The sequence below is a fragment of the Photobacterium kasasachensis genome, assembly GCF_050336885.1.
Classification (GTDB): domain Bacteria; phylum Pseudomonadota; class Gammaproteobacteria; order Enterobacterales; family Vibrionaceae; genus Photobacterium; species Photobacterium kasasachensis.
In genome coordinates this window covers 288,357-346,027 of record NZ_JAKJSH010000007.1, presented here as the reverse complement: position 1 = coordinate 346,027, position 57,671 = coordinate 288,357, and the positions used below count along the sequence as shown (strand labels likewise).

50 protein-coding genes (2 of these 50 cut by a window edge) are annotated in these 57,671 nt (G+C 48.5%); 30 read left to right on the top strand and 20 right to left on the bottom strand.

Annotated features, from left to right (window positions below; all coding sequences use genetic code 11):
- The 3 genes from arcC to nifJ all read left to right on the top strand — a co-directional run.
- Positions 1–525 carry the 3' portion of a carbamate kinase gene (gene arcC / locus L4D19_RS11385; protein WP_160650127.1) on the top strand. The gene continues 378 nt to the left of window position 1, outside the view, so only the last 525 of its 903 coding nucleotides appear in the window; its start codon lies off the left edge, out of view; its stop codon occupies positions 523–525.
- A 233-nt stretch (positions 526–758) separates the two neighbouring features.
- Positions 759–2,390, top strand: a complete 1,632-nt coding sequence (locus L4D19_RS11380; protein WP_428452560.1) for an NAD(P)-binding protein — start codon at positions 759–761, stop codon at positions 2,388–2,390.
- A 9-nt stretch (positions 2,391–2,399) separates the two neighbouring features.
- Entirely contained in the window at positions 2,400–6,026 is a 3,627-nt protein-coding gene (nifJ, locus tag L4D19_RS11375) for a pyruvate:ferredoxin (flavodoxin) oxidoreductase (RefSeq protein WP_428452559.1), read from the top strand.
- Positions 6,027–6,120: 94 nt separating this feature from the next.
- Here the strand turns inward: nifJ and L4D19_RS11370 are convergent, their stop codons facing one another.
- Positions 6,121–6,339, bottom strand: a complete 219-nt coding sequence (locus tag L4D19_RS11370) for a helix-turn-helix domain-containing protein (protein WP_160650122.1) — start codon at positions 6,337–6,339, stop codon at positions 6,121–6,123.
- Positions 6,340–6,348: 9 nt separating this feature from the next.
- A complete protein-coding gene (locus L4D19_RS11365) occupies positions 6,349–6,882 on the bottom strand; it encodes a DUF2975 domain-containing protein (protein ID WP_428452558.1) in 534 nt (177 codons plus the stop codon).
- 110 nt (positions 6,883–6,992) lie between these two features.
- Between L4D19_RS11365 and L4D19_RS11360 the strand changes: the two genes are divergently transcribed.
- The 3 genes from L4D19_RS11360 to L4D19_RS11350 all read left to right on the top strand — a co-directional run bounded on the left by L4D19_RS11360 (position 6,993) and on the right by L4D19_RS11350 (position 9,077).
- Positions 6,993–7,523, top strand: a complete 531-nt coding sequence (locus tag L4D19_RS11360; protein ID WP_428452557.1) for a DUF2799 domain-containing protein — start codon at positions 6,993–6,995, stop codon at positions 7,521–7,523.
- Positions 7,524–7,731: 208 nt separating this feature from the next.
- Positions 7,732–8,352, top strand: a complete 621-nt coding sequence (locus L4D19_RS11355) for a DUF3157 family protein (protein WP_428452556.1) — start codon at positions 7,732–7,734, stop codon at positions 8,350–8,352.
- Positions 8,353–8,462: 110 nt separating this feature from the next.
- Positions 8,463–9,077 carry a trimeric intracellular cation channel family protein gene (locus tag L4D19_RS11350; RefSeq protein WP_428452555.1) on the top strand — a complete coding sequence of 205 codons (615 nt, stop codon included), beginning with the start codon at positions 8,463–8,465 and terminating at the stop codon, positions 9,075–9,077.
- Between the two features lie 5 nt (positions 9,078–9,082).
- Here the strand turns inward: L4D19_RS11350 and L4D19_RS11345 are convergent, their stop codons facing one another.
- Together L4D19_RS11345 and L4D19_RS11340 are read right to left on the bottom strand one after the other, a co-directional pair.
- Positions 9,083–9,340 (bottom strand): hypothetical protein, encoded by a 258-nt coding sequence (locus L4D19_RS11345; protein ID WP_428452554.1) that lies wholly within the window; start codon positions 9,338–9,340, stop codon positions 9,083–9,085.
- Positions 9,341–9,536: 196 nt separating this feature from the next.
- On the bottom strand, positions 9,537–9,659 hold the full coding sequence (locus L4D19_RS11340) for a hypothetical protein (protein ID WP_275690362.1): 123 nt from the start codon (positions 9,657–9,659) through the stop codon (positions 9,537–9,539).
- A gap of 447 nt (positions 9,660–10,106) precedes the next feature.
- Here L4D19_RS11340 and L4D19_RS11335 point away from each other — a divergent pair, with 447 nt between their 5' ends.
- Together L4D19_RS11335 and L4D19_RS11330 are read left to right on the top strand one after the other, a co-directional pair.
- A complete protein-coding gene (locus tag L4D19_RS11335; protein WP_428452553.1) occupies positions 10,107–10,397 on the top strand; it encodes a putative quinol monooxygenase in 291 nt (96 codons plus the stop codon).
- Between the two features lie 243 nt (positions 10,398–10,640).
- Positions 10,641–14,093, top strand: a complete 3,453-nt coding sequence (locus L4D19_RS11330; protein WP_428452552.1) for an EAL domain-containing protein — start codon at positions 10,641–10,643, stop codon at positions 14,091–14,093.
- Between the two features lie 64 nt (positions 14,094–14,157).
- On the opposite strand, the gene L4D19_RS11325 is transcribed toward L4D19_RS11330, so the two are convergent.
- Complete coding sequence (locus L4D19_RS11325) at positions 14,158–14,511, bottom strand: tRNA-binding protein (protein ID WP_428452551.1); 354 nt, start codon at positions 14,509–14,511, stop codon at positions 14,158–14,160.
- A 67-nt stretch (positions 14,512–14,578) separates the two neighbouring features.
- The gene (locus tag L4D19_RS11320) at positions 14,579–15,253 is read right to left on the bottom strand and encodes a pyridoxamine 5'-phosphate oxidase family protein (protein ID WP_428452550.1); all 675 of its coding nucleotides are present in this window, start codon (positions 15,251–15,253) and stop codon (positions 14,579–14,581) included.
- Between the two features lie 92 nt (positions 15,254–15,345).
- Here L4D19_RS11320 and pdxR point away from each other — a divergent pair, with 92 nt between their 5' ends.
- Positions 15,346–16,812, top strand: coding sequence for a MocR-like pyridoxine biosynthesis transcription factor PdxR (gene pdxR, locus L4D19_RS11315; RefSeq protein ID WP_428452549.1), 1,467 nt, complete (start codon positions 15,346–15,348; stop codon positions 16,810–16,812).
- A gap of 17 nt (positions 16,813–16,829) precedes the next feature.
- On the opposite strand, the gene L4D19_RS11310 is transcribed toward pdxR, so the two are convergent.
- The gene (locus L4D19_RS11310) at positions 16,830–17,717 is read right to left on the bottom strand and encodes a LysR family transcriptional regulator (RefSeq protein WP_428452548.1); all 888 of its coding nucleotides are present in this window, start codon (positions 17,715–17,717) and stop codon (positions 16,830–16,832) included.
- Positions 17,718–17,818: 101 nt separating this feature from the next.
- On the opposite strand from L4D19_RS11310, the gene L4D19_RS11305 reads away from it, so the two are divergent.
- A complete protein-coding gene (locus tag L4D19_RS11305) occupies positions 17,819–18,484 on the top strand; it encodes an NAD(P)-dependent oxidoreductase (RefSeq protein WP_428452547.1) in 666 nt (221 codons plus the stop codon).
- A 148-nt stretch (positions 18,485–18,632) separates the two neighbouring features.
- Here the strand turns inward: L4D19_RS11305 and torD are convergent, their stop codons facing one another.
- From torD to L4D19_RS11275, 6 genes are all read right to left on the bottom strand, one after another.
- Entirely contained in the window at positions 18,633–19,286 is a 654-nt protein-coding gene (gene torD / locus L4D19_RS11300; protein WP_428452546.1) for a molecular chaperone TorD, read from the bottom strand.
- Positions 19,287–19,424: 138 nt separating this feature from the next.
- Entirely contained in the window at positions 19,425–21,902 is a 2,478-nt protein-coding gene (torA, locus tag L4D19_RS11295) for a trimethylamine-N-oxide reductase TorA (protein ID WP_428452545.1), read from the bottom strand.
- A gap of 124 nt (positions 21,903–22,026) precedes the next feature.
- A complete protein-coding gene (gene torC / locus L4D19_RS11290) occupies positions 22,027–23,205 on the bottom strand; it encodes a pentaheme c-type cytochrome TorC (RefSeq protein ID WP_428452544.1) in 1,179 nt (392 codons plus the stop codon).
- A gap of 9 nt (positions 23,206–23,214) precedes the next feature.
- Positions 23,215–23,331, bottom strand: coding sequence for a hypothetical protein (locus L4D19_RS11285; RefSeq protein ID WP_160650097.1), 117 nt, complete (start codon positions 23,329–23,331; stop codon positions 23,215–23,217).
- 500 nt (positions 23,332–23,831) lie between these two features.
- Complete coding sequence (locus tag L4D19_RS11280) at positions 23,832–24,053, bottom strand: helix-turn-helix domain-containing protein (protein WP_160650096.1); 222 nt, start codon at positions 24,051–24,053, stop codon at positions 23,832–23,834.
- Positions 24,054–24,062: 9 nt separating this feature from the next.
- Positions 24,063–24,596, bottom strand: a complete 534-nt coding sequence (locus L4D19_RS11275; RefSeq protein ID WP_428452543.1) for a DUF2975 domain-containing protein — start codon at positions 24,594–24,596, stop codon at positions 24,063–24,065.
- A 986-nt stretch (positions 24,597–25,582) separates the two neighbouring features.
- On the opposite strand from L4D19_RS11275, the gene L4D19_RS11270 reads away from it, so the two are divergent.
- The gene (locus tag L4D19_RS11270) at positions 25,583–26,032 is read left to right on the top strand and encodes a hypothetical protein (RefSeq protein ID WP_160650094.1); all 450 of its coding nucleotides are present in this window, start codon (positions 25,583–25,585) and stop codon (positions 26,030–26,032) included.
- Positions 26,033–26,149: 117 nt separating this feature from the next.
- Here the strand turns inward: L4D19_RS11270 and L4D19_RS11265 are convergent, their stop codons facing one another.
- From L4D19_RS11265 to yqeC, 4 genes are all read right to left on the bottom strand, one after another.
- Positions 26,150–26,713 carry a rhodanese-like domain-containing protein gene (locus L4D19_RS11265; RefSeq protein ID WP_428452542.1) on the bottom strand — a complete coding sequence of 188 codons (564 nt, stop codon included), beginning with the start codon at positions 26,711–26,713 and terminating at the stop codon, positions 26,150–26,152.
- 78 nt (positions 26,714–26,791) lie between these two features.
- Complete coding sequence (locus tag L4D19_RS11260) at positions 26,792–27,238, bottom strand: MauE/DoxX family redox-associated membrane protein (protein ID WP_160650092.1); 447 nt, start codon at positions 27,236–27,238, stop codon at positions 26,792–26,794.
- Between the two features lie 31 nt (positions 27,239–27,269).
- Entirely contained in the window at positions 27,270–28,868 is a 1,599-nt protein-coding gene (yqeB, locus tag L4D19_RS11255) for a selenium-dependent molybdenum cofactor biosynthesis protein YqeB (RefSeq protein WP_428452541.1), read from the bottom strand.
- A gap of 39 nt (positions 28,869–28,907) precedes the next feature.
- Positions 28,908–29,729: a selenium cofactor biosynthesis protein YqeC gene (yqeC, locus tag L4D19_RS11250; protein ID WP_160650090.1), complete on the bottom strand. Its 822-nt coding sequence runs from the start codon at positions 29,727–29,729 to the stop codon at positions 28,908–28,910.
- A 46-nt stretch (positions 29,730–29,775) separates the two neighbouring features.
- Here yqeC and mocA point away from each other — a divergent pair, with 46 nt between their 5' ends.
- The 12 genes from mocA to L4D19_RS11190 all read left to right on the top strand — a co-directional run bounded on the left by mocA (position 29,776) and on the right by L4D19_RS11190 (position 49,316).
- Positions 29,776–30,357, top strand: coding sequence for a molybdenum cofactor cytidylyltransferase (mocA, locus tag L4D19_RS11245; RefSeq protein ID WP_428452540.1), 582 nt, complete (start codon positions 29,776–29,778; stop codon positions 30,355–30,357).
- 526 nt (positions 30,358–30,883) lie between these two features.
- Positions 30,884–34,000 carry a putative selenate reductase subunit YgfK gene (gene ygfK / locus L4D19_RS11240; RefSeq protein ID WP_428452539.1) on the top strand — a complete coding sequence of 1,039 codons (3,117 nt, stop codon included), beginning with the start codon at positions 30,884–30,886 and terminating at the stop codon, positions 33,998–34,000.
- 14 nt (positions 34,001–34,014) lie between these two features.
- Positions 34,015–35,343 (top strand): putative aminohydrolase SsnA, encoded by a 1,329-nt coding sequence (ssnA, locus tag L4D19_RS11235; RefSeq protein WP_428452538.1) that lies wholly within the window; start codon positions 34,015–34,017, stop codon positions 35,341–35,343.
- Positions 35,344–35,357: 14 nt separating this feature from the next.
- Positions 35,358–37,550, top strand: a complete 2,193-nt coding sequence (locus L4D19_RS11230; protein WP_428452537.1) for a xanthine dehydrogenase family protein molybdopterin-binding subunit — start codon at positions 35,358–35,360, stop codon at positions 37,548–37,550.
- Positions 37,547–38,017 carry a (2Fe-2S)-binding protein gene (locus L4D19_RS11225; RefSeq protein WP_160650084.1) on the top strand — a complete coding sequence of 157 codons (471 nt, stop codon included), beginning with the start codon at positions 37,547–37,549 and terminating at the stop codon, positions 38,015–38,017. The genes L4D19_RS11230 and L4D19_RS11225 overlap by 4 nt, the downstream gene beginning before the upstream one ends.
- Entirely contained in the window at positions 38,011–38,910 is a 900-nt protein-coding gene (locus L4D19_RS11220; protein WP_428452536.1) for an FAD binding domain-containing protein, read from the top strand. Before L4D19_RS11225 ends, L4D19_RS11220 begins: the two co-directional genes overlap by 7 nt.
- A 223-nt stretch (positions 38,911–39,133) precedes the next feature.
- The gene (locus L4D19_RS11215) at positions 39,134–40,528 is read left to right on the top strand and encodes an MATE family efflux transporter (protein ID WP_428452535.1); all 1,395 of its coding nucleotides are present in this window, start codon (positions 39,134–39,136) and stop codon (positions 40,526–40,528) included.
- 367 nt (positions 40,529–40,895) lie between these two features.
- On the top strand, positions 40,896–41,690 hold the full coding sequence (gene ygfM / locus L4D19_RS11210) for a molybdopterin-dependent oxidoreductase FAD-binding subunit (RefSeq protein WP_160650080.1): 795 nt from the start codon (positions 40,896–40,898) through the stop codon (positions 41,688–41,690).
- A 2-nt stretch (positions 41,691–41,692) separates the two neighbouring features.
- Complete coding sequence (locus L4D19_RS11205) at positions 41,693–44,569, top strand: molybdopterin-dependent oxidoreductase Mo/Fe-S-binding subunit (protein ID WP_428452534.1); 2,877 nt, start codon at positions 41,693–41,695, stop codon at positions 44,567–44,569.
- Between the two features lie 312 nt (positions 44,570–44,881).
- Positions 44,882–46,297 carry a nucleobase:cation symporter-2 family protein gene (locus L4D19_RS11200; RefSeq protein WP_428452533.1) on the top strand — a complete coding sequence of 472 codons (1,416 nt, stop codon included), beginning with the start codon at positions 44,882–44,884 and terminating at the stop codon, positions 46,295–46,297.
- Positions 46,298–46,453: 156 nt separating this feature from the next.
- A complete protein-coding gene (gene guaD / locus L4D19_RS11195) occupies positions 46,454–47,770 on the top strand; it encodes a guanine deaminase (protein ID WP_239411703.1) in 1,317 nt (438 codons plus the stop codon).
- 163 nt (positions 47,771–47,933) lie between these two features.
- A complete protein-coding gene (locus tag L4D19_RS11190) occupies positions 47,934–49,316 on the top strand; it encodes an NCS2 family permease (RefSeq protein ID WP_075765071.1) in 1,383 nt (460 codons plus the stop codon).
- A 193-nt stretch (positions 49,317–49,509) separates the two neighbouring features.
- Here the strand turns inward: L4D19_RS11190 and mobB are convergent, their stop codons facing one another.
- The gene (mobB, locus tag L4D19_RS11185; RefSeq protein ID WP_428452532.1) at positions 49,510–50,025 is read right to left on the bottom strand and encodes a molybdopterin-guanine dinucleotide biosynthesis protein B; all 516 of its coding nucleotides are present in this window, start codon (positions 50,023–50,025) and stop codon (positions 49,510–49,512) included.
- Positions 50,026–50,176: 151 nt separating this feature from the next.
- On the opposite strand from mobB, the gene L4D19_RS11180 reads away from it, so the two are divergent.
- The 6 genes from L4D19_RS11180 to L4D19_RS11155 all read left to right on the top strand — a co-directional run bounded on the left by L4D19_RS11180 (position 50,177) and on the right by L4D19_RS11155 (position 55,857).
- The gene (locus L4D19_RS11180; protein WP_428452531.1) at positions 50,177–50,686 is read left to right on the top strand and encodes an O-acetyl-ADP-ribose deacetylase; all 510 of its coding nucleotides are present in this window, start codon (positions 50,177–50,179) and stop codon (positions 50,684–50,686) included.
- A 215-nt stretch (positions 50,687–50,901) separates the two neighbouring features.
- Positions 50,902–51,387, top strand: coding sequence for a hypothetical protein (locus L4D19_RS11175; protein ID WP_160650070.1), 486 nt, complete (start codon positions 50,902–50,904; stop codon positions 51,385–51,387).
- Between the two features lie 213 nt (positions 51,388–51,600).
- Positions 51,601–52,671, top strand: a complete 1,071-nt coding sequence (locus L4D19_RS11170; protein ID WP_428452650.1) for an endonuclease/exonuclease/phosphatase family protein — start codon at positions 51,601–51,603, stop codon at positions 52,669–52,671.
- Between the two features lie 109 nt (positions 52,672–52,780).
- Positions 52,781–53,914 (top strand): bifunctional 2-methylcitrate synthase/citrate synthase, encoded by a 1,134-nt coding sequence (gene prpC, locus L4D19_RS11165; protein WP_075765063.1) that lies wholly within the window; start codon positions 52,781–52,783, stop codon positions 53,912–53,914.
- A gap of 46 nt (positions 53,915–53,960) precedes the next feature.
- Entirely contained in the window at positions 53,961–54,569 is a 609-nt protein-coding gene (locus tag L4D19_RS11160) for an alpha-ketoglutarate-dependent dioxygenase AlkB family protein (RefSeq protein WP_428452530.1), read from the top strand.
- Positions 54,570–54,756: 187 nt separating this feature from the next.
- Positions 54,757–55,857, top strand: coding sequence for a DUF3541 domain-containing protein (locus tag L4D19_RS11155; protein ID WP_428452529.1), 1,101 nt, complete (start codon positions 54,757–54,759; stop codon positions 55,855–55,857).
- Positions 55,858–55,922: 65 nt separating this feature from the next.
- Here L4D19_RS11155 and amrA read toward each other — a convergent pair whose 3' ends face one another.
- Entirely contained in the window at positions 55,923–56,510 is a 588-nt protein-coding gene (gene amrA, locus L4D19_RS11150; RefSeq protein ID WP_428452528.1) for an AmmeMemoRadiSam system protein A, read from the bottom strand.
- Positions 56,479–57,267, bottom strand: a complete 789-nt coding sequence (gene amrB / locus L4D19_RS11145; protein WP_428452527.1) for an AmmeMemoRadiSam system protein B — start codon at positions 57,265–57,267, stop codon at positions 56,479–56,481. Before amrB ends, amrA begins: the two co-directional genes overlap by 32 nt.
- A gap of 68 nt (positions 57,268–57,335) precedes the next feature.
- Between amrB and amrS the strand changes: the two genes are divergently transcribed.
- A protein-coding gene (amrS, locus tag L4D19_RS11140) for an AmmeMemoRadiSam system radical SAM enzyme (protein WP_428452526.1) crosses the window boundary here: on the top strand, positions 57,336–57,671 show its beginning. It continues 741 nt past the right edge of the window; the window shows 336 of its 1,077 coding nt (coding positions 1–336); its start codon is at positions 57,336–57,338; its stop codon lies beyond the right edge, outside the window.

Below are 57,671 nucleotides of genomic sequence, written 5' to 3'. Positions count from 1 at the left end.
CCTGTCTACAACGAAGAAGAAGCAGGCATTTTGGCTGAAGCCAATAACTGGATCATGAAGCGTGATGGTGATTACGTCCGTCGCGTGGTGCCATCTCCTAAGCCGATTAATATTATCGACAAGAAGTCGATTGATACTTTGCTCGATGCTGGTCAGATCGTCATTTGCTGTGGCGGTGGTGGTATTCCGGTATGCCGAAGCGAATTTGGCTACAAGGGCGTTGAAGGCGTGATTGATAAAGATCTGGCCGCAACCTTGCTGGCTAAACAGCTTAAAGCTGACAAGCTGTTGATCCTGACAGATGCTGATGCCGTTTACCTGGACTGGGGTACAGAGCAGCAGCGTGCACTTCGCGCGACAACACCGGCTCAGCTAAGTGAATATCAGTTCCCTGCCGGTTCAATGGGGCCTAAAGTCGAAGCCGCGGCAGATTTTGCCCAGTTCGGTGGACGTGCCTATATCGGTGCGCTTGAAGAAGGTTTGGAAGTACTGGCAGAGCGTGCCGGTACCTGCGTCGCCGTTTAATTATTCAATATTCCCTACAGTTGATACCAATCTACTAAGTCGTTAAGCGCCTGAAATAACAGGCGCAACGGCTTATTTGAGTTGGTACAACAAAACGAGATGTACCTTCGACGAACAATTCATATAACTAGGTGCTGTGGGTGAAGGGGGCGATCTGACACAGGTTGCCGCTACAGCAGCATAACGCCATAAGGGTACGTTTCATCATTTTACCGACAACAAGGTAGAACATTATGAGCAATTGTCCTAAGGATATGACACTGCCACCAGATCTCACCCTGAAAAAAGGTTCTGGACCAGTTCGTACCAAATTCCCTATCTATTCCAACTCCCTCCCGCCTTGTAACCATGCCTGTCCGACGGGCAGCAATATTCAGGAATGGCTGTCCCTGGCTCAGTCCGAGCAATATGAAGAAGCTTTCCAGGCACTTATCAAGAATAACCCGATGCCAGCTATACACGGCCGGGTATGTTATCACCCCTGTGAATCCGCCTGTAACCGTGCCAATGTCGATCAGGCGGTCAGTATCCATGCTGTCGAGCGTTTTCTTGGCGATCAGGCACTTGAGAAAAAGTGGCCGGTCAGGTTTGATGCCGAGCCGACAGGCAAGCGGGTACTGATAATCGGTGCCGGTCCGAGTGGCCTGGCAACGGCTTATCACCTTAAGCGTAAAGGGCACGATGTTGAGATCCGCGATGCGGCACCGATGGCCGGCGGTATGATGCACTTCGGCATTCCGGCCTACCGTTTGCCGCGCGATATTCTCGAAAACGAAATTGCCCGTATCGAAGCAATGGGGATCAAAATTGTCCTCAACCATAAAGTAGAAGATTTGCTGGCTGAAAAAGTCAAAGGCAAGTTTGATGCCGTCTTTCTCGCCATTGGTGCCCATGTCGGCCGTGGCGTCGATATTCCCAATGACGATCCCGGCAAGGTGAACGATGCAGTGTCCTATCTGCGCGCTATTGAAATGAACTCAGCACCAAAGCTGGGCCAGCGCGTGGCTGTTTACGGTGGTGGTAATACCGCGATGGATGCGGCACGTACGGCACGCCGAATGGGTGCAGATGTGATGGTTATCTACCGCCGGGATCGTGCTCATATGCCTGCCCATGATTTTGAATGTGTCGAAGCGATGGAAGAGGGCGTGACGTTCCACTGGCAGCGTACGATCAACCAGATTGACGGAACCACATTTACCCTTGAAAAAATGAACATAGACGAGAATGGTCGTCCACAACCAACAGGTGTGTTTGAAACTGTCGAAGCCGATTCGCTTATTCTGGCACTGGGTCAGAATATCGATACCCAGCTGACAAAGAATATCCCGGGTGTCGAACATAAATGGGACGGCACTGTGATGGTGAACGAGCAGATGATGACTGGTTACCAGGGCTTGTTTGCCGGTGGTGACATGGTCCCTTGTGATCGTACCGTTACTATTGCTGTCGGCCACGGTAAAAAAGCGGCCTCTCATATTGATGCCTTCCTTAATAAACGCATCTTCACCAAAGTGACCAAACAGCCGTTGATTAAGTTCGACAAGCTGCATCTTTGGTACAAAACTGATGCGGATCAGAGCGAACAACCAGCGATCCCGGTGATCAAGCGGGCAACATCGTTTGATGAAGTGGTCGGCGGGCTGACAGAGCAAGAAGCCTTGTTCGAGGCGCAGCGCTGTTACTCCTGTGGTAACTGTTTTGAGTGTAATGGCTGCTTTGGTGCCTGTCCGCATGGGGCGATTACCCGCCTTGGCAAAGGAAAAGGCTACAAGGTGGATTACGACAAGTGTACCGGATGCGAAGCCTGTTATTCGCAATGTCCTTGTCATGCGATCGAAATGGTCGCGGCGGAAATGGAGTAGGAGCTGATCATGACTGAGAAAACGAATCTTTCGTCCGAGCAAGTCATGCATACTTGCGACGGAAATGAAGCCGCGGCACATATTGCCTATCGTGTTAGTGAAGTATGCGCAATTTATCCAATTACCCCTTCGTCCACGATGGCAGAGTTTGCCGACCAGTGGGCAGCAGAAGACCAGCGCAATATCTGGGGCAATATCCCGCTGATTGCAGAGATGCAGAGTGAAGGCGGGGCAGCAGGGACGGTGCATGGTGCCTTGCAAAGCGGAGCATTGACGACGACCTTTACTGCCTCGCAGGGGTTAATGCTGATGCTGCCGAACATGTACAAGATTGCCGGTGAGCTTACCTCGGCAGTGTTCCATGTGGCGGCTCGCTCGCTGGCGGCTCAGGGGCTGTCTATCTTTGGTGATCACCAGGATATTATGGCCGCTCGTGGTACTGGTTTTGCGTTGTTGGCTTCTTCCTCGGTACAGGAAGCCCACGACATGGCGCTGGTGGCTCATGCTGCGACTTTAGATGCACGGATCCCCTTTATCCATTTCTTTGATGGCTTCAGAACTTCGCACGAGGTTAACAAGATCAGCCTGATCCCGGATGCCGATATTCGAACCATGATTTCTGACGAGCTGGTACGGGCGCACCGCGAGCGTGGCCTGAGCCCGGATTCGCCGTTTATTCGTGGTACGGCGCAGAACCCGGATGTTTATTTCCAGGGACGGGAAACGGTTAATCCATATTATGCCAGAACACCTGAAATTGTAGAGGCTTGCATGGACAAGCTGGGCGAACTTACCGGTCGCCGCTACAAACTGATGGAGTTCTTTGGTGCACCTGACGCCGAGCATGTAGTGATAGCGATGGGCTCCGGTGTCGAAACAGTGAAAGAGACCGTTGAATATCTGGTGGCACAAGGCAAGAAAGTCGGTGTGTTGCAGGTTCGTTTGTATCGTCCGCTGTCAGCCAAGCACCTGCTTGAAGCGCTGCCGCTGACGACACAAAAAATCACTGTGCTGGATAGAACTAAAGAGCCGGGCGCCAATGCGGATCCTTTGTACCAGGATGTACTGACTGCTCTTATGGATTCTCTTAATAACAATGGGCAAGATCATTTCGAGAAAATGCCTCGCTTGATTGCAGGTCGCTATGGCCTGTCGAGCAAGGAGTTTACCCCGGCAATGGTCAAGGCGGTGTTCGATAACCTTGAACTGGACCAGCCAAAGCATCACTTTACCGTGGGTATTATCGACGATGTGAGCCATTCACATCTGGATGTCGATGCCAGCTTCGATATTGAATCGAACGATGTGGTACGCGCCATGTTCTACGGCCTAGGGGCTGACGGTACAGTCGGAGCGAACAAGAATACCATCAAGATCATCGGTGAAGATCCGGATTATTTCGCTCAGGGCTATTTTGTCTATGACTCGAAAAAATCAGGCTCGCAAACTGAATCGCACCTGAGGTTCGGCCATCATCCGGTTAATAGCCCTTACTTGATCCAGTCGGCTAACTTTGTTGCCTGCCATCAGGCTACCTTTGTTGAAAGTACCGATATGCTGGCAAAAGCGGCCGATAATGCCACTTTCTTGCTTAATACCACAGCATCGGTTGATGAAGTCTGGGATAGACTGCCTGCTCGTATGCAGCAGCAGCTTATCGAGCGCAATATGCAGCTTCATATTATTGATGCCTACAAGGTTGCACGTGATACTGGTATGGGCAACCGCATCAATACCATCATGCAGACCTGTTTCTTTGCCCTTTCCGGCGTACTGGAAAAAGATCTGGCGATTGCCAAGATCAAAAAGGCCATCGAGAAGACGTATTCTCGCAAAGGGCCGGAAGTGGTTCAGAAGAACTTTGCCGCTGTTGACCATACCCTGGCACACCTTTATCAGGTTGAAGTGCCTGCCACGGTAACGGCTAACGAACAGGACAAGCCGGTGGTATCAGAGAATGCGCCTGAGTTTGTGCAGAAAGTGACGGCTCAGATGATGGCTGGCAAGGGAGACTTGATCCCGGTTTCCATGTTGCCTGTCGACGGTACTTATCCATCGGGTACAACCCAGTGGGAGAAACGAAACATTGCCCAGAAAATCCCGGTCTGGGAGCAGCAAGACTGTATTCAATGCGGTAACTGCAGCATCGTTTGTCCTCATGCTGCGATAAGGGCCAAGTTCTACGATAAGTCGAAACTCGAAGAAGCACCGGAAGGTTTTAAGTCTGCGGGTATTACTGCTCGTGGTTTCCCGGACACCCGCTATACGTTGCAGGTGTACGCAGAAGACTGTACCGGATGTAGCCTGTGTGTTGATGCCTGTCCGATGGTGGTTCAGGAGGCAACTGACGAACAGCCTGAACGCAAGGCTATCAATATGGAACTGAAGGCGCCATATATGGAGCAGGAGAAGCGCAACCTCGACTTCTTCGAAACCATTCCATATAACGAACGTGCCCGTGTTGATTTCTCTAATGTTCGCGGTGCCCAGTTCCTTCAGCCGTTGTTTGAGTTCTCGGGAGCGTGTTCGGGCTGTGGTGAAACCCCGTATCTTAAGCTGATGTCCCAGCTGTTTGGTGATCGCCTTATGATTGCCAACGCGACAGGATGTTCGTCAATCTATGGCGGTAACTTGCCGACGACACCTTGGTCGAAAAATGCCGAAGGGCGTGGACCGGCCTGGGCTAACTCGCTGTTCGAAGATAACGCTGAATTTGGTTTTGGTTTCCGCCTTGCCGCCGTCAAGCAGCACGAGATGGCTGAGCAGTTGCTGGTGGAAAATCGCGAGCAGCTTGATCCACTACTGGTTGATCAACTCTTACATGCCGAGCAGCTAACCGAAACGGATATCCAGGCCCAGATAAAACGGGTAGATACCCTGAAGGCGAAATTGGAAACCATTGGCACAGAGTCTGCCCTCAACCTGATGTCAGTTGCCGATCAGTTGATCCGCCGTTCTATCTGGATTGTGGGTGGTGACGGCTGGGCCTATGATATTGGCTCGAGTGGTCTTGATCATGTGCTTGCGAGCGGGGCGGATGTCAACGTACTGGTCATGGATACCGAAGTGTACTCCAATACAGGTGGGCAGATGTCGAAGTCGACGCCGCTTGGCGCGGTTGCCAAGTTTGCCGCGGCCGGTAAGCAGGCAACCAAGAAAGATGTGGCGATGCAGGCGATATCCTATAACAACGTTTATGTTGCCCGGGTTGCATTAGGTGCTGATCCGCAGCAGGTACTGCTGGCAATGCGAGAAGCCGAAGCCTATAAAGGCCCGTCAATCATTATTGCCTACAGCCACTGTATTGCTCACGGTATCAATATGGAAGACGGTCTGCATCAGCAGCAACTGGCGGTACAATCCGGTCACTGGCCGTTATTCCGCTATAATCCGGCACTGCGTGATGTCGGCGAGAATCCGTTCTCGCTCGATACCTTGCGACCGACGATCCCGCTCGAAGAGTACCGCTATAATGAGGCGCGCTACCAGATCTTGCGTCGGAGCAACCCTGAAGCCGCGGCTGAAATTACCGCGCACGCTCAGCAGGTTGCCAAGCGTAAGTGGCAGCTTTACGAAGAGCTGGCTACACGCAAGCAAGGATCGGTTGCCCCGCATGTCGAGCTTGATGCTGACTAGCGATAGCTAAGCGATAAAAACACTAAAAGGGCCATCCGGCCCTTTTTTAGCTATCTTGCTTGCAATAATGTTCAGCGAGTCTGGCGTTTCACCACTATGCTGGTTTTTCGTCATCGACGTACTCGAGAATATCTCCTGGTTGGCATTGCAGGTGTTTGCAAATGGCATCCAGTGTTGACAGGCGAAGTGCCTTAGCCCTTGCATTTTTTAGGACTGACAAATTTTGTTCAGTAATCCCTATCTTTGCCGCAAGTTCATTTGAGCGCATTTTACGCTTAGCCAGCATCACATCTAAATTAATGATAATTGGCACAAAACAACCTTATATTGTTAATTCATTCTCTTCTTTCATGTCTTTGGCAAGTGCCATGACATGAGAAATAGCCCGCACCATGATACCAATAATAAAAATTGTCAACTCATTGTCCGAAAAATAGAGACCGGTATTTAAGACTTCTTCACCAATCGATAGAACTGCGCCTAATAACAGGTCAGAAAGTGCACCAATTACGGGTAGGGCAATCATCAAATTAGCCGTCTTTTTCAAACATGACACATTGCCTAAAGTGAACACTTTGCCGACACGATAAAGTCGAAAAAGCCGAATGAGTTGCCAAATGATTGCCATGTAGGCCAACGTAGGTAATAGGGCAAAGGGATAGCCCATCAGCATTTTTGCGGGTGTCAAAGGAAGGTTAACTGGGTAGGCAAATGAGATGCTGATGGCATCTCCTGACTCAACCATCGTGCCATAGATCCACATTACTGAGTCATAAAGCGGTGCCGTTACTAATATGACCCAAAGCAAAATGAGTAGCTTTTTGCTTAGTTTCTGGATGGCGTGTTGGTCTTGCATTATTGATTCTCCAAATGATTTTGTGGCAATAGATTGACATGTGATGCTTTGGTTGGCAATAATAATTTATCGTTTTTCGATAAGATATTATTAATTAACATGAGGTTTACATGTGGAAACTTGCTCTATCGATTACAGCCGTAGCTCTGTTAGCTGGTTGTTCAGCTATGTCCGTTGAAGAGTGCAAAACGGCTGATTGGCAAATGGTTGGCACAATAGATGGTCAAAATGGTGTACCTGCATCCCGGGTAAGTGACTATGTTGAAGATTGTACAGAAGAGGCGGGAGTTAGGGTCGACCGTGCTGCATGGTACGCAGGTTATGACTTAGGGCTCGCCTATTATTGCGTGGCAGAGAATGGTTACCGTATTGGTCGTTCAGGGCTGGCATACTATGGCGTCTGTGAGAACCCTATGTTCATTGAGCAATACAATCAAGGTCAGAAAGAGTACAGGATTGAGCAACGTATCATGAAGATTGATCAGGAGCTGACTTCGATAAGCCGTGAGTTAAAACAATTAGACAAACAAGCAAATACTGACAGTGACAAAGCCAAGCGCCTAAGAAGGCGAAGTATAGAGCTTCGTGATGAAAGACGATCGCTGTTGGTTCCTACGATTCAGTACCATTTCACATTCTAAAGTCGTGGGATGTGAAATCAGAAGCCTTGGTTACCAGTTTTAGTTTTTACGCTTTCGCAAACTGGAAAACTAACGTTGGGGCCGTTTGGCCCTTTTTTATGTTAGGCTGTCGAACTTAAACAAATGTGAGTATTTCCAGTGCGCTAGCAGTGCACTGTTGTGGCTATACTGGTTGGTATGCCCAATTTTAGGTTGTAAGGATAGAGGTATGGGAACACTGAATCGGATCGGCGGCGTATTGGCAGGGTTAATGGTTGCCGGAAGTGTATGGGCAGCCCCGCAGGTGGCAACATTGAAAGATGGCCGCCAGGTCGTATTACATGACGATTTTACCTGGCAGTATGTTGTGCCCGTTGAGCAAAGGCAGCATCCGGTTGCCGAACAAAAAGCCGAGCCAAAACCTAATTTGGCAGCTCCGGTAGCGCCAGCAGCACCGGCTGTTATTACTGCGGTACCTGTGGTCACTGCGGCTAAAGGTGTGCAATTTACGGTTGGTGAGAATAAAAACATTCAGCAGTTAAGTCGCTCTGGTGTTGATGTGTTACTGCGACCTGCCTCTTACCGCAATGGCGAGCTGGTGATCCCGACCTCGTTAACTAACCAGAGCACAGAGTCGGTTGTGCTGGTCGAGGTGGATGTGACCGTATATAACCCGCAGGGCCGTGAGTTAGCTAACCAACAATCTAAGATTTGGACGTCAGTTAAGCGTATGGCCGAAACTTACTTCCGTCCTAAAACCCAGGAGAAAGGCAAACCAATCGTTGTGAAGGTGCCTGAGGCCAAGGAATACTTTATCAAGACTGAAATTATCGAAGTTGAGCACTGGTAATTGATAGGGTCATCTGTGTTCACAAATTAGAGCCTACGGTCGGGCTGTTGATTGATAAGCCCTATATCGAGGCGTAGATTAGTACGGTCTGAATAACAGAGAGTTCAAACGTGTTTACTTACATATTGGAAATGGTATGCATTGTTGCTTTTGCTCTCAGCGGCGTACTGGTTGAATCGAATCGAGGCAAAGATATTGTCAGCGTATTGCTGCTTGGCTGGGTAACAGCCTTAGGCGGTGGTACGCTTCGCGATATTATTATCAATACCGAGCAGGTCTTCTGGATCCGCGATCCTATGTATTTCTGGGTTGCATTGGTAAGCGCATGTGTCGGTTTTTTCCTCATTACCGAAATCAGAAAATCGAAAGTAGAGAAGCTGGTGGTATTTTTTGACACTATCGGCGTTTCTTTGTTTTCAGTCTTAGTTACAGAAAAGCTGTATATAGCTGGCTATGCTGCTTATGTAGCGATTTCTATGGGGATGGTTACAGCCGTTTTCGGGGGCGTACTCAGAGATATTCTTTCCCACCGGACAAACATGTTTAGTAATACGGAACTCTACGCCACACCGGTAATACTGGGAAGCAGCCTATATGTCTTACTCTATAATCTGGGTGTCTGGGAGCATCTGGCCGCAGTATTGTCGATAACATTCTCTGTTAGCTTGCGGTTGTATTTCATCGCAAAGAAAATTCGGTATCCAAGTTTTCTGATTTTGAAATAGCCTTATCAATGACGCTTATATTTTAACAGCTCCAATTCAATCTCCCGATTGTTGACCGTCAGTAACAGATCAAGGCTTTTGGGATAGTCGGTATTTGTGCTTTTCACATAAGCGGCAAGCAACTTTACATCGTCCGGGCGCGGCTTATAGCTTAGGTTCGGAAACTTATCATAAATAGTCACAATGGCATCTTTCAGTGTTTGCGTATCTGTCGGGTTCATTGCTGGCGTCATCTCTTTCTGTGTTGTTGTTGTACTTTTCATATTACCGATTAGGTAAAGCTCACCTGTTTCAGACCAGACGCATTTTATGGGGTAATTATGACAATCGAGTTGCAACAGAGGTGTTATGCAATCAATGTTTGGGGAAGGTGTTGTGTATATTTAACTTGCCGTCTCCCCGGTGCAATAGCAGTAGGTCGAGGAGACAGCAGCACTAACGTAGAGTGCCAAACCACGGCTAAGACGCTTTCTTAAGTGCCTTTTTCAATTTCTTCAGCTTGCCCTCTTGCTTGGCTACTTTAGCTTTGCGTGCTTTGATCTCTTTTTTCAGTGATTTTACTTCTTTTGAAGCCTTAGCCATTTTGTATCTCCTTGAGATTTTGCGTGCAGGCGAAATTGCCTCATGCCGCCGATGATGACGTACGTATATACCCAAGCTACCTCAAGATGCTCGTTTCAGCGAGAATTGCTTGGCTTGTAGGCTAGGCGCCGATTTGAAGATCTAGTGGCTCTAAATCAATAATCGGTAACAACGCATGGAAGCCAAGTAAACTCGCCCTTTGGGAGTGAGCCAGCGAATCCTGCATCTTGAGGTAGCTTGGGTATATACAAAAATAGCTGATAGAACCAAGTTGTGTAGGTACTCGAAGTCGCCGTGTGCTTGTTAGTTCGTTGACAATGGGAGAGAACGTATTTTTATCAAAAAAAATTTGAGAGTGTTTGGTTTATTACTGGGTTTTTTATCAATTATTGATGAGCCATAATTTCATCATCGAACATTGATATGAAAACACAAGGATAAAACCTAATGAGTAAATTGACGATTGTTGCCAAAATTGAAGCCAAACCTGAAAGTATTGAATTGGTTAAGGCCGAGCTACTGAAACTTATTGAACCGACTCGTCAAGAAGCCGGATGTATTCAGTATGATTTGCACCAAGACAACACTAACCCAGAGGTTTTTGTCTTCTATGAAAACTGGGAAAGTCGGGAGCTTTGGCAAGCGCATATGAATAATGACCACCTGAAAGCGTATATGGAAGCGACTGAAGGGGCTGTGGCTAACTTCACTCTCAATGAGATGGCGGTAATCGGATAGTTATAGGATTTAGTATTGATTGCATTGTCACAGACAGGATTCTTAGCCAGATTATAAGTCCACGGCAATGTAATCAAACTCATACTCAATTGTAGTTCTTCCGCAATTCACGACGAATATGCCAGCTTTGAGCTTGGTGTCATATTTGTGCTTATCTTTTACCCGTCTATAATGCTTTTTCTCATTGCGCGGGCATTGGTTGAGTGCAGATCATGACTCGATAATAAAAGAAGAACTTTCAATATGATGGACATGGTGTCGTCTATTACAAGAGCAGACTACTTTGCAGCTTTCAGGCGGCATGCTGCATTTTTGCTTGTTGTTTTGTTATGTCTTGGTGTCTGGTGGCAGTTTGTTCGCTGGTATGAGTCCTACCTCCAACATGAGTCGATGGTTGAGACGCGTGCAGAGCTTAACCAGTATGCTCAGAGCCTTTCGTCTGCTGTGAATAATCGTCTGACGTTACTACATGCCTTGTCATCATTTGTTGAAACCGACATTGTCCACTACAAGACCCTTACCGCAGAGTCTGAAAAACAGGCCAAGATTTTTTTGGCCGGATTGCGTTCCTCTGAAAAAGGTATCCGCAATTTTGCCATTGCTCCCGGAGGTGTGATTAGTTTTGTTTTCCCGCTGGCAGGCAACGAGAGGGCATTGGGCCATGACTTGATTAATGACTATCAAGCAGGTGTCAGAACGGTTTCTTTGCGGGCGATTAGTAGTCGAGATATCGCACATTCAGATCCGTACGAACTTCGCCAGGGTGGATTGGGTTTTGTAGCTCGAAAAGCCATATATGATGATGGTGGTTATTGGGGGCTTGTCAGTATGGTGCTAGATATGGTGCCAATTATTGAAGAAGCGGGAATGATGGAAGCGGAAACTAATCTTGCTATGGCGATCAGGGATAGCCAGGAACAGGTTTTCTTTGGTTCACCCCAAGTATTTGAACAGTCGGAATTGATCAAGCAGGTCAATATGCCAGATGGTTACTGGGAGATAGCGGCTATTCCGTTACCGAGCAGTAGCAGTATAACCAAGCTGTTGGTCTTTAAAACAATAACGGCAGCGTTTCTAGTATTGCTATGCGGGCTTGGATTTAAGTTGCTCCCGGTAAGCAAGAAACCGCTGATTGATAGCACCTATTTGCAGAAAAGTACACCGCAGCCGAAATCTCAGACCAACTATTCTATCTATACCTCATTCTCAGCACCTGGCTGGCTGCCCCCTTTGATGACCTCGACGGCAATTATTGCCGCAGTGATCGGCTTTAACAGCTTTATGAAGGGGAGTGATGATATGGTGCAAAAGTATCAACTCACCCGGTCAATAGGGCAAGTAACCAATAACCTCGAGCGTAAGTTGGATGCGGATCGAGAATATTTGTTGTTAATCGCGCAGGAACTGGCACATGGTAGCCTTGATATTTCCTCTTTTCAGGCCAGAGTATCTCGCTATGTCAATGACCACGCAGGATTGATCAATGTTACTTGGGCCGATAGCGAATTTGTTATTCGTCATACTGCACCACTTGAAGGCAACCAGCAGGTACTAGGCCTTAAACTCTCTTTGCCCGAGCCTGAACGAGCATCAAGACTGGCTTATAAAAGTCACAAACCAACTTATACCAAGCCATTCATGGTTATCCAGGGAAAAGCGGCGTTTGAACTGTATGTTCCGATCTTTAAGGACGGCGAGTTTCTGGGGACTTTGGGAGGCGTTTACTCGATCAAGGAGCTGGTCGATAGCGAGATCTCACAAGTGTTAGCTTCACGCTATGAAATAGAAGTGCTTAACACGACAGGTGATGTTTTCTATCAGAAAAGTGACGGTCAGAACACGGCAAGTTTATCTAAAGTGGTTCCGATTAAGCCAACGCCTGGCAGTTTGTGGCTTCGGTTGAGCGCCTATGAACAAGGTCCAAACCAGAGTGCGAAACTCTTTATGATGCTGACCGTTGTACTGGCTGGCGGGGTTGGGCTGAGTATGTGGTTGCAGTTTCGCGAAAGCTACAAGCAGTGGCAGATAAGCAAGACACTACAGGAAATACAGCAACAGTTTCATGCGATCGCTCAGGCAGCACCAACTGCCGTGATGATGCTCAAGTTAGATGCAAACGAGTTTCTCTATGCGAATGGCCAGGCTCACGAATTCTTCAGTCTGTCGGGGGCATCCATTCTTGGGCGGGGTATTGATGATGTGTTCCAAAATTCAGATGAAACCCAATCATTCTTGTCTGTCATTGGTGACCAAAAACGTCTTGATAATCTAGAACTGCAGATGAAGAAGTCCAGTGGGGAGATTTTTTGGGCGTCACTTTCATTCCGGCAGGTTGACCATGAAGGGGAAACGGCCCTTGTGCTCAGTATCTATGATCTTACCGAGCGTAAGCGCTATGAAAACCAGCTTTACCATCAGGCCAATTATGACAACTTAACCGGACTGCCGAACCGGGTACTGGCTTTCGAACGGCTGGATCGTGCTTTGGAAACGGCTGAGCAGGAACAGAACTTAGTTGCTCTGCTGTTTATTGATTTAGACCTGTTCAAGAATGTGAATGATAGCCTTGGCCACCGTGCCGGGGATCAACTGCTGGTTGAGGTTGCCAGACGTTTGTCTGGATGTGTACGTGAAAGCGATACCGTCGCTCGCTTGGGCGGTGATGAGTTCACTATTATCTTGCCGGGACTAAAAGGTATCTCTGATGCCGAGCGGGTGGCCAGGAAAGTGACTGAAGCATGTGCAATGCCTTTGTTACTCGATGGGAGCGAAGTGTCAATCAGTGCCAGCGTCGGTATTACAATGTTTCCTGAAGATGGTTTGAACTATGAGCAGTTGATACACAATGCTGATATAGCGATGTACAAAAGTAAGGAGGCGGGGCGTAACCAGTTTTATTTTTATACGACTCAGATGAATGAACAGACTCAGGCACAGCTAAAGCTGGAAACCGAGTTGAAGCGGGCGCTGGAGCGTGACGAGTTTACACTGTTCTATCAACCCTTGGTTGCCACAACCAGCTGTGAGGTGGTTGGTGCCGAAGCGTTGTTGCGCTGGCATAACCCGGAGCTTGGACACGTTAGTCCTGCTGAGTTTATTCCTGTGGCCGAATCAACAGGGCTTATTGTGGATATCGGCCTCTGGGTATTAAAAACTGCGTGTATGCAGGCCAAGCAATGGCAGAATGACGAAGGGATGCCGCAGTACGTGGCGGTTAATGTCTCTGGCCATCAGCTGAAGACAGCTGATTTTGTTAAGACTATAGCGCAGGTTCTGGAAGAGACAGGGCTATCACCGACGTCGCTGGAGCTGGAGATCACTGAGAGTGTGCTGTTGGATGATCCTGAGGGTAATCGCAAAACCCTTGAGGAACTTGCAGCCATGGGCGTGCGTCTTGCGATCGATGATTTCGGCACCGGCTATTCTTCGCTGAGTTATTTACGACGCTTCCCGTTTGATACGCTTAAAATTGACCGTTCTTTTATCGGTGATATTGCCGGTGAGGACGAAGCCGCCAAGCTGGTCAGCGCGATTATCTCGATAGCTGATGTACTTGGGCTCAAAACTGTCGCGGAAGGTGTTGAGAACCAAGAGCAGCTGGACTATCTGATAGCTCAAGGGTGCGATTTCTCACAAGGGTTTTATATTGCCAAACCTATGCCGCAAGAGAAATTAGTGCAGGAATATACTTTGTAGAGGCACAGCCGACCAAGCCGTATTTCAGTGCCCAGCCACGATTGAGTTGGGCACTTTTCTTAACTTATCCCGCTCTGCAGCCGTTAGGGATAGACTTCTCTGGCATTAACAGACAAGGAGTAATTTTGTCAGCATAGCCAATATCAAACAGCATTCCTTGGGAGACTTCGCCAGCCATTTTCCGTTCAGGTAAATTCACCACAAACAAAGCTTGTTTACCTTCAATTTCATATGGATCTTCACGCTCCTGTTTGATACCGGCAAGAATAGAGCGAACGTGATCGCCGAAGTCTACCGTCAGCTTCATTAGCTTATCTGATTTTTCTACTTCAGATACGGCGGTAATGGTGCCAGCACGAATATCGAGCTTCTCAAAATCTTCAAAAGTGATTAAATCTTTAATTGGTGCTTGTTTCATGTTGCTGTCCTTAAGGATTTGATTTTCATAGCCTAACACTCTAAGCGTTAGGATGAATTTGCCTGAATCACAAATTTGTCTTATCAGTATTTACCCAACGTGTACCATAAGCGGCAGAGTAGTCTGGTTTAATAATGCCTTCGGCAAGATCGGTCGAATCTTGCAGCGGCCCGACAACCGTACGATAGGGTAGTACCCCAGCCCATACCGGGATATCTAAATCGGCGCGGTCATCATTGACGCCATTATTGCCAATTTTCACTGAAGCCTCATCGAGCGATATTGAGAGCAGCTCGGTAGCCGTCAGCTCTTTTTCGTTGCCAAGGCGGATATGCTCGGTGCGTCCCGGCGCAATTTGTTCAATGAACAGGTTGAGTAGCCTGTCTTTTTCCCGATTATCTTCGATGACTTCAAACTGGCCGAACACCACTGCCGAGCGATAATGGGCACTGTGGTGCATTGCTGAGCGTGCCAGCACCCAGCCGTCAAACAAGGTAAATGTCAGGCAGGTTTGCTGGCCTTTTTTGAGGTTTCTGAGCAAGCGGCTGTTTCGGGCTCCATGGATATAGACTTTGTCGCCAATTCGCCACGCCAGCATCGGGATCACGACCGGTGTATCGGAATCGATGATCGCGACATGGGCCAGCATGCTTTCGTCGATAATATTGTAAAGCTCGTTTACATCGAAGTTCGCTTTATGGGCACCTTTTTTAATTGTTGTTCGTGTTGTTTTCGATAGCATAGTGACTTTCTCCGTAGTCCGTATGTTGGCAATATATCGACCAACTGGTATTTTGAAGAGAGCCAGTTTTGTTAATTCTATGGATCCAGTTAATGCAGCCCATCGATATCGGAGATTTTGCTCTTTCGCCACACAGTGAAACGCTACAACAGGCACTTTTTGAGGCTGTGAGAAGCAGAATTTTGAACGGGTTATGGTGTAACGGCGGTAAGTTACCCTCGACTCGCAAGTTTGCCGATGCGCTTGGTATCAGTCGAAATACCGTGATTGCAGCATACGACCAGTTAGCGGCCGAGGGGTATATAGAGAGCCGCAAGGGAGCGGGCTTTTTTGTCATGGTGAACATCCCTGACCGTTATATTCAGATGGATCCTGGTCTAACTTCGGAGATGACAAGTAGCCTGCAATCTACTAATCAGCTTACTCAGCAAGCGCTATCCTCGTTTTCTTCCTTGAATCAGCCATTTGCGCCAGGTATTCCTGATTTAAAAGCATTTCCCTACAACAAGTGGCAGCGGGTTGTACAAAGGCACCTGACTCGCCCGTTGCTGTCGGGACACAGTGATCTTCAGGGGTTGCCGAGCCTGAGGCAGGCTTTGAGTGACTATCTGTCATCCAGCCGCTCGGTTGATTGTGAGCCGGGCAGGATCATTATTACCTCGGGCGCACAGCAGGCACTGTCTATCGCGATTATGGCTACCTTAAAACCTAGGCAGAAAGTGATGATCGAGAATCCTGGCTATGCACAGGTGAGAAAGGCACTGGAGCTGTCTCGGGTTGAATTATTTCCGGTGACCGTAGCTCCCTATCATGGACTCAGGCTGGATGAAGTAAGGCAGCATCATGCCGATGCTCTCTATATCACCCCGAGCAACCAATATCCGCTGGGCACGAGCCTGAATACCGAACAGCGATTAGCGCTTATCGAGTGGGCAAGCCAACATAACAGCTGGATCATTGAGGATGATTACGATAGCGAGTTTCAGTTTGCTCATCGTCCTTATACCTCACTGCAGGGGTTGGCTAGCCAGGCTGGTGGAATGAATCGTTGTATCTATATTGGTTCGTTTAGCAAAACGATGTTTAACGCATTGAGGATCGGTTACATGGTGGTGCCGGAATCCTTGGTTGAAACTTGCCTGACGATTAAAGATGCCATTAGTGGTGATACGCCGAATCATCTCCAGGCGGCTCTGGCTGATTTTATTATTGAAGGTGATTTGCTGCGGCATATTCGTAAAACGCGCCGGTTATACCATGAGAAATATGATGTGATGGTGGCAGCAATAAATCAGCACTTTGGTCAGCGCTGGGAAGTTATCAGCCAGCCAGCAGGATTGCATATAACTGTAAGGTGGCTTGGCGGGCCTTCAGAACAGGCATTTAGTATCGCTGCCGAAGAGCAGGGTATTATCGTTCGCCCACTTGATTACTATGAACACATGCCAGAAATAGCCCAGTCTCAACGCGAGTGGCAGTCTGTTGTGCTGGGGTTTGGCAATGTTGCACTAGACGACATTGAGCCACTGATCATAAAACTGAGAGCTTGTTTTGACTGATGTTCGAATGGTAAAGCTTACTCTAAAACAGCCTGGCGAATTTCCTCAATTAGAAGACGGGTACGGTGAGCCATATGAAGGCGAGCGGGATAGAGCAGTGAAATTGGCATTGGCTGCTGCGACCACTCATCGAGTATAGGGATTAGCCTGCCTTGCTTGACCAACACGTTTGCCGTTAATTCGGCCATTAGCCCTATGCCGAAATTCTGTTCAATTAACTGGTTATAGCTAGAGATAGTATTAGCTTGGTGCCGGTAGTTGGGAATGAAGTCAAACTGCTGATTTTGAGGCCCGTAGAGAGTGACTGATTCCATCTGGTTCATTTTGCGTAAGCATATCCAATCGAGGTGGCTAAGCTGCTCAGGGTGCTGGGGGAGCGGTTGCTCTAGCTGTGGGCTGGCGTATATTTTAAGCCGGGTCTTGGTTAATGGCAGTGATATCAGGCTTGAATCGGGCATGACGCCGGAACGTATTGCTAAGTCTATTGAGTCATCAATAACGGCAAGGGATTCTTCTGTGATCAATAAATCAAATGTAACGCCAGGATACTTGGTATGAAAGGACTTCAGAATAGGCAGCAAAAGGCATTCATAGAAATCATTGGTTGTCGTGATTCGAATTGTCCCTTTCATTTCCTCGGCAAAGCTTTTTACTTCTTCAATGCCTGAAAGGCCATTACGTAATAGCTGTTTAGCATGCTGATACAAGGCCGTGCCTTCGGCAGTCACTGTTACTTTGCGCGTACTACGGTGAAATAACTTGACCCCTAAATATACTTCAAGACGTTTGATCTGCTCGCTGACTTTACCGCGGGGCATATCCAGGCGTTTGCCTGCCTGAGTAAAGCTACCTGTTTCAACAACAGCGGCAAAAATAGCCATTGGTTTTAAGTAGTTCAATAACATTCATTGATACCTTTTTAGGATCATAACGAATGGATATTAGCGACTAATCGGTGCAGTAAGCAAGTGTCATAATGTCGCTGTTTTTATTAGGAGAGATAGTTATGACAGTACAGACACTGGCTTTAATAGGGGCTACAGGGCGTTCAGGGCAGCAGGTGATTAAAGAAGCCTTGGCTCGAGGTTATCACTTGCGTGTGTTGGCAAGAACACCAGAGAAAGTAGAAAAACACCCGAAGATTACTGTCATTCAAGGCGATGCTCGCAGTGACGAGAGTTTAACTGAGCTATTGGATGGCGCAGATGCGGTGGTCTCGACGTTAGGACCTGCGGGTATAAACCAGAGTATTAAGATAGCGAAAGAAGCTGCCAAGGAAATGCTTTGCTATAACAGCACTAAAACCTTGTTGCCCTTGATGAAGAAGAACGGCATTCGTCGGTTTGTGTTGACCGGTGGTGCGAGCCTGCAACAGTCCGATGACAATAACAGTATTTTTATTCATTTTATGCTGACCAAGGTTGCCCCAAAGATGCTGGGAGCCTTGTGTGTTGACCGTGAGAAGGAATACCAACTTCTGAGCCAATCAGATATAGATTGGACGATAGCACGTTGTGGCGGTATGAGCGATAAGCCATCTGATAGTCCGCTTAAATCTAGCATCAGCAAATTTCAAGGTGGCAAAATATCAACCCAGCACATTGCGCGTTTTTTGCTGGACCAGCTTGACGATAAGCAGTTCTATCGCAAGGCGGTATACATCGCGAGTTGATTTTTGCTCTTGTTAGATTTTTCTGATGAGACTCCAATGATTGACATTAAAAATTTCAAACTCGGCAAGACAGCCCCTGACCATGCAATTCACAGGGGCGTAATGGAGAAGTACAAGAGCGGGTTAGTTTCAGCTGAAATTGATTGGACTATTTATCTTCGCCTGAAAGAAATGCACCATCGAGCTTGCAGAATGCAACCAGCAGATTTACTGCAGCGGCATAGAAACCGAAGCTATCGCGTGACTCGCAGGATTTGGCAAAAGTGGGTAACCAGTTTAGCAGCATGGTATTGATGAAATTAAGCTGTGCTTGCATCACCTGCTCGGCTTTTTCCTCACTTTCCTGATTATTGGCAAGAATGATCAGGTTACCTATGAAATCGAGTTCGACTGCAACATGATCTGCCGGCTCGTTAAACTCTTTGCGTTGGACAATATTGTATTCACTCATCAGCGTGCTCATATCCTGCGCAGGCTTATCATTGAGCAATCCGCTTTCTCCTACGTATATTGAAGCATAGGGAAGTGCACCGGTTTTTGGCGTACTCAGAAACAGGCCGCAGAAATCAGCAGCGAGTTCAAGCTGTGCATCTTCACGCGTCTCGAGGCGTTTCAGTGCATCACGAAATGTATCTACAGGCTGCTTTAGCTCTGTTGTTTTTCCAAGGCCAGATAAGAAGGTGTGCATCTCGTAACCTAAATAGTGGTTGATATCATCTTCTGTCAACTCTCTGGCGAGAAGAGAAGATAACCACCAGTAGATTTCTGCACGTTGCTCGTTGAACTCAATTAACTCTTGCATGGAAACTCCAGAATTAAGAAGCGCTGACAGCTTTGGTTGGTTCTGTCAGGCTGCTTGATATCTATTTAGATTGAACAGTAATCAAGAAAAAGCCTCGCATAAGTGAGGCTTTGATCTTAGAGGTCAGTGTGAGAAATATTAGGCTTCAACTTCCTGCGGGCCGCCAAAAGCGGTAACTGCAGGTGCTTTGCCAACGAACTTCTCAACTTCAACGATACAGGTGTGCGCACTGGTTGCCTGAGATAGCTTAGAGGCTCCCAAGTCCAGGCTCAGTGTATTAGGATCGCCGTAGGTATCAAGTGAGCCGACTTTCTCATCTTGAGGGCCGTACCAGGCACCTTCATAGATACGCATTACGCCAGGCATATAATCCGGCGTCACTACGGCACCGGCCAGTAACTGACCACGGTCGTTGTGTACACGAACGATGTCGCCATCTTTAATGCCGCGCGCTTTAGCATCTTCAGGGCTCATGTAAATTGGTTCACGGCCCTGAACGGTATAAGTTGCACGGTACTCTTCCGATTCACATAGCTGCGAGTGCAGGCGTTGATCCGGGTGACAAGACTGCAATTGAAGTGGGTACTTATTAGAGCCCGGACCACCGTGACTACGCTCGACTTTTTCAAACCACATAGGGTGGCCCTTACAGTCGTTATAGCCGTATTTCGCGATCTTGTTGGAGAAGATTTCGATCAGGCCTGAAGCGGTACCCAATGCGTATTCTTCTGGATCTTCGCGGAAGTCAGCGTGGCGAACCCAAGGCTTGCCCTTACCAAACTCAACAAACCCTTCTTCCCAGAACTTCTCGAATTCAGGCATCTCAAATTTGCCTTTGTTGGCTTTGCGGCAGTTTTTGTAGATTTCCTTCAGCCACTGCATTTCATTCATGCCGCGGGTGTACTCGCGATCTTTGCCGAAGCGCTTGGTTAGTTCGGTGAAGATCTCGAAGTCACTTTTCGCTTCGAACTGAGGTTCAACCAGCTTCTGCATCGCAATAATACCGCGGGCAGAATAGGAGCCGTATACGTCGATATCGTTACGCTCGAATGGTGTTGTTGCTGGCAGAACGATGTCAGAGAAACGGCATGTTGCTGTCCAGCGGTAATCAACAGAAACCACTGTTTCCAGTGATTGTTGTGCCTGCTTCATGCGGTTGCGGTCTTGATGGTGATGCCACGGGTTATTACCGCTAAATACCATCATCTTGATTTCAGGCAGTTTCACCTTCTTGCCGTTATAGTCGATGGTCTCGCCCGGATTCACCAGGCTATCTACCCAACGCGCAACCGGGATCACTTTGCTAAAGCCGTTAAATTTCTCACCGTGAACTGGCTTGTAGCCTTTATCCGGCGTTGAAGGGAATGCACCCGGACCTGCAGCACCCGAAGACGGTACACCGATAGAGCTGTAGTGGTGGGCGTAAGAGATACCGCCGCCAGGAAGACCGATTTGACCGAGCATAGAGGCCAGTACCGCTGCCATCCAGTAAGGCTGCTCACCATGTTGCTGACGCTGTACACACCAGCCTAGCATTAGCTGGGTACGGTCTGCTGCCATCGCACGGGCTAGCTGGCGGATGTCGTCAGCCGGTACGCCACAGATCTTGGCAGCCCACTCAGGTGTTTTCTCGATCTTGTCTTCGGTTTTACCCATCAGGTAAGGAACAAACTTCTCATAACCCATTGTGTATTCGTCAAGGAAATCGACGTCAGCCAGATCTTCAGTTGCCAGGGTATGGGCAATCGCCATCATCAGGGCAACGTCAGTTTGCGGGTTGATGCGCATTTGCTCACAACCGAGGAACTTCTGGGTTTTGGTGGCTACCGGATCAATGCTGATCACGCGGATGTCACCGCTGGCAATTTTGGCTTTCAGAGTGTCCAGGTGTGGGTAGGCTTCGTGAGTCTCACAGTTCCAGCCTACCTGCAGGTTTTTCACCGGATCGTTCGCCCATAGTACCAGGAACTTGGTCTCGTTCAGGATGTGCTGCCAGGAAGTACCTTGCGCATAAACTTCGGAGTTGCCCAGTACGTAAGGAAGGATGTGCTGACCGGCACCAGTAGAGTAGTCACCGACTTTTTTGGTAAAGGAACCGTGGTAGGCAATAGCACGCTGCATATGGTTACCAGCGCTGTGCAGAGCACCGGTTGAACGCCAGCCAGTTTGACCGGCATGAAGCGCTGAAGAGCCATAAGTTTTCTGAACGCGATCTAGCTCGCTATGGAAAAGGTCCAGGGCCTTATCCCAGCTAACACGTACAAAACGGTTATCACCACGCTTGCTGGTGTCGCTCTTGCTGCCATTTTTTAGCCAATCGACGCGTACCATAGGGTAGCGGACACGAGATGGATTGTAGATCATCCCTTTCATGCCGTTAAGCATGTCAGTTGGGTGGGTATCTAGTTCAAAGGGTTTAATTTCAGCTACACGTCCATTTTCGATACGAGCACGAAATGCGCCCCAGTGCGAACCAGTCAGTTTCCACTGTGGTGCGTCCGCTGCCATCGCCTTGCTGGCAGTTAGCAAACTCGGGCCTACAACTACGCCTGCGGCACCGGCGGTAATACCTTTCAAAAAGTCACGGCGTTTCAGGTTAAAACTTGAACCACTCATGATAGCCTCGCTTATCAGTTATTATTGATACCAAGCTGAACAATTAATTTTTGCCAAGAGGCATCCTAACCATTCGGTTTGGTTTTAGGGGAAGGAGGGCGCCGATAACGACCTCCAAGCTTAGTTAGTGATCGTTGCTATAGTCCGAAGAGTGCATCTGCAGGTAGCGCAGAACAACTTGCTCTTCTTCTTTTTCGAAGTCGGCGAAATCAAGCATGCCTTTGAACATTCCTACCCAGGTGTTTGAGTCAAAATGCGCCTCTGCAGGTTGTGAGTGACAACGGCTGCACGTTGCGGTGTAGGCTTCCTTGGCATATTCCCAAATTGGCTCAACCTCTTCGACCAGGTCGGTTTTGTCCGTCCATAGGGTAAAGTCGACGTTCTGCCAGGTGATGCTGGTATCTTCGTCTTCTTTGGCATCAAGGACATTAAAGAAGCCTTTGGTTTTGGCGACTTTACGCTGAAGTGAAGCGACACGAATATTGCGGGCAAAGTCTTGCATAATGATTTTGCCGCTGCCTTTTTTCTTGCGCCAACCGGTAATTTTGACTTCAATGGCGTCGCCTTGGCTGCTGACGACTTCCACTGGCACGGATGAGATCATCAAGCCCGCTTTTTTCGTCATCTCCGGATCCAGGAACAGTTCCTTGTTGTGCAGCGTATAGTAGGTGTTCCCGTTACGAACCGACGTTTCCAGAGCCTGCGTGTTCAGATCATCCATAATGGCTTTGTAGCCAGCGGACATATCCGGCATGTGGTGAGCAATACCTTTGTGACAGTCGATGCAGCTTTGATCGTTTTTGGCTGCATCCATCATCTGATCGCGGGCATCAGCCGACATCTTGTCAAAGTCCATGCTGTTATAGTCATGGCAACTGCGGCATTCGGCGGAGCCGTTTTCAGACATTCGTGCCCATTCGCGTTTCGCCATTTCCAGACGTTTTTTGCTGAACTTCTCAGGTGTATCGACTTCGCCGGTTAGCTTGGCCCATAACTCCATTGAAGCCTGAGCTTTACGCGCTATCTTGTCGGTAAAATTGTGCGGAACATGGCAGTCCGGACAAGTTGCGCGTACACCGGTACGGTTTTTAAAGTGGATAGTACTTTGTAGTTCTTGGTAGACGTTGTTTTCCATTTCATGACAACCAATGCAGAATTGTTCCTGATTGGTGTATTCAAGACCGGCATCAAAAGTCGTCCAGAATCCGATACCGCCAACAAAGCCGGCCAGGATCAAAATACCTAAACCGATGGTTTTACTGGGTGTAAAGAAATGTTGCAGTATTTGCTTAATAGATTTCATTATTTTTCCTTACAGCAGCCACGCTGCCAAACCATAAAGGCCTACCGCACCTGCTGTAAGTGCAGGGAAAATAACAAATGTGTAAAGAAATGTTGATCTCAATTCTTGTTGTTTTATTGCTGTCATAAAACTCACCTCGCGTGTTTTTTTATTCATTCTAATGAGAGGGTGTGAATGGCAGATATAGAAATGCGAGCGTATGTTATTGAATGTGAAAGAATATTAATGGATTTTTTGTAGGTTAATGAAAAATAACCATTTTATTTTTATGGTATTCGATGGGTGAATTTTGACTAATTTTAAATAATTGATAGGAATGTGATAAAGGTATGCTTTTCCACAAATTGCCGCTACGAGCAATACCACTTTGGTAGCGTTTTTTGGTGGTTTTTGGAAGTGGTTTGGAGATGGTTTGGTTTAGATTGTTTCGAAAAATAGCGGTAGGAGAGGTAAGGAAAATACCTAGTTAAATTAACATCGTGGCAACATTGTGCTTGTTGGGGTTAGGTTAGTATTGATCTCAACGTAATGCGCTTTAGTTTTCTGTTAATAACAAAGGAAACACATACGTGTTGTTGTATGTGTCCCTACTATCAGTGTCTGGTATGAGTATGAAAATAGCTTATCTACTCGTTGGCATCTGTTTCACCTTTATACTCGAGAATGTCTCCGGGCTGACAGTTAAGGTGCTTGCATATCGCTTCGAGCGTTGTCAGCCGGAGTGCCTTGGCTCGACCATTTTTGAGTACTGATAGATTTTGCTCTGTAATACCGATCTTGGCTGCGAGTTCATTTGAGCGCATCTTTCTCTTTGCCAGCATTACATCTAAATTAATGATAATTGGCATGTTGTTATCCTAAACTGTTAGCTCGTTTTCTTCTTTAATATCCTTCGCCAGCGTCATAACGTGCGAAATAGCACGCACCGTAAGGCCAATCAGTAAAATCGTCAAGTCACTGTCATCAATAGTGAATCCTATATTAAAGTTTTCCTGGCCAATAGACAGAACGGCACCTAGCAGCATGTCGGATAGTACGCTGATAACAGGTGTCGCAATCATCAAGTTAGCGATACGCCTGAAGCAGGAAACGTTCGCTTGTGTGAATACATCGCCTAACTGATAGAGGCGGAACAAGCAGATTAACTGCCAGATGATTGCCATGTAAACGAGTGATGGCAGTAGAGCAAACGGGTAACCCATTAACGATTTTCCGACAGTCAGCGGCAAACTGACATCGAACGAAAACTCCAGGCTTACCCCACTGGCGGACTCAACAAGTGTTCCGTAGAACCAGATAAATGTGATTGATAGCGGTGTAAATAGCAGGATGACCCAAAGTAGGATAAGAAGCCGCCGGCTAAGTGTTTGAATGGCATTTTGAACAGACATACATAGTTCCCCGTGTAGATTTGTATATATCTTGACATTCGACACGACGTAGTTCAATAAAAAATTATCGAAAAACGATAAGTTTAGTGTTGTTTCATTGATACAGATAAAGCGGTACTGAAAGTTAGCTTACAAATCAAAGAGCTAGAGTTCCAGCTTGTCACAGGGAAGGGCTTTGGCTGCGAAAAATATGAAGAGATCTGCTACATGAGACATTTCAGACCACTGGGTATAGTACTTGATTTGGCAGACAAAATAGAGTGATAGAATTAAATCGACCAGAGCTAATGCTCTATTATTTGGCGTGGTTTAAAATGTGTGAAAATAAACCCTATAGAAACAAATGGTAATATGACAATATAAATATTCACTGGGTTTTATATCCATGATGAGAAAGACAAAAAAATAACAAAATTGCGCAGAACATCTCAAAATAATATTAGTGAATAAATTTTTTATCACTCAAAAGCTTAGCGTGAGGTTTGGTACTTTTTCTCATTATCAAGACTGATAAAGTAAAAAAACGGTCAGTTTTTATTTGACTGAATAATAATATTCGTCATCATAGGCTTATTCTTAATAAGAAGACGATTTTCATAATTAGGACAGAAAGAAAAACCCATATATACAGAGATCTTAATATTGCATTCTAAATCAATGATTTATGTTTTTTGGCGCTCTTGGGGTGAATTCAATAAGTGACTAATTGAATAATTTGATGCTTGTGAGTCCAGATAATATAGGATTATTTTTCTGAAAGGGGAGTTTCTTAATTTAATTCTCTGTTTTCTAATTAGTTTCGTAATTAAACCATACAATAATAAAGAGTGAAGGCGCTTGATATCAGTAAGATAAAAGCAATAAATGATATTTGCTTCTAATTCTGTGTAGTAACTCATTGAAGGCACCATAAAGATAAATTGGAGTGATTACTCTCCAAGGCTGGGGTGCGTGGTATTCAAAATAATAAAACGTAGGAAACCAACATGAAGAAAGCATTTGCGATATTACTCGCCTTTGCTGCTTTGCCTAATAGCGCCAGCGAGCTCAGGGTGACATTGCCACTGGCAAGTAAACATTTCTATTGCGCTAGTAATCAATGTATTGACCTTAACGAGACCAATTTGGGCATTGGCGTTGAATATGCTAGCTATGGTGTTATAGGCTTTGAAAATAGCTACTCGCGCCAGAGTGTTGCTGCCTACAAAACGTTTGAATACGACATGAATCCTTATATGGGGCTTGGTATTCGTCTGGGTGGGGTAACTGGCTATAAGGAAGAGTCGGGGATGGATGTAGTGCCTCTGGCCCAGCCTTACCTTCGGATGCTTCCTATTGATTGGCTAAGTTTTAACTTTGGCATTGTTCCTGTCGGCCTGATTGATACTAAAAACTATAACCTTGTGGTGACGCTAGATTCACAGATCACTTTCTAGCAGTATCTCTTGCGGAGGACATCGACTGGATGCAGAGGCTTTTCAAGGTACAAAAAAGCGGGACTATTGTCCCGCTTTCGCTATTGATGCTTTAGGCGCTGAGTTAATCGGCCTAACTTATTCGCTTTCGGTGTCGAAACCGGCACCTTTCCATGCGTAGATGCCGCCAGGGTAGCGATAGACGTTGTTGTAGCCCATTTTGATGGCCCATGCGGCAGCATTGTGGCTTCGGCCACATTTAACAAATCCGCAGTAGAAAACGAGCGTCTTGTTTTTGTCGGTACCAAGCAAAGCCGCGAAGTTTTCCTGAGTTTTACCATCTGTACCAGTTACTTTCCACTCTGGCATTGAGGCAATCGGGAATTCAAACTGCATCGCTGCCGGGATATGTTCTTTCTTGTAGCTGTCCTTATACGGCATGGCATCGACGACCAATACCTCTTCCTTGGTGTCGAGAAGGGCTTTCAGGCCTTGGGTGTCAATCAACTGGTAGCCGCCAGCCAGAGTGTCGTTGTGCAGCTTGATAGCGACCTGTTCTGTTTGGACTTCTGCTTCGAACTTACCGGAAAACAAACCGGCATTAGCGGTTAGGGGCAAGATCAGAAGACCTGCTGCCAAAATGAATGCATTGAGCCAGAAGCTACGACGAGGACGCTGAAGACGAGATTTGCTGAATGGCATGATAAGTCCTTATTGGTTGAAGTTCGCCGCAAAAATGCGGCGAAAAGTGACGAAATAAAATTAATAACCACACCGCATTTAGGTAAGGTGTGCTTTGTTGTGAACTGGGCGCTGGTTATTGAAATAGTACAGTCCGGCTGTAAAGAAGGTTATTAGCAGCAGGACAATAAATTGCGGTTCCAGTTCGCTATAGACTTGTGATTCCAAAGATCCTGGCAGGTAGCAGCCGCAGTCAAAATGCAGCCCCTGGTACAGCGCGATCCCGGACGGCAGCATATACAGCGCCAGACAGGCCACGATGGGGGCAATGGAGGTCAGCTCGAAGAAGGCCAGCGAGAGACAAACTGCCAGCGCAAAAGGAAGTGAGAATGCCAGTACATCGGCATACATGGCGGGCACCAGCCCGGTATCTAACAGCAATAGCGCAGTCTGTTCGGGATGAAAGAAGCCTTTCAGGGCGATAGCGGCTGCTGAAAGCAGGACGAAGCTGGTGACGAAACGATGAATATACCCACGTGTTTTCATAGCGATACTCACTTCTATTTATAGTTAAAACTTAATTCAACACGGTGTGCTCGAGGTGAAGCATGGCTTCCAGTACGCTGCCACCGATCGCTCTGGCTTTGTCAGAAACGGTGGTGAAGTCGGCCTCGATGCCTCTCGGGTCAATATCACCAATTTTGAATCCTTCCGTGACGGTGAGCCCATCATTCAGCAGTCCCCGCACCATACCGCCTAGCGGGGCAACAACCGGGCTGTCGCCAATATGGGCAATAACATCCCCTTCTTCTACGATATCGCCGAGCTTGACGTGGTTATGCATAATGCCGTCACAGGGAGCGCGCAGCACACGCTGGTGGGTGTAGCCAGCAATATTACCGGGGATTCCTGTGTTGGCCTGGGTGACACCGTTGTAGATAATGCGTCCGAGGTAGTGACCCCGGTTTGTCTCGATAACCGCATCACAGTCTTCGCCGGCGGTAAAACCCGGGCCGAGCGCGATAGTGATTGGAGCCATGTCTCGTGTTGTGCCCAGATTACGCTTGGCCAGAATGGCATCGACAACAAATGTCGGTTTCAGGCTGGCAAGTGAGCAACAATCTTCATCCACCATGACAGGGATTTTGTTGTCGTCGAGTAACTTGAATACTTCTTCGCAACTTTTCGCTTTTTGGGCGGTGATCCCTTCAACTTCGGCAGGATTACCGTACAGGCACTGGGCAAAAGAGACCGTGCAGCGAATCACAGTTGGCTGCGAAATATCGGTCATAACCACTTTAAATCCTGCATTTTTGAGGCGGATCGCAACACCAGTAGCAATATCTCCTGCGCCACGGATTAAAACCAGTTTATTACGATTCAGGCGAGTATCGTCTTTCATTAATCCGCCTGCAGACTGATGTTTCACTTTGAGGATCTCTGCCATGATGCTGATGGCAATTTCTTCGGGGGTTTCGGCACCGATGTTGAAGCCTATTGGGGAGTGGATTGCCTGAATGTGCGCTTCGCTGACATTGCATTTTCGTAGATGGTTAAACAAGGTCTGTACCTTGCGGCGGCTTGCCATCAGGCCAATATATCGGGTATCGCAGTCAACAACTTTGGTGATTGCATCCTGATCCTGGTGGTTGGTGGCAATAACCACGAAACTGTCTTTGTTGATATCGAGCTTGTCGATAGCATCTTCCATATTCTGGCCGAGAACCCGCTTGGTTCCGGCAGGAAAGTGCTCTTCGGCAAGGCTCTCTTCATAGGCATCGGCGACGGTAATATCAAATCCGAGCACATGGGCAGCATGGGCAACAGCGCGGTTGACATGCCCGGCACCAATTAAGAGCAGGCTGGGGCGCAGGCCATAGACATCAATGAATACACTCATCGCACCGCCGCAGTCCATGTCCATGGCGTCCGGGCCTGAACGGGTCATCCGTCCTTTTACAACGCGGGGCTTTCTTTCCTGTAACGCTTCCAGCGACTGCTCGATAACGTAACGTTCAATCATCCCGCCACCGACTGTCCCGATGATTGAACCGTCTGCCTTTACGATCATCTGCCCAGAGTGGCGCGGTGCCGAGCCGCGGGTTTCAATAATATTTGCCAGGGCAAATGGGACGTTCTCTTCTTCTAGTTGTGCGGCTTTAGCAAAAATGTTCATCAATCATGACCTCAATGTCTCGCGACGAGAGGTGATTAGCTAATCTCTCGTCAGTACGTTTTTTATCGGTGCCTGACTGTTCATTGCAGCTAGCCAGATGGCATCAAGATGTGCGGTATTACTAATGACCTTATGGGCTAACTGGGTTAGGGCTGAGTAGTTAGCGGCCAAGTCTATTTTATTTATTAACCAAATCTTGATGGCCTGTTCAGGAGCGTGCTTAAACATTCCTTGTTGATGTTCAATCAGGTTGCCTAATATCCGGTGATCAATGATGTCACCAGTTGAACATTGGGTAAGGGCAGAAAAAATGTTCCATCGATGAATTCTCTCGGGGATAGCCCGAGTGTGAATAACTTCTGCGCCAGTTACACCGATAACCATATCCGAAGTAATTGGAATGCAAGGCTCATGCCTATCGGGAGCTTTTATGGGCAAACATTTGGCGCCATCAGACTCAATAATAAAAACTGTGAAAGGCGAGTCATTTTTTAATTTATCGATGAGTTCAGGTGTGACTCCGGACACTTTAATTTTGTCACTTTTGTTATTGCTGGCTATTTTGTTTTTATAGCAAAAAGTGATACTTGGTTCCGATAAATCAAGATGTGAGTATGGTATTAGTTGATTGTGATTGTGCTCAAGATTAATAAAGTTGTCAGCTTGATAGCTATCAGGTAAATACATTTTTGTCGTGGTGCTGACAAATACGCAGTGCCCTTGATTTTTGAATTGGTTGGCAAGCCAAAAAGCCGCGGATGTTTTTCCTCCGCCGCCAACAAGAGCAATCACGAGTGATCCACCAAGCGGAATATCGAATTGTGTAGCGCATAGTGCGCGATAATTTTTTCCTGACTTCATGTCGTTCCCAATCGTGCAATAAGTGCCAATAAAGTGAGTAATAACAATGGTTCAATACCAACAAGTCGATTGTGTAATGCCTGCTGCCGGTCTGTCGTCCCGGATGGGATGCTGGAAGATGATGCTACCTTACCGGCACCATACAATCCTTGATGAAAGTATCGAAAATGCACTTGGCTTTTGCTCACGGGTAATATTGGTTGCGGGCCATCGTGGCGATGAGTTAGCCTGCAGGTATAAGAAAAAACAAGGTGTTGAGGTGGTAGTTAACACTCACTATGAGCAAGGAATGTTTAGCTCGATTCAACAAGGGGCCAAGCAGGTTAAAACTAAGCACTTCTTTATCTGCCATGGTGACATGCCGTGTATTTCGCCCGATATTTATCGTCGGGTATGGGAAAAACGTGGCAGCTATACGGTGTTTCCCGGCACGGCTGAGCGCCCTGGTCATCCGGTGCTGCTTCCTGCCACACTGAAAGCCCAAATCCTATCGGCGCCTTTTGACGGCAAAATGAAACGCATCATATATAGTGGTGAGGTGAAATATGCCGAGCTTACTGAAACAGATATTTATTTTGATGTTGACACTCCAGCGGCATACGAGCGACTGTGCCAGCGCTCACAATAGTCCTATCATTATGAGAGTTGATAGTAACTTTTTATCAAATTGATATCAGGAAGTACCCGCCTAATTATTGCTATTAATATAGTGTGATTTCAAATCGAATTAATTTTCTCTTCATCCGAAAATTGAAGTTTGATTTCTTCTGTCGAAAATCCGTTTTACTTTTCTTTCCGTGATAGTTGCTATCATATTTATCGGTATCAAAGTGATAGCAATTTATTAATTTGATAGAAAAATCGACTGAATTAAGAATCATACTCATTTATTATTCATTCTTATTATTAATTAGCCCTTCCTTCCTATATTGCGCGTGTTCACACAATTGTCCTTTGTTTCGACATGGGTCACGAAAATAGCGATGAAAGTTCGTCTGGATGATCTTGATTTTAAAGTTTGGCGCAGTAGTTGCTCTTTAAGTCCCATAGCTGGCTGATTTATTTCAGCCTATCACTCTGAGCCCTACGCATTGCACAACGAAATGTGCTGGCTGTGAAAATACAAGAAAAATACAGCATCAAGGAGATCTATCATGGGAGACATCATGCGTCCCGTTCCGTTTGGCGAGCTACTCAATCGCATCTTTAGCGAGTATAAAGAGAGCCAGTCAATTTTTGGGATACCATCGAAGCAATTTTATCGCAAGGAGAGTGCCAAGGATCTATCCGTCTGGGGCGAAAACTGTGAAACCCCTGTAGGCCCTGCTGCCGGTCCGCACACCCAGCTGGCGCAAAACATCATTTCCTCATGGCTTGCCGGTGGACGTTTCATGGAGCTGAAAACAGTTCAGAAACTGGATCAGCTGGAAATAGCCAAGCCATGTATCGACGCCGAGGATGAGTGCTTTAATACCGAGTGGTCGACAGAGTTCACTCTGATCAAAGCTTATGATGAGTACCTCAAAGCGTGGATTGCACTTCACTTGTTGGAAGAAGTCTTTGCCCCGCGTGCGGATGGCGAAGAGAAGTCTTTCGTGTTCAATATGAGTGTGGGGTACGATCTTGCGGGTATTCAGACTGCGCCGATGCAGAAGTATATCCACGATATGCTCGATTCAAGCGAGCATGAAAGCTTCCATGCCTATATCGCCGAGCTAAACAGCTTCATAACTGATCCGGATTTCGTTAAATCCTTTGGTTTCGAGCACCGTTTCGAACGTCTGAACAAGCTGTCGGATACCATTCCTCCCCAGCTGACTCGCGGTGTCACCCTGTCTACTATGCACGGCTGCCCACCGAATGAAATTGAAGCGATCTGTCGTTACATGATTGAAGACAAGGGCATCAACACGTTCGTAAAACTGAACCCGACTCTGTTGGGCTTTGAACGTGTACGTGGCATTCTTGACAACGCTGGCTTTGACTATGTTGCCCTGAGCGAAGAGTCGTTCAGTCACGACCTGCAGATTGAAGATGCCAAAGCCATGTTGCATCGCCTGGTAGACCTGGGCAAAGAAAAAGGTATCGGCTTCGGTGTTAAACTGACTAACACCCTGGGTACATTGAACCGTAAAGGCCGTCTGCCAGACAAAGAGATGTATATGTCCGGCCGAGCCTTGTTCCCGCTATCAATTAACGTAGCGCTTGAATTATCACGTGAGTTTGACGGCATGCTGCCAATCTCTTACTCCGGTGGTGCCAGCAAGTTCAACATCAAAGAAATCTTCGAAACCGGTATTCGTCCGATCACCATGGCGACCGATCTGCTCAAGCCTGGCGGTTACCTGCGTCTGACCGACTGCGCCAATGAGCTGGAATCCAGTGAAGAGTGGGGCATGCAGAAGGTTGACCTAGTCAAGCTAGAAGCCCTGGCGGCGAAGTCACTGGTTGCTGATTACGTCCAGAAAGAGTGGCGTGGTCCGGAAGAGATCAGTGTGAAGAAAGCCGTGCCGTTGACTGACTGTTATGTTGCACCATGTGTGACCGCCTGTCCGATCAGCCAGGATATCCCTGAGTACATTCGTCTGATGGGCGAGCACAAGTACACCGAAGCGCTGGAAGTGATTTACTCGCGTAATGCCCTGCCTGCCATTACTGGTCACATTTGTGATCACCAGTGTCAGTACAACTGTACCCGCCGTGACTACGAAGGTGCGCTGAATATCCGTGAAATGAAGAAAATTGCACTGGATAAAGGCTGGGATGGCTACAAGGCCAAGTGGCATGAGCCAGACATGGATAAAGCCAAGCACCCAGTTGCGGTCATTGGTGCCGGTCCTGCGGGCTTGTCAGCAGCATACTTCATGGCCCGTGCTGGTCACCCTGTCACTGTGTTTGAGAAAGAGCACAATGCCGGTGGTGTAGTGAAGAACATCATTCCTCAGTTCCGTATTCCTGCCGAAGTGATCCAGCACGATATTGATTTCGTCAAAGATCATGGTGTTCATATCGAATACGGCTGCAACCCGAATATGACAGTGGAAACACTGAAATCAAGCGGCTTCAAGTATATCTGTCTGGGCATAGGTGCCGATAAGGGCAACCCGATTTCACTGTCTGGTGATAACACCAAGGTGTTCAAGTCACTCGAATTCCTCCGCAGCTTTAACGATGGTGAGAAGCTGGAACTTGGCAAACACGTCGCTGTTGTCGGTGCCGGTAATACAGCAATGGATAGTGCCCGTGCTGCCCTTAAGGTTGACGGTGTCGAGAAAGTTACCATCCTGTACCGCCGTACGATTGCTGAAATGCCTGCTTACAAGGAAGAGTACGAAGAAGCCGTGGAAGATGGCGTGCAGTTCATGTTCCTGACCAACCCAGAGCAGTACGATGCCGATGGCAAACTGACAGCCCGTGTGATGGAGCTGGGCGAGCCAGACGAGAAAGGCCGTCGCCGTCCGGTAGCGACCGACAAGACCGTTGAGCTTCAGGTTGATGCACTGGTCACTGCGGTTGGTGAACAGTCAAACCGTGACGTACTTGGCCGTATCGGTATTCCGATGGGTGAAGATGGCTGGCCGGCTGTCGATGCGAAGACTTGCGAAACTGCAGTTGAGAATGTGTTCCTGATGGGTGATGCCCAGACTGGTCCATCGTCGATTGTTTCTGCCATTTCCGGCGGTCGCAAAGCGGCAACAGCGATTCTGGCTCGTGAAGCGCAGCTTGAGCAGGAGAAAGAAGTTTCTTCTGAAGTGAAGGCCGATGCTGTCTATGCCCGTAAAGGCGATATCCAGGTCAAGATGATCAGCGCGAACAAGCTTGAAGAATCTGACCGCGAAGACTTTATCGAGCAAGAAGCAAAACGTTGTTTGGAATGTTCGTATATCTGTAGCAAGTGTGTGGATGTGTGTCCGAACCGCGCCAATATTTCACTGCCAATTCCTGGTTTCAAAGATCAGTACCAGACATTGCATATTGACGCCTACTGTAACGAATGTGGCAACTGTGCCCAGTTCTGTCCATGGGATAGCAAGCCATATAAAGACAAGTTTACCATCTTCAACCTACGCGGTGACTTTGCCAATAGCACCAATGCAGGTTTCTACATTGAAGGCGAAGAGGTACTTGTCCGTACTCAGGGCGAAACATATACCTTCAGCATTAATGAGCAAAGCGAACTGGATATGCCTGAGTCGATGGCAGATGAAGCAACCATGATCAGCTATGTGCATGCAAATCATCGTTATCTTCTTGGCAAAGTAGATGTATAGGTGAGGAGTCAGGAATGTTATTACTTAAAAATGCAACGGCAGTGCAGTTTGAACCTGCACTGATCAAAGAAAGCGTAGATATCTTGATTGATGGTAGCGTAATCAAGGAAGTTGGTTCGGATCTGGCAGCAAAATACCCGGATGCTACTGTCAAGGAGATGAAGGGTAAACTGGTTATGCCGGGTATTGTCTGCTCGCACAACCATTTTTACTCGGGTCTTGCCCGCGGCATCATGGCTGATATCAAGCCAAGCCCGGACTTTATCTCAATCCTGAAGAACCTGTGGTGGCGGATGGACCGAGCGCTGGATGAAGAAGCGCTTTACTACAGCGGCCTGATCTGCTCGCTAGAAGCAATCAAAAACGGTTGTTCGTCGGTGATTGACCACCATGCATCACCTAATTACATCGCAGGTTCGCTAAATACCCTGCGCAAAGGTTTCCTGAAAGCTGGCCTGCGCGGTATGACCTGTTTTGAAACCACCGACCGTAACGGCGGCATGAAGGAGATGATGGCCGGTGTCGAAGAGAACATCGCCTTCGCCCAGCTTGTCGACCGTGCCAAGGAAGAAGGCACAGAACCGTACCTGGTTGAAGCGCACATCGGTGCCCACGCGCCGTTCACTGTGACCAACGAAGGTTTGGCAATGATGGCTGAGGCTGTCCAGGCAACAGGGCGTGGTATTCATGTCCATGTTGCAGAAGACCGCTACGACGTGACACACAGCCACCATCATTACAGCCAGGATATTGTCGAGCGTCTCGACAGCTTTGGTCTAATCAACGAGAAGACTTTGCTGGCTCATGGCTTGTTCCTGTCTGACCGTGATATCGACATCCTGAATGCCAAAGATGCCTTCCTGGCCCACAACGCCCGTTCAAACATGAACAACAATGTGGGTTACAACCATAAGCTGACTCGCTTCAAGAATGTCGCGTTGGGTACCGATGGTATTGGTGCCGATATGTTCGAAGAGCTTAAGTTTGCCTTCTTCAAGCATCGTGATGCTGGTGGTCCGCTTTGGCCTGACAGCTTTACCCGCAGCCTGTGGAACGGTAATGAAATCCTTGCCCGGAACTTTGGCGCCAAGTTTGGTCGCCTGGATCCCGGAAACAAGGCTGACTTGACCATTCTTGACTACACCAGCCCGACGCCATTCGTGGCGGACAACCTGCCTGGGCATATTGCCTTCGGCATCAATGCGGGCAACGTCAACAGCGTTATCGTTGAAGGACGTTTTGTGTATGAAGATCGTGCATTCCCGTTCGATGTTGCGCCTATCTATGCTGAAGCCAGCAAAGTAGCCCAGCGTCTATGGAAGACAATGGATCAATTAGACTAATGTGAGATCCCGTTATGGATACGGTTAATACTCGATTCAAGTGGGCAGAAGCCACAGGTGAAGCTAAGTATATTGCCGACCGCCATTACGAGGGACTGTTAGAAGGGCGGTTCTACCGCTCTTCTTGCCCCAGAGGCGTCATTAAATCGGCTAAGATCCCGGCCATGCCAGAAGGCTACCATCTGTTTGGTGCCAATGATGTGCCGGGACAAAATGTACTCCCCATCGTAGAAATAGACTGGCCGGCGTTTGCCGACAAAGAAGTGCGGTTCGTCGGTCAGGTTATCTATCTGCTGGTCGGCCCTGACCCGGATGTGATAGAGCAACTCCTGCAACAAATAGAGGTAGAATACTCACCATTGACGCCGGCTTATACGATTGAACAATCGAAAGCACTCATCGATGGCGCCATTCATTCAACAGACAATGTGCTTGATACTCATACGTTGACTAAAGGTGATATCGACGAGGGTTTTGCACAGGCTGTAACGATAATTGAAGAAACGTGCAGCACCGGGTATCAGGAGCATATCTACCTTGAAACCCAGGGGTGTGTCGGCTACCCCAAAGACGGCAAGATCGTTATCGAAGGGTCGATGCAATGTCCCTTCTATGTTCACCACTGTATGGCAGTACTCCTCGGTCACGACAGAGTGCGCGCGATTCAGTGCCCGACAGGTGGCGGCTTCGGCGGTAAGGAAGACTACCCTGATGTCCTTGCCGGACCGTTGGCCGTTGCGGTAGAGCGGTTGCAAAGACCTGTCAGAATTGTGCTTGAGCGTAGTGAAGATATTCAGTTTACCTCTAAGCGCCACCCGGTAGAATTCCACTACCGAACCGGGATTGACGCCGATGGCAATATTGTTGCCATGGAGCTGAATTTTGATATTAATTCCGGCGCCTATCTCAGCCTTTCCGGCATTGTTCTCCAACGTTCGCTGACCACCGCGACCAATGTCTACGATATTCCTAATGTCCGTGTCGAAGGCCATGCCTGGACAACCAATACCGTACCGACTGGGGCATTCCGTGGCTTTGGCTCACCGCAGAACTGTTTCTGCATGGAAACCCACATGAACCATATCGCCAAGAAAGTTGGCGAAGACCCGGCGGCGTTTAAGCAACGTCATTTCCTTAAATCAGACTCGACCACGCTGACTGGATCGAAGATCTTCGGTGATCTGGTGCTGGATGAGATGTTGGAGCGGGTGTTGAGCCTGTCGGAGTACAACACCAAGACGACGCTGAATGCGTTCCAGCCTGATAGCGACGAACATTGTCAGGGTAGCGGTAAACGCAAAGGGATCGGCCTGGCGGTCTTCCAGCATGGCTGTGGTTTTGCCGGTGATCTGGAAGATACCCTGGTACGGGCAAGAGTTCGCTTGAATAAGCTTGCCGATGGAACCATTCGGATCCTCGCATCCAATACTGATATCGGTCAGGGGCTAAGCCTGACATTCCGTAAGATTGTTGCCGAAACAATGAACCGTCCGTTGGAGACGATTCAGCTGGCGGTACCTGATACAGGCATTGTGCCGGACTCCGGCCCGACGGTGGCATCACGCTCGATCTTGATTGTTGGTTACCTGATTGAGAAAGCAGCTCAGAAACTGCAACTTAACTGGCAGGAAGGTGAGCCGCAGGAAATCGAAGAGATCTACCGCAAGCCGGACTACCACGTCTGGGACCAGAGTACCTATCAGGGCAATGCCTATCAGGCGACCAGCTATGGTGCAAATGTCGTCGAGGTTGAGGTCGATATGGCGACTGGCGAGACGGACATTATCGGTGCATGGGCGGTGTATGACATCGGTCGGGCGATTGATCCGGTTGTGTTCAAGGGCCAGATTGACGGTGGCTTGGTACAGGCGCTGGGGTACGGTAGCTGCGAGAAAATGGAGCTGAATAAAGACGGGGTTTTTGCCCAGAAAACCATGGCTGACTATGTGATCCCGACATCGCTTGATGTCCCGGCGATCGGAAGTGATTTGGTGGATAACCCGTATCCGTTTGGCCCTAATGGTGCCAAGGGGGGCGGTGAGTTGACCCATAACGGTGGTGCGGCAGCTTTTGCTGCGGCGGTTGAAGCGGCCATAGGCAAGACGTTGTCATCCATACCGGTAACACCTGAGAAAATCTGTCAGGCGCTGTATGCAGAGGAAACGGCAGAGGCTGGCAAGGCAGTAGAAGGAGGGAAGGCAAAATGAAGATCGAGTTCTACCTAAATGATGAGCTGGTTGAGGTTGAAGCCGACCCGATGCAATCGCTACTGAACACATTGCGCGGAAACCTGAATAAGACAGCAACCAAGGAAGGCTGTGGTGAAGGGGAGTGCGGGGCCTGTTCTATCCTGTTTAACGGCAAGTTGGTCAATGCTTGCATGATGCCTATCGCTCAGGCGGAAGGCGCCAGACTGATGACGCTGGAAGGGCTACGCCAGACCGAGAAAGGGCAGTGTGTGATTGATGCGCTGCTTGAGGCTAAAGGAGTGCAGTGCGGCTTCTGTACGCCGGGTATGGTGCTAGCACTGTATGCACTGCTTGAAGTCAATGCCAAGCCGAGCGAGCAGGAAATCAGAACCGCGATATCGGGTAACCTTTGCCGCTGTACCGGTTACGGGATGATTGTCGATGCCGCGAGGATCGCCAGCGAAAAAGGAGAGGGATTATGGTAGAGGTATATCGTCCTGATACTTTGGAGCAGGCGCTGGATAAGCTTGCTGTTGGTGACCATACATTGTTCTCCGGCGGAACGGACTTAATGGTACAGCACAGTGTCAGACCGGGTATGACGCCGAGTTTTGCCCGTGATGTGGTTTTTGTCGACGCGATTGAAGAGCTCAAGCATATCACTGAGGCCAGTCTGGAAACCCAGGCTGAAGGGGATGTCGATTCTGCGCTGTTCATTGGTGCCGGTGTACCCCTCAGCGAGATTGAGCGGCATCCTCAGGTGCCTGATATCCTGCGTCAGAGTGTTGCCAAGATAGCAGCGCCTGCGCTGCGTAACCGGGCAACCATGGCCGGGAACATCTGTAACGCCTCACCGGCGGCAGATTCTCTGCCGGCGCTTTACCTGCTTGATGCGCGCGTTGTGTTGTCATCCCTGCAGGGTCAACGTGAAATGGCCCTGGAAGACTTCATTCTTGCTCCGGGTCTCACTCAGCTAAAACAAGGCGAGATGTTGACGCATGTCGTGATCCCGCAGCCTGATTTGCCCGAGGCGTTCTATCACAAGGTGGGAACCCGGGCTGCCAACGCACTGACCAAACTGTCAATGGCTGGCATGGCGAAGATCAGTAAAGGTCGTACAGGCAAAGGTAAGCTGGTGGACTGGCGTGTTGCGTTTGGCGCTGTAGGCCCGACTGTTGTCCGTAACCGTGAACTGGAGTCGCTGTTGATTGGCCAGCCAACGGAAAAACTCGCCAAACCGAGATTTGTCGATGAAGTTGTCGCCATGTATGGCGAAGTTATCCGCCCTATTGACGATCAACGTTCGACCGCAGAATACCGCCATCAGGCGTCCCTCAATCTATTGAGACGCTGGCTTAGCCAGCTAAGTGTGTCATAGGTTATAACCTTCCTCTTATTTTCTTTTCTTTCAATTTATGGGGGCCTGTCGGCCCCCTTTTTTCCCTCTTTATCTGGCCAGTACGCCCTAGTGATATCTGCCGAAAAAGAGCGGATGAATTTTCATTGCTTACACTTAGGATATTTGTCTAACTATCTATATAGTAAGGAAAATATTATTGAGTCGGGTATAGATGCCCTCGGTAAATTGTGAAGGAGAGCAAGTGGTCGAGCAGTCATATTCCTATTATCTTCGCCGGTTAGTGGTGCTGGGTGTGCCACTGATGTTGCAGAGCCTGTTGTTCAGTAGCTTAGGTTTTATCGATAACCTGATGGTTAGCCAGCTAGGCACTCAGGAAGTGGCCGCATCGGGTATTGGTGCTCGTGTGTTTTGGCTCGCCAGTGCCTGTATCTGGGGAATGGGAACAGGGATGGGCGTATTGCTGGCTCAGTACTGGGGGGCTCGGGATGAAGAAGGGCTAAAACGAAACTTTGCTCTCGGGACTGCGATAGCAACATTGGCATCGTCGCTGTTTCTTCTGATCTGCGGTTTTTTCCCGACTTTTATTCCCGGTTTGTTTGAGCCGAGTGCAGAGACAATGGATCTGGCTGCAGGTTATGTGCAGTTGCTGGGGGTTGCGATATTTCTTGCCGGGCCGACGATCACCCTGGATGCCGCTCTGCGATCTATTGGCCAGACTAAAATTAATCTCTACATTTCCTTGGTTGAGATCGGCCTGAACATTGTACTGAACTACGTGCTGATCTTCGGACATTTGGGGGTACCGGCACTGGGGCTGAYAGGGGCCGGGGTAGGCACCGTGATTGCGCGCTCAGTTCGGGTTGTCATCTTGCTGGTGGTTATATATCGCYTCTACCCGGTATTGGCGTTCGGTATCAGTCATTTGATAAGTGCTTTTCATCAAAAGATAGTGAAGCGCTATTTTGAGATATCTTTGCCGATCATCGCAGGCAGCTTAATTTGGAGTGGTGGCATGTTCACCTACCACCTGCTGCTTGGACGAATCGGAGAAGTCGAGCTGGCGACGATGGCTATCCTGACGCCACTGGAGTCATTTGCATTGTCAGTAGCCCATGGCCTGTCGAGTGCGACGGCTATTTTGGTGGGTAATTCATTGGGTAGCGGTAAGTTTTCACTCAGTAGAACGTATTCAACCTATGTGCTTAAAACGTCAGTTGCCGTAGGCGTGGCGTTGGGAGGACTGCTGTTGCTGGCAGAGGCGCTCATTATTTCTCTGTATACAGAGGTCAGCTCTGAAGTACTGGAACTGGCAAGCCGCTGTTTCCCGGTGCTGGCGCTGAGTATATTGCTGCGGACAGTCAATATTACCGTGATTGTTGGTGTGCTGAGAGCAGGGGGCGATGCAAAATTTTGCATGAATATGGATATACTCTGCCAGTGGGTATGGGCAATCCCGGTAACGGCATTTGCGGCTATCTGGCTGGAGTGGTCTCTGCCGCTTGTGCTTCTGATGATGACAAGTGAAGAGCTGGTGAAACTCTATCCAGCGATGCGAAGGCTCGCTAGTTTGCGCTGGGTGAACAACCTGACTGAAGATCCGGATAAGGAGGAAAAGTCTCCGCTGCCAAGCACTTGAGTTTGGTAGCCAAGGTTGGCACAGCCCAAGTTGCTGATTATCAACTATCACTGTTGATAGTTATCAAATTGATAGTAAAAATATTATTTTGATAGATAATTTTAACGGACTGAGAAGCAATCTTATTTAGCATGTTAAATAAGTGTTCATCCCCAGAGTGAATATGAAAATGAATGATGATGCAGATCTCATTTCGGGTCCGATTTCTGACCGTGCTCACGAAACTCATCTCTTATTAAAGTGACTGCCAAGTTTGGCTCAATAGTTGCCTTTTTAGTGCTTAAGAATATTAAAAAATCTTCATTACCTCTGATTCTAAAGAGAGCATGAATTTATAGATAAGTAGAATTCTAAAAAGGTAAGAAAAATGATTGAACACTACTTGAGACCGGACTCTACTGCCCAAGCACTCGACTTAATGCAGCAACATGCAGGCGCTGCAACCTGGTTTGCCGGTGGTTCCAAGCTAAATGCCGCCCCGAGCAAAACCGAAAAAACGGTAGCGATTTCGCTTGATAACCTGGCCTTCGACAAAATTGAACAACACGGTGAAGCCCTGCATATCGGTGCGATGTGCCGTATTCAGAACCTGATTGACAGTGAGCTGGTGCCAGTTGCTCTGAAGCAGGCTGCGGCATTTATTTATTCACGTCACGTGCGCAACCAGGCCACTCTGGGTGGTGAGATTGCAGCCTTCCAGCCTGAAGCATTATTGGTTCCAAGTTTGATGGCGCTTAAAGCGCGTGTTGTGCTTGCCGATGGTCGTGAAAGCGAGGTTGAAGACTATATTGCAGCCGATGAGCGCGATTTAATTGCCAAAGTGATCATCCCTGATGTGAACCTCACCTGCATCGGATACAACATCGTACGCTCTGCGGCGGGTTTGGCCGTTGTGACTGCCGCTGTATCTATCGATAAGGAAGGGAACAAAATTATCGCTCTTGATGGCGTGTCACCAACGCGTAATGGTGCAGCGAGACCTATTCGTTTGCGCGACATTGAAAAGCAGGATTTAAAAGGTGAATTGTTAGAGCAGGCCGTAGCCGATGCCGTTCACCCTGTGGCCAATATTATCGGTAGTGTTGAATATAAGCGCTATATTGCCGGCGTTGTTGTAACAGATTTACTGGCTGAGTGTCAGCATCTGGCTGAGGAGGCATAACCATGACAATTACATTTACTCTCAACGGCCGTTCTCAGGAACTTCAGTGCCAGCCTGGTGAAAATGTTCAGAAGTTACTTCACGGTATGGGCCTTCATTCTGTACGTAACAGTGATGATGGCTTTGGTTTTGCCGGCTCGGATGTCATTTTGATAAATGGCGAGTTGGTTAATGCCTCGCTATTGATTGCCGCCCAGTTGGAAGGTACCGAAGTTCGCACCGCAGAATCACTCAGCACGCACAACAAGCTGGGTGTTGTCCAGCAGGCGATGATCGATGTGGGTGTGGTGCAGTCAGGTTATAACGATCCTGCAGCTGCTTTGATCATCACTGAGCTACTTGAGCGTATTGCCGAGCCGACGCGTGAAGAGATTGACGATGCGCTCTCTGGCCTATTTAGCCGAGATGCCGGTTATCAACAGTTTTACCAAGTCGTGGAGCTGGCAGCAAAGCGTAAAAACACCCCTGACTACAACGAAGAGGTTGCTCCGGAGTTCTGTGATGAGCTGGATGTAGTGGGTAAGGTCAGTCCGAAAGATGACTCTGTGAAAATGGTTCAGGCCAAGCCTTGTTATGTCGAAGACCGTATTCCTGCAGATGCCTGTGTACTTAAGGTATTGCGCAGCCCGCACCCTCATGCCTGGATCAAGCACCTGGATGTCAGCAAGGCTGAAGCGCTGGAAGGTGTTGTTCATGTCATCACTCATGAAAACTGCCCCGATATTCCTTATACCCCGGGTGGTCAGACAGGTCCTGAGCCGTCACCGCTAGATCGTCGTATGTTCTGTCAGAAATTACGCCATGTGGGTGACCGCGTTGCTGCTGTGGTTGCCGAGAGCGTAGAAATTGCCGAAGCTGCGCTGAAGCTGATTGATGTCGAATACGAAGTGCTTAAGCCGGTAATGAGTATTGATGAAGCTCAGGCACCGGATGCACCGATCATCCACAACGAGCCGATTGAGTATCTGGCTGGTGCACCGGCTGATTTGGACGAGCAGAACAAATCAGCCGATCCGCGTGAAGGCAAGTTGATTGTCAACTTCCCGATCGGTTGTGAGCCTCGTAAGAATATTGCCGCGTCGGTTAATGGCCAAATCGGTGATATTGACCAGGGCTTTGCGGATGCCGATGTGATCCTCGAGCGTACTTACGAATCGAAACAGGCCCAGCAGACACCAACGGAAACCCATATTTGTTATGCCTATATGGATGGCAACCGTCTTGTCATGCATGCCTCGACACAGGTACCGTTCCACGTTCGCCGTCAGGTGGCTAAGATTCTGGGTGTCAAACAAAACCGGGTACATGTCGTTAAAGAACGTGTCGGTGGCGGATTTGGTTCCAAGCAGGATATCTTGGTTGAAGACCTTACTGCGTTTGCAGCCTTTACAACCGGACGTCCGGTATATCTTCACTATACCCGTGAAGAAGAGTTCATTGCCTGTTCAACCCGCCATGTTGCCAAGGTGAACCTGAGGGTGGGTGTCAAGAAAGACGGTACCCTGACGGCTATCGACATGGACTTCCAGGCTAATACCGGTCCTTACGGTAACCATGCCTTGACAGTACCTTCTAATGGTCCTGCTCTGTCGTTGCCGCTTTATCCGATTGATAATGTGCGCTTTAAGGTTACCACCTATTACTCAAACATCTGTCCGACCGGTGCCTACCAGGGTTATGGCGCACCGAAAGGGGTGTTTGCACTGACTATGATGCTGGCGGAGCTGGCCGAAGAAATCGATATGGATCTGCTTGAAATCATCGAGAAGAACCGTGTCCATGAAGGTGATCCGCTGAAAATCAAAGGTGCAGTCGGTGAGGGTGACTTGCCTGCCGAACCACCTCGCGTACTGTCTTGTGCGCTTGACGAAGTACTGCGCCAGGGCCGTGAAGAATTCGGTTGGGATACTCCGAAAGAAGACTTGGGCGGCGACTGGACAGTAGGCCGCGGTGTGGCAATTATTCAGCAGAAATCAGGGATCCCTGATATCGACCAGGCCAACTGTAAAGCCAAGCTGGCTTCAGATGGTACCTTGATTGTCCACTCTGGTGGTGCAGATATCGGTACCGGCCTGGATCTGGTGGTAGGCAAAATTGCGGCCGAAACACTGAAGATGCCACTGGAAGAAGTGACTGTTATCTCGGGTGATACCGACCACTGCCCGTTTGATAAAGGTGCTTATGCCTCTTCCGGAACTTGTTTCTCTGGTAATGCTGCGAAGAAAGCTGCCGAGGCCATGCGTGAGCGCATCCTGATGTGCGGGGCTGAGATGCTGGGTGCCGAGGTTGCCGATGTCAAACTTGTCTTCCCTGCTACGGTTGAAGCGAAAGATGGCAAGCAGGTGACTTTCGGTGAGATTGCGCACCAGGCTGAAGGAGGCAAGGGCTGGGGACAGTTATTGACCAGTGGCAGCTTCATTACCTCTGATTTTGCCTTCCCGTATGGTGCGAACTTTGCCGAAGTGGCGGTCAACACCCGTACCGGTGAGATCAAACTCAACAAGTTCCACGCCCTGCTGGACTGTGGTACGCCAATTAACCCTGATTTGGCTCTGGGTCAGATTTACGGTGCGAGCATGCGTGCCATCGGCCACAGTATGAGTGAAGAGCTGATGTACGACGAGAACGGCATACCGCTCAATACGGATCTGAAGAGCTATGGTGCTCCGAAGATTGGGGATATTCCTCGGGACTTCCGTGCGGCGCTGGTGCCAAGCGATGACCCAGTTGGTCCATATGGTGCCAAGTCAATTTCAGAAATTGGCGTAAATGGTGCCTCTCCGGCTATCGCAACCGCGATTCATGATGCCTGCGGTGTGTGGATCCGAGAGTGGAACTTCACACCAGAGAAGGTGCTGCGAGGTCTTAATAAGCTCTAAGTAATTCGAAAAGCGGTTAATTTTCAGGGGATGGGAAATAACCGCTTTTTTTATATATCAATTGATATTAATTACGAGTGAGCTGTCATAGCTTGGCCGGTGTTGACTAAACATGGCTTTAGTCACGGTGTATTGGGGTAAGGCAACACTTGGCGATTAGCCGGGTGAGAGACCCTTGGGGAATTTCTGGCTAGGTTATCGATTCCATACTCGTCCAATCTTTCTACGGATGCTGTCTGACTGAACAGGCACAAGAGAAGCTTTAAAGCTGACATCTATCCAGGGAAGTGTGAAGAAACGGATGGTATTGAAATGAAACTCTTTTATAACGTTGAAGACAAGCCTCCTGTCGGAGCCGCAATCTTACTAGCTCTGCAACATATGCTTGCTGCTATGGGGGCGATTATCGCTGTCCCTCTGGTGGTGGGAAGTGCGATCGGGCTGCCTACCGATCAAATGGTTATTCTGGTGAATGCTGCCCTGATGGTCTCAGGGGTGGTAACCATTATTCAGTGTAAAGGCGTTGGCCCTGTTGGGATCCGCCTGCCTGTCGTGATGGGTACCAGCTTTACCTTTGTTGCGATATCAATTTCTATCGGCCTGGATGCCGGTGTCTCCGGAATCTTTGGTGCCTCATTGGTGGGATCGCTGGTAATGATTATCGGTAGCCGGTTTATGCCGCAGATCCGCAAATTATTTCCGCCAGTTGTCTCTGGAACTGTCGTCGTTTTGATTGGTCTGACTATCTTGCCGGTATCGGTAGACTGGTTTGCCGGTGGTTTTGTCGGCCAGGAGGGATACGGCCAGGTCAGTAACTTGATGCTCGGTCTATTGGTGCTGGTGGTCGTCATTGTGTTGTCACAGGTTGGCAAAGGCATTATTTCGGCAGCCGCAATTGTAATTGGAATGGCAGTCGGGTATCTGACGGCCATCTTCATGGGCATTGTCGACTTTTCACCTGTACACAACGCAGCATTTTTCGCTTTGCCGGAAGTGATGCCGTTCGGGCTGAGCTTTACTGTCAGTGGTATTATCGGGATGTCGATTGCCTATCTGGTTACCATTATGGAATCAACCGGTGACTTCCTGGCCCTGAGTGACGCAACACATACCAAGCTAACGGGTAAGAAACTGTCGAAGGGGATCTTGTGTGACGGTGTCGGAAGCGCATTAGCATCGGTATTCGGAGCGACGCCTTTTTCCTCCTTTAGCCAGAATGTCGGCATTGTTTCTATAACAGGTGTCGCCAGCCGTCACGTGGTGGCTGTAACCGGTGTTATCATGTTGCTCGCCGGTATGTTCCCTAAACTGGGTGGTATCGTGGTGACCATTCCTTCGCCAGTGCTTGGCGGGGCGGGGCTGGTTATGTTTGCGATGATCATTTCGGCGGGGATCGGCATTCTTTCCCGGATTAACTTTACCAAACGAAACATGCTGATTATTGCCGTGGGTGTTGCCTCCGGTATGGCGGTGACTGTTCGTCCTGAAATTCTTACCTATCTGCCTGATTCAATGAGGGTCATTTTAGGCTCAGGCATTACAACCGGTTCTCTGGTTGCGCTGGGACTTAACATTGCACTGGGTATCAACCGGGCTGACGAAGCGGAAAGTGCCCAGGAAAAACGCGAGGCACTCGAAGAGCAAATCAAAGAGTGCGAAGCCTGTAATCGCGCGCTTGAAGAGGAAGAAAACCTTGCTCGCCAGCAGGCAGAGATGGAGCGAAATTAATACGTAAGAGCCGATAGGTTTTCTGAAAAATAGAATACTAAAAAACTCTACACAACAGATTTATAAAAGGTCAGTACGTAGCTTGTTGATGGGATCACCCTACTGATTTCATGAGTTAACAGCAGGTGGGCGTACAAAGACATTAATGAGGTAATTATGGAATATACCCAATCTATCAAGGCAATTCGTGCATCAATTATGGATATTGCCCATGTGGTCGATAAGCCGGAAGATATCGAAAAGAATGTCCGCTTTATCGAAGATGGTTTGATGCTGGTTGACAATGGCCGTATTGAATGGGTCGGACCCTGGGAAGAGGGTAAGGACTTGGTCCCTGCATCGGTACGCATTCGCAGTTATCCGGGCAAACTGGTGATGCCGGGATTCATTGATACCCATATTCACTACCCACAGGCTGAAATGGTGGGTGCCTACGGGGAACAGCTGCTTGAGTGGCTGAACAATTACACCTTCCCGACCGAGGCCCGTTACAAGGACAAAGACTACTCGCGGGAAATGTCGACTTTCTTTATCAAGCAGCTACTGCGTAACGGTACCACTACCGCGTTGGTATTCGGCACTGTTCATCCCGAGTCAGTGGATGCCTTGTTTGAAGAAGCTGAAAAAATCAATATGCGGATGATTGCCGGCAAGGTAATGATGGACCGCAATGCTCCGGACTATCTACTTGATACGCCGGAAGTCGGTTACAACCAAACCAAGGAACTGATTGAAAAATGGCACAAGCGCGGCCGTTTGCTGTATGCGATCACTCCTCGTTTTGCGCCGACTTCAACACCAGAGCAATTGGCTATGGCGGGCAAGCTGAAGGAAGAGTATCCAGATACCTATGTTCATACTCACCTGTGTGAAAACAAGAATGAAATTGAGTGGGTGAAAGAGCTGTATCCGGAGCAGGATGGCTATCTTGACGTTTATCATCACCATGGCCTGACGGGCTCCAAGAGTGTGTTTGCCCACTGTATTCACCTGGAAGACAAAGAGTGGGATTGCCTCCATGATACGGACTCGGCAATCGCATTCTGCCCGACATCCAACCTCTACCTTGGCAGCGGCCTGTTCAAGTTGCAGGAAGCCTGGAAGCGCAACATCAAAGTGGGTATGGGAACCGATATCGGTGCCGGTACAACGTTCAATATGATGCAGACGCTAAATGAAGCCTACAAGGTCATGCAGCTCCAGCAGCATCGCTTATCTGCATTTGAAGCCTTCTACCTGGCGACACTGGGTGCCGCGAAATCGCTGTCACTGGATCATTTGATCGGTAACTTCGAAGTGGGCAAAGAGGCCGATTTCGTCATTATCGACCCGTGTGCCACCCCGCTGCAGCAGCTTCGCTATGACAGCTCGAAAGATCTGGCTGAGAAATTGTTCATGCTGATGACGCTGGGTGATGATCGCAGCATTTATCGAACCTATGTTGATGGCCGTTTGGTATACGAGCGCGGCTGATATATTGCTTAAGAAAAAAGATTCAAAAAATATAGAAGTTTAGAGGTAATTAAATCTTCGTTGAGAGGAAGCTCAACACACTTTCTGGGCAGTAAAGGGCACGTCTCATTGATCGAGGTACAGCGCGCTCTTTACTCTCAATGACAAACAAGGAACTATCACCATGTCTGAAAATAGTACAATTCAAAGTGATCCCGCCAATATTGCAACAGAAACAAAACCACAAGGCGGATTAGACGGTTATTTTCACATCTCGGCACGCGGCAGTACCGTTAGGCAGGAAATGGTTGCAGGTTTAACAACCTTCCTCGCGATGGTGTACTCGGTTATTGTTGTGCCGAGTATGCTAGGGGCTGCAGGTTTTAATCAGGGAGCGGTATTTGTCGCAACCTGTCTGGTAGCGGCATTCGGTTCGTTGTTGATGGGGCTTTGGGCCAAATTGCCAATGGCGATTGGTTGTGCCATCTCGCTGACCGCTTTCACCGCATTTAGTTTGGTGCTGGGGCAGGGGATCAGTATTCCTGTTGCGCTGGGTGCCGTATTCCTGATGGGTGTCCTGTTCACCGCTATCACAGTTACTGGCGTGCGTCAGTGGATACTCACTAACCTGCCATTTGGTATTGCCCATGGTACCGGTATCGGTATCGGCCTGTTCCTATTGCTCATCGCCGCTAACGGCGTTGGTCTGGTTGTGAAAAACCCGCATGCAGGTCTACCGGTGACACTGGGTTCATTTACCTCTTTGCCTGTGTTGATGTCCATCATTGGCTTGGCGGCTATCTTCGGTCTTGAGAAGCGCCGCGTACCGGGCGGTATCCTGCTGGTTATCATTGCGATTTCTATTTTTGGTTTGATTTTTGATCCGAACGTAACATACCAGGGCTTGTTCGCCATGCCATCATTTGGTGCTGAAGGTGAATCACTGCTAGGTAGCCTGGATATCATGGGTGCGCTTAGCCCGATTGTTATCCCAAGCGTTTTGGCACTGGTTATGACAGCAATCTTTGATGCGACCGGTACGATTCGTGCGGTAGCTGGTCAGGCTAACCTGCTTGATAAAGACGGCCAGATCATTAACGGTGGCAAGGCCCTGACAGCGGACTCAGTCAGCAGTATTTTTGCCGGCTTTGTGGGCGGTGCGCCTGCAGCAGTTTACATTGAGTCAGCTGCAGGTACGGCTGCTGGTGGTAAGACAGGTCTGACTGCAACAGTTGTCGGCGGTTTGTTCTTGTTGATGCTTTTCCTATCCCCTGTTAGCTACCTTGTGCCTGCTTATGCGACAGCACCAGCACTGATGTATGTGGGTCTGCTAATGATGAGCAATGTCAGCAAGTTGGATATGGCCGACTCTGTCGATGCATTGTCTGGCTTGATGTGTGCTGTGTTTATCGTGCTAACGGGTAACATTGTTACTGGTATTATGCTTGGCTTCAGCTCATTGGTGATTGGCCGTGTTATTTCAGGTGAATACAAGCGTCTGAACGTGGGTACCGTTGTAATTGCTGTGGTTCTGGTTGCGTTCTACGCAGGTGGCTGGGCGATCTAAGTATTGCTACCCCCCTCCCAGCCTCCCCCTTAATAAAGGGGGAGGAGCTTTCTTTGTACATCATAGCCGTTTCGCACCATAGCTTTGTTTGAAAGGTTATGATGTTTGCTCAATATAAAAAGCGAGAGCCTGTTGGCTCTCGCTTTTTTAGTGTGTGGAATAGACGACTATTGGCCGTGAATATTAGCTATCTTTACTGCTCTTTTAGCCAGGCAATAACAAACTTGGCGACGTCTTGTGGACGATTCAGATCGAGTTGGGGCAGGGTACACCCGTCAGGGCAGTCGCCGTCGGTGGCAAAGGCGATAATATTGTCGTCGTTAGGGTGCAGCAGCGGCTTGCCGTAACTTGGGCGATGAATCTCTATTTTGGTAAAGGCTTCGTCGCGGAAACCTTCAACCAGTACAAGATCCAACTGGCTGTGATCGAGTTGTTGCAGGCAAGCCTGGAGCTGTGGTTCCTCGCGGTCAGGCTCCGGATACTCGAAATACAGCATATGCCTCTCTTTTGTCGCCATGAGTGTCTGGGCGCAGCCAGCATGGCGCAGGCGATAACTGTCTTTTCCCGGAGTATCTGGGTCGATACTGTGGTGGCTGTGTTTGACCAGGCCAATTCGCAAGCCTTGCTGCTTCAGCAACGGAATAAGTTGTTCCAGTAGTGTTGTTTTTCCTGAGCCGCTGTAACCGGCAAAACCTATAATTGGAGTCATGGAATACTTCGAGTAAGTCTGTTTGCCCTGATCCTAATTGAAATTACACCCCACGTCATGATGCAAGCAGGATAAAGTGTCAAAATCTGGGGGAGCAGCGTACGAGCATGTGTTCAGAAAGTAATGTGTTTGGAAAATGATAGGAATGGTTATGGCCCAACTCTCAGCAATTCTAATAGATATTACAACTCTAAATGTGGATGCTATCGTCAATGCAGCAAACAATTCGCTGTTGGGGGGCGGAGGTGTCGACGGTGCTATTCATCGTGCTGCCGGGACTGAGCTGCTGGCCGAATGCCGGACGCTGGGTGGTTGCAAGACCGGCGAAGCCAAGCTAACGAAAGGCTACCGCCTACCGGCAAAATATATCATTCATACCGTTGGTCCGGTATGGCACGACGGCAGTCAGAATGAGGAACAGTTGTTGGCGAGTTGCTACCGAAATGCAATGTCACTGGCTCGTCAGGTTGAGGCCAAAAGTATAGCTTTTCCCTGCATCAGTACCGGGGTGTATCATTTTCCCAAGCAACGTGCGGCTGAAATTGCGGTTATGACGGTGCAAGAAGAAGTGGCTAACGATGACAATATTGTTCAGGTCTACTTTGCTTGTTTTGCTACCGACGATTTACAGACTTATCAAATGCTGTTAAATCATCACTGAGTATGCTTGTATCAATAGTGAGTGAAGGAGACTTTTTTACCCTTAGGAGACAGATTCAGGCTACATTTATTGTGTAGCGCGTTTACATCGGTAATTATCAAAATGAAGTAATCAGTGCGCTAAATCTATAGTGTTTCGTGATTCAGCGTAATTTCGACAGGAAGTCGCCGTTCTGTATTACGAAGATGGTCAGAATAAGCATCAGGGAGAGTGCAATGTGGGCAACGTTGGATTTTGAGGCGTCTGGGTTATCCGATCAGTCTTACCCGATAGAGGTTGGGTATTCCTTACCAGATGGTAGTGGCAATAGCTTGTTGATTAATCCGCTAACGGCAAGCGATGTTTGGCAATACTGGGACGACTTTGCCGAACATGAAATTCACCGAATTTCCAGGCAGGAACTGCATCTTGAAGGGCGGCAGGTAGTTGAAGTGTGTCAGCACCTTAATGCTGTTCTCGGTCAATATGAATATGTCTTTTGTGATAGCCAGTGGGACCTATTTTGGCTAGGTCGTCTCTATCATGCAGCGCACATGAGGCCATCCTTTATGCTGACGGAAATTGGTCATTGGTTGATGCAGGAAAATGGCATTGAGCGAGCGCGTTTTCAGCTGGCGTTGGAAGAGCAGGGACCCGTGAAGCACCGGGCCATGCATGACGCGCAGCAAATCAGGTTGGCGATCACCCAATTGATGAGCTGAATTAATCTTGAAACAATCGACTTTAACAGAGCGGAAATTATCAAGCTTGCGGGCAAATCTGTATAATTTCCGCTTATTTGTGTTTTTGTCGAGTACCTTTTGTTGTCCGATTTAGTGTTTCAACCACGCTCTATACATAGCTCTGAACATTCCTCAGACTCAGAATTATCGTCATTACCGCATGTGTTGCGGGTTGCTGTGTTCAATATTTCAATGTCGGCGCCAGCCCCCGGGCAAATCCTCGAACAGACGGCCTCAAAATCGAATACCAGGTTGTCAAAACTTGCTGCGATTATTCAACATACGCGACCGGATGTGTTGATGCTGTGCGAGTTTGATCACCCCGGAGATGGCGGTGATGACGGCAGCCTTGCAAACTTCTGTCGTTATTATCTTGAGAGTTCACAGCACCAGCAGCAACCTATCGACTATCCGTACCGTTATTGTCCGCCGACAAATACCGGCCTGATGAGCCCGTATGATCTTGATGGCGACGGGGAGCTGACCCTTCCGGGCGATGGCTTGGGCTTTGGTGAGCACCATGGCCATTTCGGTTTTGTCTTATTGTCTCGCTTTCCTATTGAAGAGGAGGCGATCCGCTGTTGGCAGGAAATGCTCTGGCGCGACCTTCCCGAAAAAGTGATGCCAGAGAGCTATTACAGTGAGCAAGCCGAGCAGGTATTGCGCCTGTCCTCGAAAAACCATGTCATCGTCCCCGTAAATGTTGCGGGGCAACGGATCAATTTGTTGTGCTGTCACCCGACACCACCGGTATTTGATGGCGATGAGAAACGCAATGCGCGCCGCAATCATGATGAGCTGAAGCTGGTGACAGATATTATCGACAATGCGGATTATCTTTGCGACGACAAGGGAAGGGGAGGAGGCCTGGAGAAAACGGACCCGTTTGTCGTGCTGGGTGACCTGAATGCTGACATGGCCGATGGTGACGGGATGAAATCGGCCATTCGCAACCTTCTGCTTCATCCCCGAGTCAACCGCATGGTCAGTGCCGGTAAGATGACACCCAAAAGTGTGGGAGGACGATTTGCGCTTCCCTGGCAGCAACGCAAGGGACGAGCGACTGAGTGGACGCATATTTCAGGTTTAAGGCTGGACTATGTTCTGCCGTCTTCCAACCTGAAGGTATCGCAGTCAGGTGTATTCTGGCCGGACAAGAAGGATCCGATGCGCTACTTGATCAGTGATGAGAGAGGCAGGGATCGTCCACAGGCTGGCTCGGATCATCGACTAGTCTGGGTCGATATTGCGCTAAATACCTAGCCACGAAATGATTTGTAAGCCCGGTCTGATATTTCCCCAAGTGGTTGAACTGATTGTTCTCACCTATCTTTAGTTTGGGGATAGCCACTGACGATCAAGGAGTCATATTATGCCGGGTACACAAAAAGCACTAGGCGGTGAAGGGTTGCGAGGACAAAGCGCGGGTTCAACGGCTCTGTGTACTGTGGGCAAAACCGGCACGGGGCTAACCTATCGCGGTTATGATATTTCAGACTTGGCAGCGCATGCCGAGTTTGAAGAGGTTGCATATCTCCTGCTAAAAGGAAAGCTGCCGACCAGAACAGAACTGGCCGCTTATAAGAGCAAGCTTGTTTCCTATCGCGGATTACCAATGGCGTTGAAAGCGGTTCTCGAGCAGATCCCTGCTGATGCTCACCCTATGGATGTACTGCGAACCGGGTGTTCGATGCTGGGTAACCTTGAACAGGAACATGACTTTGACGAAGAGTATGACAGGGCGGATCGTTTGCTTGCCTTGTTGCCAGCCATTATCTGTTATTGGTATCGCTATAGTCATCATGGGGTGAGGATTGAGACCTATTGTGAGCAGGACAGTATTGGCGGGTATTTCCTCAAGATGATCACTGGTGAAGAACCGTCAGAGCTGCATCGTCAGGTGATGCACTGCTCGTTAATTCTTTACGCTGAGCATGAGTTCAATGCCTCGACATTTTCCGCTCGGGTTTGCGCATCGACACTTACCGATCTCTACTCCTGCATAACAGCAGCCATTGGCACATTGCGAGGACCGTTGCATGGAGGGGCCAATGAAGCGGCGATGGAAATGATAGAGCGCTGGCAATCACCTGATGAAGCAGAGGCTGGCATTCTGGCTATGCTGGCCAACAAAGAGAAAATCATGGGCTTTGGTCATGCGATTTATCGAGAGTCGGACCCGAGAAATGCGCTGATCAAAGCGTGGTCGGAGAAACTGGCCGCACAAGCCGATGATGCGGTACTGTATGATATCTCGGTGCGGGTTGAAGACGTAATGAAGCGCGAGAAAGCCCTGTTCGCTAATGCCGACTTCTTCCATGCCACGGCATACCATTTTATGGGGATTCCTACCCGGTTGTTTACCCCCATCTTTGTTATGAGCCGGGTGACTGGTTGGGCGGCCCATGTGTTTGAGCAGCGGGCGCATAACCGGATAATCAGGCCGAGTGCCGATTATATTGGTCCCGACCATCAAGATTGGTTGCCAATAGAACAGCGCCACTGAGCATTAGGAGTGCTCTGCAGGGATAGATGAATAAGGAACTGACGTAATGGAAAATCTGGATCTGTTTTCAGCGCCTGCTGTCTCTGGTGAGTGGCTGGACATACCGGATGGTAAGTTGTTCTGGGCACCGAACTTCCTGTCTGCAACTGATGCCGATGATTATTTTCACCGGTTGTCGGTAGGGCTGAACTGGCAGCAGGAAACCATCACAATGTTCGGCCGTGAGGTGTTGCAGCCAAGGCTTCAGGCATGGTGTGGCGAAGCCGTTTACTCCTACTCGGGGCTGACCATGTATCCGGCACCGTGGACGCCTGAGTTACTGGCCATTAAGTCTGCCTGCGAACAGGTATGCGAAAGCAGGTTCAATTCGGTATTGGCTAACTTGTATCGAAACGGTCAGGACTATATGGGCTGGCACCAGGATAACGAGCCAGAACTTGGCCCTCAGCCTACTATTGCCTCAGTCAGTCTGGGGGAAGAAAGGCGATTTGTTTTAAAGCACCTGGCCAGCAAGCAGAAAGTCGAATTTAACCTTCAGTCAGGCTCCTTGTTGGTCATGGCGGGAACAACCCAGCAGTTCTGGTCTCACTCCGTACCCAAAACCCAGCGCTTTAAAAGCCCCCGCATAAATCTGACCTATCGAACAATTTGGTAACAATTTCTCAGGTTGTTTAGCTCGATCACACCGTTTGGGTTCGCAATACGCTTATGTTTGACCTTCCGCTGACTTAGCCATTAAGGTCGTCTGGTAGCGTTTTTGTGCATTTAGCATGCACATTACATGGATACTTCAATATTGGGCATCTGTTATATCAGCTGCCTGATATTGCAATGGAGGGTTTATGAAGTCTTTGAACGTGGGATTGGTGTTTTTCCTGTCATTGTTGGTTTGGGGAGTCTATGCCGAAACGGCTTCGTCGCCGCTTAACAAATCAGAGCCATTCCCTTCCTACCAGCAAGATGCTGAACTCATCCGAACGACTTATGAGCGCAATCTGTACACACTACCGGCGTTCAAGATGGGGCACTATGGGCTTCGAATGTACCGCCAGACTCAGGACGCAAAATATTCAGCGGCTATTTGGTCGGATATGGCACGTGTGGCAAGCCGACTGAATAAGTTTGCTAGTGAGGTTAATACTCCGGAACAAATTAAGGCTTATTCGGCGACCCGCATTCAAAACTATGGCAAGAAAACCGACGTTCGGGGCAAGCTGCGATATGCCGCGACGCGCTCTCAGCCAGAGTATCTTTACCTTGGGGTTGATTTGCTAGGATCTATGGCGCGGGCGAATGAGTACGGCCTTAAACATCGCGATGACAAGATCCTGCGTGAAGTGATCCGCCGTTATGACTTTGCCAAGTATGCAACGGATCCGGAAATGATCCGGGCGTGGGCTGCCCAGCTTGCCAACCAGGTGTATTGGTTACGCCAGCTGGGTGAGCAGGATGTCGTGAATGAGTTTATTGAGGCGTTCAAGGCGACTTACCCTGATAGTAAGGATGCTGAGCTAACCGACCAGCAGTTCATGAATAAGATCTACGGCCTGACTCATATCATCTTCGCAGCCTCTGAATATTATCAGCATGCGATTAGCGAGAAAGATTTCCAGTGGGTGTATGACTATTATCGCAACAACATAGATACGATTATCGAGCGCTCGAAAGAGGATGTTATCGCCGAAGTCGGTATTAACTTCCTGCTTGCCGGGCTGGACAACGATCCTGTGGTGGATAAAACACGCAAGGCTATCCAGGGGGCGATTGACCGTGACGCTGGCATGGTGCCGTCAGTGAAAGGGGAAACCGAGCTGCTTGATGGCGAGCATCGAAATGTGCTGACCATCATGCTGCTGGACTGGCGAGGAGCCCATGAAGTTCCTACGGTATCCAAACAACCAGAAATCTTTAGTTCGGTGCCTTATGGATTAATTCCGCAGTAGCCGCTAAAACATGTGAACTTAACAAGAAAGCCCCTGTCATTTGGCAGGGGCTTCTCTTTATCAAGCTAAAAATACTTGCCTTTAATGCTGGTAACGGTGAATGTTTTTACTTCCATACTCGGAGACCAGTAAACGGCATTCCAGCCTGCCTTTGATTTCAAATGGCGAATGAACTCTTTGGGAGATTTGAGTTGCTCCCATACCTGAGGAAGGAATAAGGCCTGGCTGTGATTATCCGACAATACGACACCCACTTTGTTGTTCTCGAGATACTCGATGAGCGCTTGCTCGCTATCGACAGCCAATACTTCAGGTTCCGATAAGACAGATATTTCAATCATCAGTTGCTCTAACTGATCTTCAGTCAAGGGCATAAAACGATGATCCTGATAGGCACTGGCGCGTGCTTTATTGTGTACTTCTAAAACCAGTGGTGAGTTGGCCGACACCGAACCGAGACAGCCTTGTAGTTGGCCATCAACTTCGAGCGTAACGAAACAGGCGCCGGGTTGGAGTAGTTTTTTTCCATATAAATCGAGCTGAGGTGGGCGAGGCAACTCCTCTGAAAAGTGTCCGCGGATGGCTTCCCGGGCAATATCTAGCAGCTGGGTAAGCTCCCCTTTATTTAGGTTCTGATATGAGGTAACTGACATATCCAACAACTCTCTCCTTATCCCCGGCAGTATCACCGGAGTTTTTTAATTCGATACGTGTGATTTGATAATCCCGTTGCCTAGCGAGTAAGAGTAATGTGTTGATTCCGGTCGAACCGCATGCCTGTTCGGGGGTGAGTGATGGGTCGTAATGCTCGATTAGAGAGCAGGTGTCCTGATCGATTTTCTGGGCTTCAGAGTAAGGATGATAGTGACTGAGATCACTGCTAATGACTAACAGCGTACTGTCATCTTGCCATAACGAATCGATAATATTGGCGACGTTGACTGGGGATACATTACTGGTTAAGAGCGGCAACAGAGTAAATTCATTCAAACATGTTTGCAGAAATGGCAACTGTACTTCTAGGCAGTGCTCAAAGGCATGAATCTGGTCTGATACTTCAATATCATCTATTTCACGAAGTATTTCAACACTTTGCTTGTCTATAGCGATATTGCCAAGCGGTGAGGCGAAGTAGTCGACCGACGGGATGGCACATCCCTGGAAGAAGTAACGGTGGCTGGGTCCTATCAGTATCACTCGTTTAATAGTGTCTGCCTGCGATTTTAGATAGCGGTAAGCCTGGGCTGCAACTTTCCCCGAGTATACGTAGCCAGCATGGGGAACAACAACTGCCCGAATTATTTTGTTTTCATCCGTAGTCGGGATTAGCCAGCTATCAAGCTGACATTGTAGTGTTTCCGGGGACTTATCATAAAAGCTCCCCGCAACGGCAGGTGGGCGAATATTCATTGAAATCACACAGTTATTTTAAGCAATACTATATTTATTATAGGAACAATTTTCACATCGAGTGATTTATGTTGCAGCCTCCGAGTGTATTCAAAACCCAGTATTGGCACCGGCTGGATGACGGCCGGGTGATATGTGATTTATGCCCACGTCACTGCCGATTGCGAGATGGCAAGCGCGGCGCTTGCTTTGTCAGACAGGCCCTGGATGGCGAAATTGTCCTGACCAGCTATGGCCGCTCTAGTGGCTTCTGTATTGATCCAATAGAGAAAAAACCGCTTAATCACTTCTACCCCGGAAGTTCGGTGCTATCGTTCGGAACAGCTGGTTGTAACTTGAGCTGCAAATTTTGTCAGAACTGGAGTATCAGTAAATCGCGCGAAATAGACACGCTGGGTGAAACG

Coding starts and splice junctions, on each gene's coding strand:
- L4D19_RS11330 (WP_428452552.1), top strand. CDS start 10,641: ATGATGGACATGGTGTCGTCTATTACAAGAGCAGACTACTTTGCAGCT.
- ygfK (WP_428452539.1), top strand. CDS start 30,884: ATGGGAGACATCATGCGTCCCGTTCCGTTTGGCGAGCTACTCAATCGC.
- ygfM (WP_160650080.1), top strand. CDS start 40,896: ATGATTGAACACTACTTGAGACCGGACTCTACTGCCCAAGCACTCGAC.
- ssnA (WP_428452538.1), top strand. CDS start 34,015: ATGTTATTACTTAAAAATGCAACGGCAGTGCAGTTTGAACCTGCACTG.
- L4D19_RS11320 (WP_428452550.1), bottom strand. CDS start 15,253: ATGCTATCGAAAACAACACGAACAACAATTAAAAAAGGTGCCCATAAA.
- nifJ (WP_428452559.1), top strand. CDS start 2,400: ATGACTGAGAAAACGAATCTTTCGTCCGAGCAAGTCATGCATACTTGC.
- L4D19_RS11270 (WP_160650094.1), top strand. CDS start 25,583: ATGAAGAAAGCATTTGCGATATTACTCGCCTTTGCTGCTTTGCCTAAT.
- prpC (WP_075765063.1), top strand. CDS start 52,781: ATGCCGGGTACACAAAAAGCACTAGGCGGTGAAGGGTTGCGAGGACAA.
- L4D19_RS11200 (WP_428452533.1), top strand. CDS start 44,882: ATGAAACTCTTTTATAACGTTGAAGACAAGCCTCCTGTCGGAGCCGCA.
- L4D19_RS11205 (WP_428452534.1), top strand. CDS start 41,693: ATGACAATTACATTTACTCTCAACGGCCGTTCTCAGGAACTTCAGTGC.
- mobB (WP_428452532.1), bottom strand. CDS start 50,025: ATGACTCCAATTATAGGTTTTGCCGGTTACAGCGGCTCAGGAAAAACA.
- L4D19_RS11280 (WP_160650096.1), bottom strand. CDS start 24,053: ATGCCAATTATCATTAATTTAGATGTAATGCTGGCAAAGAGAAAGATG.
- L4D19_RS11225 (WP_160650084.1), top strand. CDS start 37,547: ATGAAGATCGAGTTCTACCTAAATGATGAGCTGGTTGAGGTTGAAGCC.
- torD (WP_428452546.1), bottom strand. CDS start 19,286: ATGCAAGAGTTAATTGAGTTCAACGAGCAACGTGCAGAAATCTACTGG.
- amrA (WP_428452528.1), bottom strand. CDS start 56,510: ATGTCAGTTACCTCATATCAGAACCTAAATAAAGGGGAGCTTACCCAG.
- L4D19_RS11275 (WP_428452543.1), bottom strand. CDS start 24,596: ATGTCTGTTCAAAATGCCATTCAAACACTTAGCCGGCGGCTTCTTATC.
- L4D19_RS11340 (WP_275690362.1), bottom strand. CDS start 9,659: ATGGCTAAGGCTTCAAAAGAAGTAAAATCACTGAAAAAAGAGATCAAA.
- pdxR (WP_428452549.1), top strand. CDS start 15,346: ATGCAGCCCATCGATATCGGAGATTTTGCTCTTTCGCCACACAGTGAA.
- L4D19_RS11365 (WP_428452558.1), bottom strand. CDS start 6,882: ATGCAAGACCAACACGCCATCCAGAAACTAAGCAAAAAGCTACTCATT.
- L4D19_RS11305 (WP_428452547.1), top strand. CDS start 17,819: ATGACAGTACAGACACTGGCTTTAATAGGGGCTACAGGGCGTTCAGGG.
- L4D19_RS11355 (WP_428452556.1), top strand. CDS start 7,732: ATGGGAACACTGAATCGGATCGGCGGCGTATTGGCAGGGTTAATGGTT.
- L4D19_RS11285 (WP_160650097.1), bottom strand. CDS start 23,331: ATGACAGCAATAAAACAACAAGAATTGAGATCAACATTTCTTTACACA.
- yqeC (WP_160650090.1), bottom strand. CDS start 29,729: ATGAAGTCAGGAAAAAATTATCGCGCACTATGCGCTACACAATTCGAT.
- L4D19_RS11160 (WP_428452530.1), top strand. CDS start 53,961: ATGGAAAATCTGGATCTGTTTTCAGCGCCTGCTGTCTCTGGTGAGTGG.
- yqeB (WP_428452541.1), bottom strand. CDS start 28,868: ATGAACATTTTTGCTAAAGCCGCACAACTAGAAGAAGAGAACGTCCCA.
- L4D19_RS11380 (WP_428452560.1), top strand. CDS start 759: ATGAGCAATTGTCCTAAGGATATGACACTGCCACCAGATCTCACCCTG.
- mocA (WP_428452540.1), top strand. CDS start 29,776: ATGGTTCAATACCAACAAGTCGATTGTGTAATGCCTGCTGCCGGTCTG.
- amrB (WP_428452527.1), bottom strand. CDS start 57,267: ATGAATATTCGCCCACCTGCCGTTGCGGGGAGCTTTTATGATAAGTCC.
- L4D19_RS11220 (WP_428452536.1), top strand. CDS start 38,011: ATGGTAGAGGTATATCGTCCTGATACTTTGGAGCAGGCGCTGGATAAG.
- guaD (WP_239411703.1), top strand. CDS start 46,454: ATGGAATATACCCAATCTATCAAGGCAATTCGTGCATCAATTATGGAT.
- L4D19_RS11265 (WP_428452542.1), bottom strand. CDS start 26,713: ATGCCATTCAGCAAATCTCGTCTTCAGCGTCCTCGTCGTAGCTTCTGG.
- L4D19_RS11175 (WP_160650070.1), top strand. CDS start 50,902: ATGTGGGCAACGTTGGATTTTGAGGCGTCTGGGTTATCCGATCAGTCT.
- L4D19_RS11230 (WP_428452537.1), top strand. CDS start 35,358: ATGGATACGGTTAATACTCGATTCAAGTGGGCAGAAGCCACAGGTGAA.
- L4D19_RS11335 (WP_428452553.1), top strand. CDS start 10,107: ATGAGTAAATTGACGATTGTTGCCAAAATTGAAGCCAAACCTGAAAGT.
- L4D19_RS11345 (WP_428452554.1), bottom strand. CDS start 9,340: ATGAAAAGTACAACAACAACACAGAAAGAGATGACGCCAGCAATGAAC.
- L4D19_RS11180 (WP_428452531.1), top strand. CDS start 50,177: ATGGCCCAACTCTCAGCAATTCTAATAGATATTACAACTCTAAATGTG.
- torC (WP_428452544.1), bottom strand. CDS start 23,205: ATGAAATCTATTAAGCAAATACTGCAACATTTCTTTACACCCAGTAAA.
- L4D19_RS11155 (WP_428452529.1), top strand. CDS start 54,757: ATGAAGTCTTTGAACGTGGGATTGGTGTTTTTCCTGTCATTGTTGGTT.
- L4D19_RS11325 (WP_428452551.1), bottom strand. CDS start 14,511: ATGAAACAAGCACCAATTAAAGATTTAATCACTTTTGAAGATTTTGAG.
- L4D19_RS11310 (WP_428452548.1), bottom strand. CDS start 17,717: ATGTTATTGAACTACTTAAAACCAATGGCTATTTTTGCCGCTGTTGTT.
- L4D19_RS11170 (WP_428452650.1), top strand. CDS start 51,601: ATGTCGGCGCCAGCCCCCGGGCAAATCCTCGAACAGACGGCCTCAAAA.
- torA (WP_428452545.1), bottom strand. CDS start 21,902: ATGAGTGGTTCAAGTTTTAACCTGAAACGCCGTGACTTTTTGAAAGGT.
- L4D19_RS11190 (WP_075765071.1), top strand. CDS start 47,934: ATGTCTGAAAATAGTACAATTCAAAGTGATCCCGCCAATATTGCAACA.
- L4D19_RS11260 (WP_160650092.1), bottom strand. CDS start 27,238: ATGAAAACACGTGGGTATATTCATCGTTTCGTCACCAGCTTCGTCCTG.
- L4D19_RS11360 (WP_428452557.1), top strand. CDS start 6,993: ATGTGGAAACTTGCTCTATCGATTACAGCCGTAGCTCTGTTAGCTGGT.